Origin of the sequence: Streptomyces katrae (assembly GCF_000717655.1) — a bacterium.
Classification (GTDB): domain Bacteria; phylum Actinomycetota; class Actinomycetes; order Streptomycetales; family Streptomycetaceae; genus Streptomyces; species Streptomyces katrae_B.
The window spans coordinates 396,346-451,558 of record NZ_JNZY01000001.1 but is presented as its reverse complement, the minus strand read 5'-3'; the positions used below and the strand labels follow the sequence as shown (position 1 = coordinate 451,558).

The 55,213-nt window shown below is 71.9% G+C and carries 55 protein-coding genes and 1 riboswitch (2 of these 56 running past the window's edge); of the genes, 28 read left to right on the top strand and 27 right to left on the bottom strand.

Annotated elements, in window-relative coordinates; genetic code table 11:
- The 6 genes from IF09_RS0102165 to IF09_RS0102140 all read right to left on the bottom strand — a co-directional run.
- On the bottom strand, positions 1–660 hold the 5' portion of the coding sequence (locus IF09_RS0102165) for an HEXXH motif domain-containing protein (protein ID WP_051831997.1). The gene continues 597 nt to the left of window position 1, outside the view; 660 of the gene's 1,257 nt are visible here — the first part of the coding sequence; its start codon is at positions 658–660; its stop codon lies beyond the left edge, outside the window.
- A complete protein-coding gene (locus IF09_RS0102160; protein WP_078612996.1) occupies positions 657–2,024 on the bottom strand; it encodes an FxsB family cyclophane-forming radical SAM/SPASM peptide maturase in 1,368 nt (455 codons plus the stop codon). Before IF09_RS0102160 ends, IF09_RS0102165 begins: the two co-directional genes overlap by 4 nt.
- Before the next feature lie 126 nt (positions 2,025–2,150).
- Positions 2,151–2,345 carry an FxSxx-COOH cyclophane-containing RiPP peptide gene (fxsA, locus tag IF09_RS0102155; RefSeq protein WP_030291354.1) on the bottom strand — a complete coding sequence of 65 codons (195 nt, stop codon included), beginning with the start codon at positions 2,343–2,345 and terminating at the stop codon, positions 2,151–2,153.
- 59 nt (positions 2,346–2,404) lie between these two features.
- The gene (locus IF09_RS0102150) at positions 2,405–5,650 is read right to left on the bottom strand and encodes an SAV_2336 N-terminal domain-related protein (protein ID WP_051831996.1); all 3,246 of its coding nucleotides are present in this window, start codon (positions 5,648–5,650) and stop codon (positions 2,405–2,407) included.
- 6 nt (positions 5,651–5,656) lie between these two features.
- Positions 5,657–6,703 carry a MoxR family ATPase gene (locus IF09_RS0102145; protein WP_030291351.1) on the bottom strand — a complete coding sequence of 349 codons (1,047 nt, stop codon included), beginning with the start codon at positions 6,701–6,703 and terminating at the stop codon, positions 5,657–5,659.
- A gap of 25 nt (positions 6,704–6,728) precedes the next feature.
- The gene (locus tag IF09_RS0102140) at positions 6,729–8,810 is read right to left on the bottom strand and encodes a trypsin-like peptidase domain-containing protein (protein WP_030291350.1); all 2,082 of its coding nucleotides are present in this window, start codon (positions 8,808–8,810) and stop codon (positions 6,729–6,731) included.
- Between the two features lie 132 nt (positions 8,811–8,942).
- Between IF09_RS0102140 and IF09_RS0102135 the strand changes: the two genes are divergently transcribed.
- Positions 8,943–9,128: a DUF6104 family protein gene (locus IF09_RS0102135; protein WP_010061466.1), complete on the top strand. Its 186-nt coding sequence runs from the start codon at positions 8,943–8,945 to the stop codon at positions 9,126–9,128.
- 115 nt (positions 9,129–9,243) lie between these two features.
- Here IF09_RS0102135 and sodN read toward each other — a convergent pair whose 3' ends face one another.
- Positions 9,244–9,639 (bottom strand): superoxide dismutase, Ni, encoded by a 396-nt coding sequence (sodN, locus tag IF09_RS0102130; RefSeq protein WP_008741558.1) that lies wholly within the window; start codon positions 9,637–9,639, stop codon positions 9,244–9,246.
- Between the two features lie 243 nt (positions 9,640–9,882).
- On the opposite strand from sodN, the gene IF09_RS0102125 reads away from it, so the two are divergent.
- Complete coding sequence (locus IF09_RS0102125; RefSeq protein ID WP_106974973.1) at positions 9,883–10,242, top strand: S24 family peptidase; 360 nt, start codon at positions 9,883–9,885, stop codon at positions 10,240–10,242.
- Here the strand turns inward: IF09_RS0102125 and IF09_RS0102120 are convergent.
- Positions 10,146–10,775, bottom strand: coding sequence for a CGNR zinc finger domain-containing protein (locus IF09_RS0102120; RefSeq protein WP_030291347.1), 630 nt, complete (start codon positions 10,773–10,775; stop codon positions 10,146–10,148). The genes IF09_RS0102125 and IF09_RS0102120 overlap by 97 nt on opposite strands.
- Positions 10,776–10,857: 82 nt before the next feature.
- On the opposite strand from IF09_RS0102120, the gene IF09_RS0102115 reads away from it, so the two are divergent.
- A complete protein-coding gene (locus IF09_RS0102115) occupies positions 10,858–11,613 on the top strand; it encodes a class I SAM-dependent methyltransferase (protein ID WP_030291346.1) in 756 nt (251 codons plus the stop codon).
- 99 nt (positions 11,614–11,712) lie between these two features.
- Here IF09_RS0102115 and IF09_RS0102110 read toward each other — a convergent pair whose 3' ends face one another.
- The 3 genes from IF09_RS0102110 to IF09_RS0102100 are packed head-to-tail and all read right to left on the bottom strand — an operon-like array spanning position 11,713 to position 14,417.
- Positions 11,713–12,477 carry an amino acid ABC transporter ATP-binding protein gene (locus tag IF09_RS0102110; protein ID WP_030291345.1) on the bottom strand — a complete coding sequence of 255 codons (765 nt, stop codon included), beginning with the start codon at positions 12,475–12,477 and terminating at the stop codon, positions 11,713–11,715.
- Positions 12,477–13,418, bottom strand: coding sequence for an amino acid ABC transporter permease (locus tag IF09_RS0102105; protein WP_030291343.1), 942 nt, complete (start codon positions 13,416–13,418; stop codon positions 12,477–12,479). The genes IF09_RS0102110 and IF09_RS0102105 overlap by 1 nt, the downstream gene beginning before the upstream one ends.
- Positions 13,419–13,457: 39 nt before the next feature.
- The gene (locus IF09_RS0102100) at positions 13,458–14,417 is read right to left on the bottom strand and encodes an ABC transporter substrate-binding protein (protein ID WP_030291342.1); all 960 of its coding nucleotides are present in this window, start codon (positions 14,415–14,417) and stop codon (positions 13,458–13,460) included.
- 523 nt (positions 14,418–14,940) lie between these two features.
- On the opposite strand from IF09_RS0102100, the gene IF09_RS0102095 reads away from it, so the two are divergent.
- The 4 genes from IF09_RS0102095 to IF09_RS0102080 all read left to right on the top strand — a co-directional run bounded on the left by IF09_RS0102095 (position 14,941) and on the right by IF09_RS0102080 (position 18,402).
- Positions 14,941–16,143, top strand: a complete 1,203-nt coding sequence (locus IF09_RS0102095) for an NAD(P)-dependent malic enzyme (protein WP_030291341.1) — start codon at positions 14,941–14,943, stop codon at positions 16,141–16,143.
- A 468-nt stretch (positions 16,144–16,611) separates the two neighbouring features.
- Positions 16,612–17,574 carry a zinc-binding dehydrogenase gene (locus IF09_RS0102090; RefSeq protein WP_030291338.1) on the top strand — a complete coding sequence of 321 codons (963 nt, stop codon included), beginning with the start codon at positions 16,612–16,614 and terminating at the stop codon, positions 17,572–17,574.
- 58 nt (positions 17,575–17,632) lie between these two features.
- On the top strand, positions 17,633–17,842 hold the full coding sequence (locus IF09_RS0102085) for a helix-turn-helix domain-containing protein (RefSeq protein WP_008741547.1): 210 nt from the start codon (positions 17,633–17,635) through the stop codon (positions 17,840–17,842).
- Entirely contained in the window at positions 17,842–18,402 is a 561-nt protein-coding gene (locus IF09_RS0102080; RefSeq protein ID WP_030291337.1) for a Clp protease N-terminal domain-containing protein, read from the top strand. The genes IF09_RS0102085 and IF09_RS0102080 overlap by 1 nt, the downstream gene beginning before the upstream one ends.
- 36 nt (positions 18,403–18,438) lie before the next feature.
- Here IF09_RS0102080 and IF09_RS0102075 read toward each other — a convergent pair whose 3' ends face one another.
- The 3 genes from IF09_RS0102075 to IF09_RS0102065 all read right to left on the bottom strand — a co-directional run bounded on the left by IF09_RS0102075 (position 18,439) and on the right by IF09_RS0102065 (position 21,522).
- A complete protein-coding gene (locus IF09_RS0102075; RefSeq protein WP_030291336.1) occupies positions 18,439–19,377 on the bottom strand; it encodes a PadR family transcriptional regulator in 939 nt (312 codons plus the stop codon).
- Between the two features lies 1 nt (position 19,378).
- A complete protein-coding gene (locus IF09_RS0102070) occupies positions 19,379–20,293 on the bottom strand; it encodes a DUF4097 family beta strand repeat-containing protein (protein ID WP_030291335.1) in 915 nt (304 codons plus the stop codon).
- A gap of 296 nt (positions 20,294–20,589) precedes the next feature.
- Complete coding sequence (locus tag IF09_RS0102065; RefSeq protein WP_030291333.1) at positions 20,590–21,522, bottom strand: LysR family transcriptional regulator; 933 nt, start codon at positions 21,520–21,522, stop codon at positions 20,590–20,592.
- Positions 21,523–21,730: 208 nt separating this feature from the next.
- Between IF09_RS0102065 and snpA the strand changes: the two genes are divergently transcribed.
- Positions 21,731–22,402, top strand: coding sequence for a snapalysin (snpA, locus tag IF09_RS0102060; RefSeq protein ID WP_030291332.1), 672 nt, complete (start codon positions 21,731–21,733; stop codon positions 22,400–22,402).
- A gap of 4 nt (positions 22,403–22,406) precedes the next feature.
- Here snpA and IF09_RS0102055 read toward each other — a convergent pair whose 3' ends face one another.
- The 4 genes from IF09_RS0102055 to IF09_RS0102040 all read right to left on the bottom strand — a co-directional run bounded on the left by IF09_RS0102055 (position 22,407) and on the right by IF09_RS0102040 (position 26,006).
- Positions 22,407–22,637 (bottom strand): hypothetical protein, encoded by a 231-nt coding sequence (locus tag IF09_RS0102055; RefSeq protein ID WP_030291331.1) that lies wholly within the window; start codon positions 22,635–22,637, stop codon positions 22,407–22,409.
- Positions 22,638–22,708: 71 nt separating this feature from the next.
- Positions 22,709–23,332: a GNAT family N-acetyltransferase gene (locus IF09_RS0102050; protein WP_030291329.1), complete on the bottom strand. Its 624-nt coding sequence runs from the start codon at positions 23,330–23,332 to the stop codon at positions 22,709–22,711.
- Between the two features lie 172 nt (positions 23,333–23,504).
- Complete coding sequence (locus tag IF09_RS0102045) at positions 23,505–24,557, bottom strand: family 2 encapsulin nanocompartment cargo protein polyprenyl transferase (RefSeq protein ID WP_030291328.1); 1,053 nt, start codon at positions 24,555–24,557, stop codon at positions 23,505–23,507.
- A gap of 42 nt (positions 24,558–24,599) precedes the next feature.
- Positions 24,600–26,006: a family 2B encapsulin nanocompartment shell protein gene (locus IF09_RS0102040; RefSeq protein ID WP_030291326.1), complete on the bottom strand. Its 1,407-nt coding sequence runs from the start codon at positions 26,004–26,006 to the stop codon at positions 24,600–24,602.
- Between the two features lie 242 nt (positions 26,007–26,248).
- Between IF09_RS0102040 and IF09_RS0102035 the strand changes: the two genes are divergently transcribed.
- The 4 genes from IF09_RS0102035 (at position 26,249) to IF09_RS0102020 (ending at position 29,834) form a co-directional block, all read left to right on the top strand.
- A complete protein-coding gene (locus IF09_RS0102035) occupies positions 26,249–26,704 on the top strand; it encodes an RrF2 family transcriptional regulator (RefSeq protein ID WP_030291325.1) in 456 nt (151 codons plus the stop codon).
- 121 nt (positions 26,705–26,825) lie between these two features.
- Positions 26,826–28,046 carry a globin domain-containing protein gene (locus IF09_RS0102030; protein WP_030291323.1) on the top strand — a complete coding sequence of 407 codons (1,221 nt, stop codon included), beginning with the start codon at positions 26,826–26,828 and terminating at the stop codon, positions 28,044–28,046.
- 151 nt (positions 28,047–28,197) lie between these two features.
- Positions 28,198–28,788: an N-acetylmuramoyl-L-alanine amidase gene (locus tag IF09_RS0102025; protein ID WP_030291322.1), complete on the top strand. Its 591-nt coding sequence runs from the start codon at positions 28,198–28,200 to the stop codon at positions 28,786–28,788.
- Between the two features lie 137 nt (positions 28,789–28,925).
- Positions 28,926–29,834 (top strand): 1-aminocyclopropane-1-carboxylate deaminase/D-cysteine desulfhydrase, encoded by a 909-nt coding sequence (locus IF09_RS0102020; protein WP_030291320.1) that lies wholly within the window; start codon positions 28,926–28,928, stop codon positions 29,832–29,834.
- 118 nt (positions 29,835–29,952) lie between these two features.
- On the opposite strand, the gene IF09_RS0102015 is transcribed toward IF09_RS0102020, so the two are convergent.
- Entirely contained in the window at positions 29,953–31,530 is a 1,578-nt protein-coding gene (locus IF09_RS0102015; protein ID WP_030291318.1) for a Na+/H+ antiporter, read from the bottom strand.
- A gap of 75 nt (positions 31,531–31,605) precedes the next feature.
- Between IF09_RS0102015 and IF09_RS0102010 the strand changes: the two genes are divergently transcribed.
- From IF09_RS0102010 to IF09_RS0102000, 3 genes are all read left to right on the top strand, one after another.
- Positions 31,606–31,866, top strand: coding sequence for a UBP-type zinc finger domain-containing protein (locus IF09_RS0102010; RefSeq protein WP_030291317.1), 261 nt, complete (start codon positions 31,606–31,608; stop codon positions 31,864–31,866).
- A gap of 204 nt (positions 31,867–32,070) precedes the next feature.
- Positions 32,071–32,484: an anti-sigma regulatory factor gene (locus IF09_RS0102005; RefSeq protein WP_030291315.1), complete on the top strand. Its 414-nt coding sequence runs from the start codon at positions 32,071–32,073 to the stop codon at positions 32,482–32,484.
- A 17-nt stretch (positions 32,485–32,501) separates the two neighbouring features.
- On the top strand, positions 32,502–33,524 hold the full coding sequence (locus tag IF09_RS0102000; RefSeq protein WP_418953009.1) for a SigB/SigF/SigG family RNA polymerase sigma factor: 1,023 nt from the start codon (positions 32,502–32,504) through the stop codon (positions 33,522–33,524).
- A gap of 100 nt (positions 33,525–33,624) precedes the next feature.
- Here IF09_RS0102000 and IF09_RS0101995 read toward each other — a convergent pair whose 3' ends face one another.
- Complete coding sequence (locus IF09_RS0101995; protein ID WP_030291312.1) at positions 33,625–34,062, bottom strand: hypothetical protein; 438 nt, start codon at positions 34,060–34,062, stop codon at positions 33,625–33,627.
- Positions 34,063–34,146: 84 nt separating this feature from the next.
- On the opposite strand from IF09_RS0101995, the gene IF09_RS0101990 reads away from it, so the two are divergent.
- Together IF09_RS0101990 and IF09_RS0101985 are read left to right on the top strand one after the other, a co-directional pair.
- A complete protein-coding gene (locus IF09_RS0101990; protein WP_030291311.1) occupies positions 34,147–35,112 on the top strand; it encodes a diacylglycerol/lipid kinase family protein in 966 nt (321 codons plus the stop codon).
- A 322-nt stretch (positions 35,113–35,434) separates the two neighbouring features.
- Positions 35,435–35,692, top strand: a complete 258-nt coding sequence (locus IF09_RS0101985; protein ID WP_004937597.1) for a WhiB family transcriptional regulator — start codon at positions 35,435–35,437, stop codon at positions 35,690–35,692.
- Positions 35,693–35,829: 137 nt separating this feature from the next.
- On the opposite strand, the gene IF09_RS0101980 is transcribed toward IF09_RS0101985, so the two are convergent.
- Together IF09_RS0101980 and IF09_RS0101975 are read right to left on the bottom strand one after the other, a co-directional pair.
- On the bottom strand, positions 35,830–37,299 hold the full coding sequence (locus IF09_RS0101980; protein WP_030291309.1) for a sensor histidine kinase: 1,470 nt from the start codon (positions 37,297–37,299) through the stop codon (positions 35,830–35,832).
- Positions 37,300–37,709: 410 nt separating this feature from the next.
- Complete coding sequence (locus IF09_RS0101975) at positions 37,710–38,303, bottom strand: TetR/AcrR family transcriptional regulator (RefSeq protein WP_030291308.1); 594 nt, start codon at positions 38,301–38,303, stop codon at positions 37,710–37,712.
- An 85-nt stretch (positions 38,304–38,388) separates the two neighbouring features.
- On the opposite strand from IF09_RS0101975, the gene IF09_RS0101970 reads away from it, so the two are divergent.
- Both IF09_RS0101970 and nagB read left to right on the top strand, forming a co-directional pair.
- A complete protein-coding gene (locus IF09_RS0101970) occupies positions 38,389–39,150 on the top strand; it encodes an SDR family NAD(P)-dependent oxidoreductase (RefSeq protein WP_030291307.1) in 762 nt (253 codons plus the stop codon).
- A gap of 138 nt (positions 39,151–39,288) precedes the next feature.
- Positions 39,289–40,074, top strand: coding sequence for a glucosamine-6-phosphate deaminase (gene nagB / locus IF09_RS0101965; protein ID WP_030291306.1), 786 nt, complete (start codon positions 39,289–39,291; stop codon positions 40,072–40,074).
- Between the two features lie 122 nt (positions 40,075–40,196).
- On the opposite strand, the gene IF09_RS0101960 is transcribed toward nagB, so the two are convergent.
- The 4 genes from IF09_RS0101960 to IF09_RS0101945 form a co-directional block, all read right to left on the bottom strand.
- On the bottom strand, positions 40,197–41,708 hold the full coding sequence (locus tag IF09_RS0101960; protein WP_030291303.1) for a glycoside hydrolase family 3 protein: 1,512 nt from the start codon (positions 41,706–41,708) through the stop codon (positions 40,197–40,199).
- Positions 41,709–41,714: 6 nt separating this feature from the next.
- Positions 41,715–42,551, bottom strand: a complete 837-nt coding sequence (locus tag IF09_RS0101955; protein WP_030291302.1) for a carbohydrate ABC transporter permease — start codon at positions 42,549–42,551, stop codon at positions 41,715–41,717.
- 62 nt (positions 42,552–42,613) lie between these two features.
- The gene (locus IF09_RS0101950) at positions 42,614–43,630 is read right to left on the bottom strand and encodes a carbohydrate ABC transporter permease (RefSeq protein WP_030291301.1); all 1,017 of its coding nucleotides are present in this window, start codon (positions 43,628–43,630) and stop codon (positions 42,614–42,616) included.
- Positions 43,631–43,733: 103 nt separating this feature from the next.
- Positions 43,734–45,017 (bottom strand): extracellular solute-binding protein, encoded by a 1,284-nt coding sequence (locus tag IF09_RS0101945; protein ID WP_030291300.1) that lies wholly within the window; start codon positions 45,015–45,017, stop codon positions 43,734–43,736.
- A 291-nt stretch (positions 45,018–45,308) separates the two neighbouring features.
- Here IF09_RS0101945 and IF09_RS0101940 point away from each other — a divergent pair, with 291 nt between their 5' ends.
- From IF09_RS0101940 to IF09_RS0101930, 3 genes are all read left to right on the top strand, one after another.
- Positions 45,309–46,073: a GntR family transcriptional regulator gene (locus tag IF09_RS0101940; RefSeq protein WP_030153577.1), complete on the top strand. Its 765-nt coding sequence runs from the start codon at positions 45,309–45,311 to the stop codon at positions 46,071–46,073.
- 221 nt (positions 46,074–46,294) lie between these two features.
- Positions 46,295–48,448 carry a carbon starvation CstA family protein gene (locus IF09_RS0101935; RefSeq protein ID WP_030291298.1) on the top strand — a complete coding sequence of 718 codons (2,154 nt, stop codon included), beginning with the start codon at positions 46,295–46,297 and terminating at the stop codon, positions 48,446–48,448.
- On the top strand, positions 48,445–48,642 hold the full coding sequence (locus IF09_RS0101930) for a YbdD/YjiX family protein (protein ID WP_030291296.1): 198 nt from the start codon (positions 48,445–48,447) through the stop codon (positions 48,640–48,642). Before IF09_RS0101935 ends, IF09_RS0101930 begins: the two co-directional genes overlap by 4 nt.
- A 54-nt stretch (positions 48,643–48,696) precedes the next feature.
- Here IF09_RS0101930 and IF09_RS0101925 read toward each other — a convergent pair whose 3' ends face one another.
- Entirely contained in the window at positions 48,697–49,281 is a 585-nt protein-coding gene (locus IF09_RS0101925) for a Uma2 family endonuclease (protein WP_030291295.1), read from the bottom strand.
- A gap of 77 nt (positions 49,282–49,358) precedes the next feature.
- On the opposite strand from IF09_RS0101925, the gene IF09_RS0101920 reads away from it, so the two are divergent.
- From IF09_RS0101920 to IF09_RS0101895, 6 genes are all read left to right on the top strand, one after another.
- Positions 49,359–49,859 (top strand): GNAT family N-acetyltransferase, encoded by a 501-nt coding sequence (locus tag IF09_RS0101920; RefSeq protein ID WP_030291293.1) that lies wholly within the window; start codon positions 49,359–49,361, stop codon positions 49,857–49,859.
- Positions 49,860–49,903: 44 nt separating this feature from the next.
- Positions 49,904–50,035, top strand: a riboswitch (cobalamin riboswitch).
- Between the two features lie 143 nt (positions 50,036–50,178).
- On the top strand, positions 50,179–52,584 hold the full coding sequence (locus IF09_RS0101915) for a ribonucleoside-diphosphate reductase subunit alpha (RefSeq protein WP_030291291.1): 2,406 nt from the start codon (positions 50,179–50,181) through the stop codon (positions 52,582–52,584).
- Entirely contained in the window at positions 52,584–53,615 is a 1,032-nt protein-coding gene (locus IF09_RS0101910; RefSeq protein ID WP_030291290.1) for a ribonucleotide-diphosphate reductase subunit beta, read from the top strand. The genes IF09_RS0101915 and IF09_RS0101910 overlap by 1 nt, the downstream gene beginning before the upstream one ends.
- Before the next feature lie 86 nt (positions 53,616–53,701).
- Entirely contained in the window at positions 53,702–54,412 is a 711-nt protein-coding gene (locus IF09_RS0101905) for an AraC family transcriptional regulator (RefSeq protein WP_051831995.1), read from the top strand.
- Positions 54,413–54,477: 65 nt separating this feature from the next.
- Positions 54,478–54,864 carry a DUF3703 domain-containing protein gene (locus tag IF09_RS0101900; protein WP_234320854.1) on the top strand — a complete coding sequence of 129 codons (387 nt, stop codon included), beginning with the start codon at positions 54,478–54,480 and terminating at the stop codon, positions 54,862–54,864.
- 183 nt (positions 54,865–55,047) lie between these two features.
- Positions 55,048–55,213 carry the beginning of a helix-turn-helix domain-containing protein gene (locus IF09_RS0101895; RefSeq protein ID WP_030291284.1) on the top strand. 803 nt of this gene lie beyond the right edge of the window, so the window shows 166 of its 969 coding nt (coding positions 1–166); it begins with the start codon at positions 55,048–55,050; its stop codon lies off the right edge, out of view.

Here is a 55,213-nt window from a genome sequence, read left to right as displayed (position 1 = left end):
GAGCAGGGTGAGCGCGCCGGACCACTGGGTGTCCCAGCGTTTGTGGCCCTTGGGGGTGAGCCGGCGGGCGGGGCGCACGGGCGCCGGATGGGCGGGGCCAGGGGCCCGGTAGGGGTCGAGGTCGTCGAGGGCGGTGCGGCCGCCGGGCAGGGTGTGCAGGGCGAGCGTGGCGGGGTCGTCGGGGTCCCAGGAGCACTCGGTGAGGGCGAGCGGGCCGGGCCGGGCCGGGCGCAGCAGCCCGAGGGTGGGCAGGACGAGCCGGCCGTGGACGGGCTTCAGGGTGGCCTTGAAGGCGATCCCGGAGCGCAGGGCCGCGGCGACGGCGAGGGCGCCGAGGTGGCCGAGGTCGGCCGGGGGGCCGTACGGGGCGTGCAGCCGGCGCAGGGTCTCCTCGGCCCACACCCCGGTGGCCGGGTAGTGCAGTACGTCGCGGACGGCCCCGGGGTCGTGCCGTTCGGCCTCCTCCAGCAGGGCCCAGTGGTCGGCGGCCTCCCCGGCCCGCCCGCCGGGGGCGGCGTCGAGCACTCCGCGCAGGAGGACGAGCCGCTTGGAGCGGCGGATGTCGCGGACCAGGCGGGTGCCGTCGGCGGAGGGCTCGGTGGAGGCGAGGGCGCCCAGGGTGGCCGAGGTGACGGCGAACCCGGTCAGGGGGGCGGTCATGAGGCGGCCGCCCGGGGCGGCGCCTGACCGGTGCCCGACGGGCCGGCTGCTGCTGGGCCGGCGTCCAGCGGGCCGGCGTCCAGCGGGCCCAGGCGGCCGGCGCCCGGGGCGGCAGCGTTCTGGCGGTTCCCCGCCTGCGCGGCGGCCTTGTGGAGCGAGGCCGCGATGTGCCGGATGACGACCTGGAGGTCGGCGCAGTACACGGAGGGCCGGCGGAAGCCCTCGCCGAAGCGGTAGCGGTGCGGGTAGTGGCCGCCGCCGCAGACCTCGACGAGCTCGCAGGAGCGGCAGCCGTCGGCGAGTGCCTCCCGGCCGAGCTGGCGGGCGGCCAGCCCGGGGTGGTCGAGGAACGCGTCGAAGCTGTGGTGCTCCAGGGTCATTCCCGTGGCGGCGGCGCCCTCGTAGGCGGATTTGAGCGAGTCGGCCTGCTCGATGGCGCCGTCTGTTTCGATCACGGCGGTGGTGGCGGGGGCGAGGCCGAGGGTCTCGGTGGCGGCGGGCAGTCCGAGCAGCAGGGCGATGATCTCCTCGAAGATCCGGATCCGGGTCCGCAGCACCGTGTCGTGCCACCAGCGTTCGAAGACGGCGAGGAGCCAGTCGGCGTACGGGGTGCCGGGCGGATGGTGGCCGGGCGGCGGGGTGCTCCAGTTGGCCAGCGGCAGCAGCAGTCCGATGACCGGCGGGGCGAAGCCGAGCAGGGACTCGTACGTCTCCACCGGATCCTGGTCGAGGTCGACGACGCAGAGCACCCCGGCGTAGCTCTCGGGGTGCCGGGCGAGGAGGCGCAGGCCCCGGGCGGCGGCGCCGAAGCCGGGGCGTCCGGTGTGGTCCACGCGGCGCGTGTTGTGCGCGGGCAGACCGCCGTCGAGGCTGACGCCGATGCGTATCCCGGCGGCGGCGAGCGCCGCGAGCCGGCTGCGGGTGAGCAGGGTGCCGTTGGTCTGGACGGTGGCGGTGACCCGGGTCCCCGGCGAGGTCCGGGCGAGGGCGGCCCGTACGGCGTCGACGGGGGCGGCCAGTTCGGCGGGGGCGGTGAGCAGGGGTTCGCCGCCGTGCAGGACGAGGTCGACACGGGCCAGGCCGTGGGCGGCGGCGTGCTCGGCGATGCGGTCGGCGGCGCGTGCGGTGGTGGCCGGGGACATCGCGGCCGGCTGGCCGCGCCAGCCCTGGTCGGCCATCTCGTACACGTAGCAGTAGGTGCAGGCGAGGTTGCAGCGGCTGCGGGTCTTGAGCACGAACTGCCGTATCGGGTGCGGGCGGTGGCCTGCGGCGCGCAGGGCGGGCACGTCGAGCGAGGCGTACGGCCACGGCGCGTGGATCCGATGGGAGGGCAGCACGACATCGCTCGTGTTGGTCTGCCTCATCGTTCGTACCTCCCGCGCCGCGGACGGTGCATCCCTGCCCGGCGGACGGCACCGGCTAACGGCGGAAACGGGACAACTGTGGCTGCTCTGCGTGTCCTTGGGAATGCGGTGCGTGAGGGGGCCGCGTCAGGCCACTCCGGAGTCGAACGCGTTGAGGATCTCGGCGGGGTGGGTGACCCGCTGCACCATGCCTTCGATGACCCGGGCGAGCACGGGATGGTCGATCCCGCGCAGTGCGGCCAGGTCGAACCCGGAGAGGTCCGGTAACTGCCCGGAACAGGCGGTGCCCGCCGTTTCCGCTTCCTGCTGCCGAGTCACCATGGGCTGCCCGTCCCCCTGTCGCGTCGCATTCAACCTGGCCCCGCCGGCGTGTGAGGCGCTCACAGCCCCGCCTCCAGGGTGCGGACCCGCGACTGCAGGGCATCGCGCCGGTCCGCGGCAGACTCCCCGAGCCGGATCCACAACTCCACGGCCGAGCGGTACGCGTCCAACGCCGCCCTGGGCCGCGCCAGCCGCTCGAGCACCTCCCCCCGCAACTCCTGCACCCGCGCCGCCAGTTCCACCGCCACCTCCCGGCGCTCCTCCCGGTCGGCGGCCAGCGCGGACCGCCAGGCCCGGCGGTAGGAGTCCGCCGCCCGGTCGAGCCGGTCCAGCGCCCGGGTGTGCGCGTGGATCTCCTGCTGGACGTCTCCGTGCTCGCGCCAGGCGCCGGCCTGCTCCAGCGGACTGCGGCTCTGCCGGACGGCCAGCTCCAGCAGGTACTCCGCCTCCCGCAGGTCCACCACGTCGCCCTCGTAGCCGTGCCGCAGCCGCAGCCCCACCGCGAGCCGCACCAGCCGCTGCGCGGAGCGGGGGTCGGACTGCGGGACCGCCGCCCGGCTGTCGCGCAGCACCCGTACGGCCGTCGAGGTGAACCGCCGCCCGTCGGCGGCCCGTGCCCGGTCCAGGAGCACGTCCCCCCACTCGGGCAGCAGCTCCCCGTAGGCCTCCCCGTCGCGGGGGATCAGCCGGCGGGCCCTGCCGTACGCCTCGGCCGCGTCCTCCAGCGCCGCCGGGTCCGCGTCGCGCGCGTACCGGGCCCGGTGCACCCGCGCCAGGCAGACCAGGGCGGCCAGCCGCAGCTCCGGATCGCCGGTGGCCTCGGCCAGCGCCAGGTCCAGCTGGTCGGCGGCCTCCTCCAGCCGCCCGGGCAGGTGGCGCAGGGCCGTGGCCAGCTCCACCCGTACGCGGGCGGCTCCCGCTCCCGACGGCTCGGCCGCCAGCCCGGCCGCCAGGTGCTCGGCGGCCTGCCCGGCCAGGGCGGTGCGCTGCTGCGGGTCGGGGGTGCGGGGCAGCAGGGCCAGCAGGACCCGGCCGAGGGCGGGCCGCACCGCCGGGTCGGTGGCGGGGCCGCCGGTCACCGCTTCCAGCGCGGACCGCGCCTCGCGCAGCGCGCCCGTGTCCTCGCGGAGCTCGCCGAGGCGGACCAGGGTCTGCGCCCGCCGCACCACGCAGTCGAGGCGCAGCCGCGGGTCCAGGTCCGGGTCCGCGGCGGCGGCGACGGCCGCGAACTCCCGTTCCGCCGCTGCCAGCAGCCCGGTGTCCGGCTCGGCGGCCAGGGCCTGCTCGTACAGCACCCGGCCCCGTACGGCCCGGGCCGCCGGCGTCCCGATCCCGGACACCGCCCGCTCGGCCTCCGCGAGCAGTTCCGGGTCCCGCTGCCCGGCCCACAGCCGCAGCAGGACGGCGGCCAGCTCGCACTCCGCCTCGCCCGGCGGGTCCTCGGGCCCGGCGGGTGCGGCGACGGCCCGGCGCAGTACGGCGACGGCCTCGTACAGTCCGCGCTGCCCGCCGTCGCCCCCCTGACGGTCCTGGGCGGCGAGCCGGTCGCGGGCGGTGCGCACCGCCCAGGCCCGGCCGGGCGGGGGTGCGACGGGCTCGGCGACCGCGGGGTCCTCGGCGGGCGGCCCGGGCAGGTAGCGCCGTACGACGCGGGCCGAGACCTCGGCGAACGCCTGCGGGAGGCGCCCGGCGGGGACCCGCTCCTCGCCGCCCTCCTCGATCACGGGCGCCCCGGTGAGCTGGGAGACGGCCAGCGCGGGGAAGTTCCGTACGCCCCGCCCGAAGTGCGCGAGCACGTACTCCGAGCAGTGCTTGAGCACCAGCGCGGCCTCGTCCCTGCCGAGCGGCCCGAGCAGGACGTCCTGGACGCCGGGCACGAACTCGTACCACTGCCCGGCGGACCGGCCGCGCCGCAGCAGCCCGCTGAGCAGTACCTCCGCCAGGTCGGAGGGCTCGGAGTCCGGCAGCATCGTGCGCTGTACGAGGGCCATGACGGGCAGGGTCAGCGGCGCCGCCGACAGGTACACGGCGAGCTGTACGGCGCGGGGCGAGGCGGAGGCCCGGAAGCGGCGCACCAGCTCGCGCGGCGGGCGGACGGCGCGCGGCGGCGGGACGGGCGCCGCGGGGTGGTCGGCGAACACCCGGCCCACCTCGGCGGGGACGGGCCCGGTGCCGAGTCCGGCGACGAGGCGCGCCCAGGCGCCGAGCGCGGTGGCGCTGGGCGGCAGGACGGGGACGGTCAGGCCGCCGGTGGGCCGCCCGGCGCGGGCCGGCCGGTCGGGCCGGAACCGCAGCTTCCCGCAGCCGTCCTCGGCGCGGGTGAGGGTGCCCCGCTCGGTCGGCAGCCAGCTGCGGCTCCACAGCCGCTGCGGCAGCGGCTGGACGACGACGCAGGGGGTGCACTCGGCCCAGCGGTGCAGCAGCCGCTGGGCCTCGCCCTCGCGCCAGAGCGCTCCGGCGCAGTCGGAGACGACCATGGTCAGGGCCCGCCCGGTCGGGTCACGCAGCTGGTCCCCGGAGCGCAGCCGGGTGCCGGGGCCGGGTCCGCGCCCGACGGCGGCCCGGCCGTCGGCGAGCCGGTGCAGGTAGTGCACCTGCACGTCGCGGAAGGCGCCGAGGCGCTCGCACACGGACCGGAGTTCCTCGAACATGTCGTGCCACACGGCCATCGACGGCGAGGCGTCCATGACGAGCCGTACGGTCGCCTCGCGCCGGCTCTCCGGACGCAGCACCGGGATGACCAGCCCGAGGGCGCGGGCGCTGGCCTCGGCCGTGGCCGGCTCGTCGAGGACGAGGCGGGTGGGCGGGCCGGGCGGGCGGTGCCGCTGGAGGGCGCGCAGGGCCCGCTGGATCTCCAGGATGCGGGGCAGCGCGGCGGCTCCGGGAACCCGTACGGGCACTCCGGCGCCTGCCGGGAACTCGGCAGCCTCCTCCGCGACGGTCCCGAGGACCCGGGAGGCGTAGAGCCTGACCGGGTCCTCGGGTTCGGGCTCGGGCCGTACGGACTCCTCCTCGGGCGGCGGCGCATCGCCCGCGGTCCGCCGGCGCCGGCGCGGGGCCGTCGGGTCCCGGTCCGGGGCGGCGGGGACGGGCGGGCCGATCCGCCCGGCCAGCCACAGCGCGTCGGCGAGCTCCTCGGCCGTGGGATCGAGCCCGGCGGCCCGCAGCAGCCCGGCGAGGTCGCGGAGGGCGGCGGGGACGGGCGGCGGGCCGAAGGAGCCGGGAAGGGGGTCGAAGGAGCCGGGAACGGGAGGCCGGTCGGGGACCGGTGGCTGTTCGGGGACGGGTGGCCGGTCGGGGGACACGGGCGCTCACCTCGGGCGGTCGAGGCGCTGGATGAGCAGGTCGGCGAGGTCCTCCCGGGTGGGCGGGGCGGCGTAGTGGGTGAGGTAGATGGCGTTCAGCAGCTGGTCGGCGGCGACGAGTTCGGACTGGGAGCGGCTGAGGAACTCCCGGATCAGGTCGGCCCCGAGCTGGGCGGCCTCCTCGCCGAGGTGCGCGCGGACCATGGTGGCGAGCCGTTTCTCGCCGGGCTGCCCGAGCTTGAGCTGGATGCAGCGGCGCAGCAGGGCGGCCGGGAAGTCCCGTTCGCCGTTGCTGGTCAGGATGATGAAGGGGAAGGCCCGGCAGCGCACCCGGCCGCCCTGGACGGTGACCTTCGCCCCGTCGTCGGTGAGCACCTGCACCTCGGGCTCGGTGTCGGCGACGCGTTCGAGCTCGGGCAGGGCGAACTCGCCCTCCTCCAGGACGTTCAGGAGGTCGTTGGGCAGGTCGATGTCGCTCTTGTCGAGCTCGTCGATGAGCAGGACGCGGGGCCGTTCGGTGGGCAGCAGGGCCGTCCCCAGCGGTCCGAGCCGGATGTATTTCCCGATGCCGGGGACCTGGCCGGTGGCGGGCGGCGTGCCGGTGCCGGGCGCCGCACCGGCCAGGCCCCCGCTCGCGGCGATCTGGACGTCCTGGAGCCGGGCGATGGCGTCGTAGCGGTACAGGCCCTCCTGGAGCACGGTCCGCGAGACCACGGGCCAGCGCAGCACCCGGCCGAGTTTCAGCTCGTGGGCGACGGCGTGCGCGAGGGTGGACTTCCCGGTTCCGGGGTAGCCGGTCACGAGCAGCGGCCGGCGCAGGTACAGGGCCGCGTTGATGGCCTCGAGCTCCTCGGGTTCGGGCCGGTGCAGCTCGGCGGCCTGCCGGTGCGCACCGAGGCGGCGCGCCACGTTCCCGTCGGCCGTGTCCGCCAGTCCCCCGGGCTCGCCGACGGGTCCGCCGTCGAAGTCCCGCCACGGCGGCGGATCGGGCAGGGCCTCGATCCCGTCGTGGGGTTCGCCGACCCCCCGGTATATGAGCCATTCCTCGTTCACGGCTGCTCCCTCCCCCTCCCGCCCGTCACAGGTCGCCCTGCAGCGGCTCGTCTTCGGGCAGCGCGCGGGTCGGGTCGTCCCATACGAGGGCCATCCCGTCCGCCCAGTACGCGTCGGGGTCGGCCCCGTGCGCGCGGGCCCGTAAGGCCTGGAGCCGGACCGGCAGCGACGCTCCCCGCCCCGCCTCGGTCAGCTCCTCGCGCATTCCCCGGTGGAACGGCGCGCAGTCGGCCGCCGGGTCGGCCGGGGGCCGCCGGGTGACGGCCACCCCGTATCCGGCGTCGTGGACCGCGTGCAGGGAGCCGCGGGTGGGCTCCGCGTCGGCGGCCCGGCAGTGGACGGGCACGGTGTTGTCCGGCAGGGCGTCGAGCCATTCCGGTGCCGGGCTCCGGGGGCGCCCGCGGGCGCAGTCGGCCCGCTCGTCGGCCAGCGGCCCGGCCTGGACGCGTGCCCAGCGGTCGGCCCGGCGGTGGACGGCCTCGCCGTCGGGCGGGGTGTCGCCGCTGCCGGCCGGGTAGCGGAACACCACCGGCCGCTGGACGCCGAGCGGTACCCGGCCCGCCACCGTCCAGGTGTCCACGGGCAGGCCGAACAGCTCGGGTGCCACGGCGACTTCGAGGAGGGCCGCCGCCTCGTGGGTGTCGCAGCGCCGGAAGGCCTCGGCGAGCGGGACCCGCAGCGCCTCCGCGAGGCCCGCGCGAGTGGCCCGTACGCCGGAGTCCACCGGGGTCAGCCGCCCCGGGTGGGCGGGCCCGGCCAGCACCGAGACGCGCCAGTCGTAGACGTCCTCCCAGCCGTGCGCCCACGCCTCCACCAGCACCGACGGCCCGCGGATCAGCCCGTCGGCGGAGCGGGCGTGGCCGTTCGTGTGGCCGGCGGCCCGGGCGCGCCGGCGCCGGTCCCGCTGCGCCAGGCCCTGTTCGTGGCGCTCGCCCAACTCCCGCCGCAGGGGCCGCCACAGCCGTTCGGCGGTCGCCCGCACCCAGTCCCACAGCTCTTCGTCGGCGCCCGGGGAGGGCGGCTCGCGGTGGTCGGCCACGCTCACGTCGGTCGCGTACCGGAGCATCGCGGCGGCCTCGCCGGAGCCGCCCGGCGGGTCGTGCAGCATGCCGAGTCCGTCGCGCCAGCTGAGCGGGGCCGGCAGGCCCGGGTCCGGTTCCTCGCCGCGGGCGGCCTCGACCAGGGCGCGGACGGCCTCCGAGGAGCGCGGTGGGGGCAGTTCGGCGAGCAGTCCGCACAGGGTGGTGCGTTCGGCGGCGGTGAGCCGCCTGCGGCCCTCGTACGGGTCGCCGGGGGCCGGGAGTTCGTCGTGCACGTCGGTCCAGGTGCGGCGGCTGCCCAGATCGCTCAGGTGCTGGTCGTAGTGGTAGAGGTCGTGGGCCTGCATGACGCGGCGGTAGAGCCCGACCTGGCCGGTGGCGGTCAGCGGCAGGGTGCGCAGCTGCACGACGGACACGGCGAGTCCGCCGCCGCCGGTGTGCCGACGGGCCTTGACCACGCCGACGACCTCGCCGCGGGCCAGGTCCACGACGGGGCCGCCGGACATGCCGGGCTCGATCTCGTCGTCGCCGCCGAGGCGCAGGGCGGCGCCGCCGCCGGCGGTGCCGCGCAGCCGGGTGGTGCGGCCGGTGATCTCGGGAGTGCCGAGGTCCTCGGTGCAGCCGAAGTAGGCGACCTCTTCGAGGCGGGGCCGGGCGCGGTCGGTGAGCCGTACGCAGGCGTGCGTGATCGGTGCGAGGACCCGGACGAGGGCCAGGTCGGGCAGGTCCCACAGGGCGTGCCGGGCGGGGCGGCGCTCCTCGAGCCGCTCGGGCAGGACGCACTCGACGCGGCCGGTGACGGTTCCGGTGGCGCTGTCGGCGCCGGAGGAGAAGGTGATGCCGAGCTCACGCCCCACGAGACGCACCGCTGCACCCCCTTCCCCGACGACGTGCGCGCACGTCAGGACCCAGCCGGGGGCGATGAAGAAGCCACTCCCCCAGGTGGGACCGGTCCCATGGGGTGCATACCCGCCCGGGGCCGCGTGGACGCGCACGGTGGCCGCCTGGACGAGGGGTTCGAGGAGCTCGTAGGCGCGCGCGGTGCCGCCCGTGCGCCCGTCCTGCATCCCCTGCCCCCTCAGGTGTCTGGCAGTCCAGGCTAGCGCCGGGTCCGGTAGGGCGGGAGGTCTCGCCGGGCATGCGGATTATCCTGGCGGGAAACATCCCCTGCACACTTTCATCACGGCACGGAGCCCGACTTGTACTTCACCGATCGCGGCATCGAGGAGCTGGAGAAGCGGCGCGGCGAGGAGGAGGTCACCTTCGAGTGGCTCGCCGAGCAGCTGCGCACGTTCGTCGACCTGAACCCGGACTTCGAGGTCCCGGTGGAACGCCTTGCCACGTGGCTGGCGCGGCTGGACGACGAGGACGACGAGGACGAGTAGTCCCACCAGTGGCGTAGTCCCACCGGTGGACGAGTGGTCCACGAGCATTCCCTGCACGGCGAAGGGGCCCGACCGGTGACGGTCGGGCCCCTTCGTGCAGGAGGGCGGGCCCGGATCAGGCGGCCTTGGTCTCCCAGAAGATGCGGTCGATCTCGGCGATGAGCTCGAGGGCCTTCTGGCCGGTCGCCGGGTCGTTCGACGCCTTGGCGGCCGAGAGGGCCTTCAGGGTGTCGTTGACCAGGGTGTGCAGCTGCGGGTACTTCTCGAAGTGCGGGGGCTTGAAGTAGTCGCTCCACAGCACCGAGACGTGGTGCTTGGCGAGCTCGGCGCGCTGCTCCTTGATGGTGATGGCGCGCGCGCGGAAGTCGGCGTCCTCGTTGGCCTGGTACTTCTCCTGTACGGCCTTGACGGACTCGGCCTCGATGCGGGCCTGGGCAGGGTCGTACACGCCGCACGGAAGATCGCAGTGGGCGGAGACCTTCGCCTTGGGGGCGAAGAGGCGGGAAAGCATGGAGTTTGTCCTCCTCGTGATCGTCTTCTCAAGAGGGGAGATTACTCCGTGGGTAAGGGGATTTCGCGAGCGGCCCCGTGGGCTTAGGACAAAAGTCCAGGGTGGCGTGCGGACCGGTGAGCGAACGTACGGGAGTGTGCGGCAGCATGCGCAGTGAGGCGAGAGCGGGCGAGGAGGTCGGGCACGGTGGAGAGAAGGCGCTCGCGGGCGGCGTTCGAGGTGCTGGAGGTGGCGGGGCCCTCGATGGTGCCGACGCTGCTGCACGGCGATCGGCTGGTGGTCCGCTACGGGGCCGTCGTCCGCCCGGGTGACGTGGTGGTGCTGCGGCACCCGTTCCAGCAGGACCTGCTGGTGGTCAAGCGGGCGGTGGAGCGGCGGCCGGGCGGCTGGTGGGTGCTCGGGGACAACCCGTACAACGAGACCGGCGACAGCACCGACTACGGGACGGTGCCCGAGGAGCTGGTGCTGGCGACGGCGGTGCTGCGCTTCCGGCCGCGCGCGGCGGATCAGAGTTCGCTGAGGGCGCGGCTGTCCTGGGCGGTGTCGGCGCTGCGGCCGCTCTGGCCGGACGCCTCGGCTTCCAGCCGCTTGCGGGCCCGGTAGGCGGCGACGTTGGCCCGGGTGGCGCAGCGGTCGGAGCAGTAGCGCCGGGAGCGGTTGGTGGAGGTGTCGAGGTAGGCGTTGCGGCAGGGCGCGGCCTGGCACAGGCCGAGGCGGTCGGGGCCGTGCTCGGTGAGGTGGAAGGCCAGGCCGAAGGACGCGAGCGCGGCGTAGCCGGCGGAGGCGTTCGAGGGGTGGTCGGCGAGGTGGATGTGCCAGTTCGGGTGGCCTTCGTCGTCGAGGTACTCGTGGCCGGAGACCTGCGGGCTGACCGGGAACTCCATGAGCAGGGAGTTGAGCAGGTCGACCGCGAGGACGTGGTCGCCGCCGTCGGCGGCCTCGAAGACGGCGCGCAGCCGGCCGCGGACGTTGCGGAAGCGGGTGACGTCGGCGTCGGTGACCCGGCGGGCGGCCTGGACCCCGGTGCCGAAGAGGCCCCGGACGGCGTCCACCGAGGTGAGCGAATCCTTGTTGCGGGCCGGCTCCTCGGTGTTGACCAGGCGCACGGCATAGTCCGAGTAATGGGCCAGTTCCACTTGTAGTCCTTACGGCTGCGGATTAACGTCTCGGGTAACAGATGAGACGTATTCGAGGGTATTACGACTGGAGGGGTCAGTGATGGCGGAGACCACGACCGACTGGCAGGCCTGGCAGGAGAGCTGGGACCGGCAGCAGGAGTGGTACATGCCCGACCGCGAGGAGCGCTTCCGGGTGATGCTGGACATGGTCGAGGCGCTCGTGGGCCCCACCCCCCGGGTGCTCGATCTGGCGTGCGGTACGGGAAGTATTACGGACCGCGTCCTCAAGCGGTTCCCGGAATCCACCTCTACGGGCGTCGATCTCGACCCGGCCCTGTTGACCATCGCCCGGGGCCACTTCGACGGCGACCGGCGCGTCACGTTCGTGACCGCCGACCTCAAGGACCACGCCTGGACCTCGACGCTCCCGTACGACACGTACGACGCCGTCCTCACGGCCACCGCGCTGCACTGGCTGCACAGCCCCGAGCTCGCCGTGCTCTACGGGCAGCTCGCCCCTTTGGTGCGGCCGGGCGGGGTCTTCATGAACGCCGACCACATGCCCGACCCGGCGACCCCGCGGATCAACGCCGCCGAGCGCGCCCACCGGCACGCCGGGATGGCCCGGGCCCGCGAGGCCGGCGCGCTGGACTGGGCCGACTGGTGGGCCCTCGCGGCCGCCGACCCGGTGCTCGCCGAGCCGACGGAGCGCCGGTTCGAGATCTACGGCGAGCACGCCGACGGGGACACCCCCGACGACGCCTGGCACGCCCGGACCCTGCGCGAGGCGGGCTTCGCGGAGGCCCGGACGGTCTGGCGCTCGCCCTCCGACGGGCTGGTCCTGGCACTGAAGTAGTGCGCTCGTAGGAAAGTGAGAACTTTCCCCGTCATGCCGTGGCACGTGAGAGGGGCGGTACGGGAACCCCGTACCGCCCCTCTCATGCGTTCGAAGCCGCTACAGCACCTTGGACAGGAACGCCTTCGTCCGGTCGTGCTGCGGGTTGCCCAGCACCTCGCGCGGGTGGCCGGACTCGACCACGACGCCGCCGTCCATGAAGACGAGATTGTCGCCGACCTCGCGGGCGAAGCCCATCTCGTGGGTCACCACGATCATGGTCATGCCCGACTCGGCCAGGTCCCGCATGACGTCGAGGACGTCGCCGACGAGCTCCGGGTCGAGCGCCGAGGTGGGCTCGTCGAAGAGCATCAGCTTCGGCTCCATGGCCAGCGCGCGGGCGATCGCCACACGCTGCTGCTGGCCGCCGGAGAGCTGGGTGGGGTAGTTCCCGCCCTTGTCGCCGAGGCCCACGCGGTCGAGCAGCTTGATCGCGCGCTCGCGCGCCACCGACTTGCTCTCGCCCTTGACCATGACCGGGGCTTCCATGACGTTCTCTATGGCCGTCATGTGCGGGAAGAGGTTGAAGCGCTGGAAGACCATGCCGATGTCCCTGCGCTGGGCCGCGACCTCGCTGTCCTTCAGCTCGTAGAGCTTGTCGCCCTTCTGGCGGTAGCCGACGAGGTGCCCGTCGACGTACAGCCGTCCGGCGTTCACCTGCTCCAGGTGGTTGATGCACCGCAGGAAGGTCGACTTGCCGGAGCCGGACGGGCCGACCAGACAGAAGACCTCACGCGGGGCGACCTCCAGGTCGATGCCCTTGAGGATGTGCGCCGCACCGTAGGACTTGTGGACGCCCTCGGCCTTCACCATGGCAGTCGTCATCAGGCCACCGCCTTGCGGTTCGAGAAGCTGGACAGTTTCGCCTTGATCTTCTGCAACGGCGTGGGCGGCAGGGAGCGGAGGGCACCGCGGGCGTAGCGGCGCTCCAGGTAGTACTGGCCGACGCTGAACACCGAGGTCAGGGCGAGGTACCAGATCGAGGCGACGAAGAACATCTCCATCACCGCGAACGAGGTCGAGGCGATGTCCTGGGCGGCGCGCAGCAGGTCGAAGTACTGCACGGCCACGACGAGCGACGAGGTCTTGAGCATGTTGATGAACTCGTTGCCCGACGGCGGCACGATCACCCGCATGGCCTGCGGCAGCACGACCCGGCGCATGGTCTGCGTACGGGTCATGCCGAGCGCGTGCGAGGCCTCGGTCTGGCCCTCGTCGACCGACTGGATGCCGGCGCGGACGATCTCCGCCATGTACGCGCCCTCATTGAGTCCGAGACCCAGCAGGGCGGCGAGGAAGGGCGTCATGACCTGGGTCATCTCGTCCTTGTAGAACCCGAGGTTCAGGATCGGGAAGATCAGGGCGAGGTTGAACCAGATGAGCAGCTGGACGTAGACCGGGGTGCCGCGGAACAGCCAGATGTAGAACCAGGCGATGGTGCTGGTCACCGGGTTCTTCGAGAGCCGCATCACCGCGAAGAGGACACCGAGCACCAGGCCCAGGACCATCGAGGTGATGCTGATCCAGATCGTGTTGCCGACACCACGGAGGATGGTGGGGTCGAACAGCTTCTCCGGCACGGTCGCCCAGCGCACGTTGCCCTGCGAGAAGGCGACGGCGAGCGCCACGACCAGGCCGATGACGACCACGGCGCTGATCCAGCGACCGTAATGGCGGACCGGGATGGCACGGATGGCCTCGGGGGGGACGGCCCCGGCCGGCGGGGTGTCCGCCGGGTCCGGGACCTTGTCGAGCTTGTCAGTCACAGTGACTGCCCTTCAGTGTGCTGCGGTGGTACGCGGAGGTCAGGAACCGGCGTTGATCTTGGCCTCGGTCACGGCGCCGGAGCCCGCGTTCCACTTGTCCAGGGCGGCCTTGTAGGTGCCGTCCTTGATGACCGCGTCGAGGGCTTCCTTGAGCGCGTCGCGCAGCTCGGTGTTCTTCTTGTCCACCGCGATGCCGAAGAGGCCGGCGTCGGTCGGGTTGGCGATGGCCTCGAAGTCGTTGCCGCCGCCGGCGGTCTGCGCGATGTACGCGGCGACCGGGGAGTCGTTCAGGTCGGCGGCGGCGCCACCGGCCTTCACGCGGGTCTGGGCCTCGGCATCGGTCGGGAAGGACTCGATCTTGAGCTCGCCCTTGCCGTCCGTCTTGCACTTCTCGGCCTGGGTCTTCGCGGAGTCCTCGTACGTGGTGCCGCGCTGCACGGCGACCGTCTTGCCGCACAGGTCGTCGAGGGTCTTGATGCCGTCCGGGTTGCCCTTCTTCACCAGGATGCCGGTCGAGGCGGAGAAGTAGTCGACGAAGTCGACGCCGGCACCGGTCTTGGCGCCCTTGTCGTCCAGGCCCTCCTGACGGGCCTTGGTGTCGGTGAGCGAGGACATGACCAGGTCGCTGCGACCCGTCTGCATGCTGCCGATCAGGGTGTCGAAGGTGCCGGACTCGAACTTGAACTGCACACCGAGCTGCTTGCCCAGGGCCGCCGCGACGTCGGGGTCGACGCCGACGATCTTGCCGCCCTCGGTGAACTCCATCGGGGCGTAGGTCGCGTCGGTGCCGACCTTGATGACACCGGCGTCCTGGATCTTCTTCGGGAGCTTCGAGAAAAGCGGCGCGCTGCTGTTCGCCGCACCCGACGGGCTGGTGGAAGCCTTGTCCGTCTGGTCTCCGCAGCCGGTGAGGATCAGGGCGCCGGCGACCGCGATCGCGCCGACCGCGGCGATCCGGGACCGGGCGGCGGTCGTACGACGGGTGGTGCTTGCGGTCATGAGCTGGTTCCTCCGGCTGGCTGGTGGAGCATCCGAGAACGGTCGGGCACGCACCTTCGAGTGTCGCGACCTCGTGTGATTACGGCATCTTGCCATTCGGACTGGCGCATTCAGGCAGTTCGTCAGGTCAAAATCGGATAACGGGTGGGTGGGGGTACCCAACAGGACTGCGGAATGAGGGCTGCAGTGCCGCAGAAACGGCTGCGACCTGGCCTTTTTGACGGACTATTTGCGGTCCGTCTCGCCCGTTGGACAGAGGCGTTTGGACCTTTCGCCAAAAACAGGACAAGAGGTCTACTGTCGAGTCGGAATCGACTCGTCTGGGTGAGCGTTCTTCGGGTACAACGGATCCTTACACCCCTCATCCGGGGCTCAGGGCGCGCGTGCGGCGCGCCCGCGCGTACGAACCTCCCCTTCGCGGAGACGGGCCAACCGTCGATGCGGAGTACGGACGCGGTGCCCGCCCACCCCTTAACCAGGTGTGGTCACCCTCAACGATTCAAAGACCTAAGGGGCCAAGAAAGTGGCAGCGGAGATCGTCAATCCTCGCAGCGACAGCGCGACGGACAACAACCCGGACGCGGTGTTCGCGCTGCACCGGGGCGGCAAGATGGCCATCCAGGCCACGGTGCCGGTCCAGAACAAGGATGACCTGTCCCTCGCGTACACGCCCGGCGTGGCGAAGGTCTGCAGCGCCATCGCGGAGCAGCCCGAGCTGGTGAACGAGTACACCTGGAAGTCCAACGTGGTCGCCGTCGTCACCGACGGCACGGCCGTGCTCGGACTCGGTGACATCGGTCCCGAGGCCTCCCTCCCCGTGATGGAGGGCAAGGCCATCCTGTTCAAGCAGTTCGGTGGTGTGGACGCGGTGCCGATCGCGCTCGCGACCAAGGACACGGACGAGATCATCGAGACGGTCATCCGCCTCGCACCGTCCTTCGGCGGGGTCAACCTGGAGGACATCTCCGCCCCCCGCTGCTTCGAGATCGAGCGCCGGCTCCAGGAAGCCCTGGACATCCCGATCTTCCACGACGACCAGCACGGCACGGCGATCGTGACGCTGGCCGCCCTGCGCAACGCCGCGAAGCTGACCGGGCGCACGCTCGGCGACCTGCGCGCCGTGATCTCGGGTGCGGGCGCGGCGGGCATCGCCATCGCCAAGATCCTCGTGGACGCGGGCATCGGCGACGTCTGCGTCACCGACCGCAAGGGCGTCGTCTCCGCGGACCGCTCCGACCTGACGGACGTCAAGGCGGAGATCGCGGGCCTGACGAACAAGACCGGCCAGACGGGCTCCCTGGAAGCGGCCCTGAACGGCGCGGACGTGTTCATCGGCGTCTCCGGCGGCACGGTGCCCGAGGAGGCGGTGGCCTCGATGGCGAAGGACGCCTTCGTCTTCGCCATGGCCAACCCGAACCCGGAGGTCCACCCGGACGTCGCGCACAAGTACGCGGCGGTCGTGGCCACGGGCCGCTCGGACTTCCCGAACCAGATCAACAACGTGCTGGCGTTCCCGGGCATCTTCGCGGGTGCCCTGAAGGTCCGCGCCAGCCGGATCACCGAGGGCATGAAGATCGCCGCCGCCGACGCCATCGCCGGCGTCGTGGGTGACGAGCTCGCCGCCGACTACGTGATCCCCTCGCCGTTCGACGCGCGCGTCGCCGAGGCCGTCGCGGCCGCGGTCGCCGCGGCGGCCAAGGCCGACGGCGTGGCCCGTCTGGTCTGACCCGACGACAGCAGCACAGAAGAGGGGCCCGGCCGGATGAACATCCGGCCGGGCCCCTCTTCTGTTGGACACACCCTCCCCGCCCCCGAACCGGGAGGGGATGCTCCGCCTCAGCGCCTCGACGAAGCTGACGCTTCGTCAATGAGAATGCGCCACAAGGTGGCAGGCTCATGACGAGCCGGGCGGCATGGCGTGAATATTACCGCCCCTCGAGGCTTGATCCTGACGTTCCGCTTCCCCCTTCCGACCTCACAAGACCGCACGTGGCGCGCTTAGTTGAGCGCGCAACGAACAATTCCGCTCGGCCTCGGCCACACCTCCGCGCGAGCCCCAGTACGGACGCAGAACACCGCCCGTCCGGTTCCCGCCGACGGCCACCGGCCGTACGGGCGGTCGTGCGACGAAGGCCTCACCCACAGAGCCCCGACAGGGCTGGTCCGCCGCGCTACCGAGCGGTAGCGTCGCGGCATGTTCGCTGCCTACGCCGCCCGAATCGACCGTGACCAGCCGCTGAGCGGCCTTGTGCTGGGCGAGCGCCCGGCTCCCGAGGCGCGCCCCGGCTGGGTGACCGTGAACGTCAAGGCCGCCTCCCTCAACCACCACGACCTGTGGTCGCTGCGCGGGGTGGGCCTCGGCGAGGACAAACTCCCGATGATCCTCGGCTGCGACGCCGCCGGCATCGACCAGGACGGCAACGAGGTCGTCCTGCACTCCGTGATCGGCCAGACCGGCCACGGGGTCGGCCCCGACGAGCCGCGCTCGATCCTGACCGAGCGCTACCAGGGCACGTTCGCGGAGCAGGTGACCGTCCCCGCCTGGAACGTGCTGCGCAAGCCCGCCGAGCTGTCGTTCGAGGAGGCCGCGTGCCTGCCGACGGCGTGGCTGACGGCGTACCGGATGCTGTTCACGAACGCGGGCGTGCGCCCCGGCGACTCGGTACTGGTGCAGGGCGCGGGCGGCGGAGTCGCAACGGCCGCGATCGTCCTCGGCAGGGCGGCCGGGCTGCGGGTCTTCGCCACCAGCCGGGACGAGGCCAAGCGCAAGCGGGCGGTGGAGCTCGGCGCGGTGGAGGCGTACGAGCCGGGGGCGCGGCTGCCGCAGCGGGTGGACGCGGTGATCGAGACCGTCGGCGCGGCCACCTGGTCGCACTCGGTCAAGTCGCTGCGCCCGGGCGGCACCCTGGTGATCTCGGGCGCCACGAGCGGGGACCGCCCGCCGCACGCCGAGCTGACCCGGATCTTCTTCCTGGAGCTCAAGGTCGTCGGCTCGACGATGGGGTCGAAGGACGAACTGGAGGACCTCCTCGCCTTCTGCGCGGCGACCGGGGTGCGTCCGGTGATCGACGAGGTCCTGCCGCTCGACCGGGCGCGGGAGGGCTTCGAGAAGCTGGAGGCCGGCGACCTGTTCGGAAAGATCGTCCTGACGGTGTAGGCGCCGGTACGTCAACAACGGTTGACGTCGGCATGCCTGTCAACTTACATTGACAGGCATGACAGAAGCGACCGATCTCGCCGAGCGGGCCGGGGACCGCGACCCGCGCGTGGGTCTGCGTGCCGTGGCCGCGCTCCGCAGGCTGCTGGAGCAGCTGGAGGCCGTCCAGGTACGCAGCGCCCGTGCGCAGGGGTGGTCCTGGCAGGAGATCGCGGCCGAGCTGGGCGTGAGCCGGCAGGCCGTGCACAAGAAGCACGGGAGGGTCTGATGTTCGAACGCTTCACGCAGGACGCCCGGGACTCCGTGGTGGGCGCCGTGGCCGAGGCCCGGCAGGCGGGGGCAGTCACCGTCACCGAGGAGCACCTGCTGCTCGCCCTGCTGGGCCGGGGTGTGCTGGACCCGCTGGGCGTGGACCGCGCCGCGATGGCGTCGGACCTCGCCGCGGCCCGCCGCCGCGGCGGCATGTCCCGGGCGGACGAGGAGGCCCTCGCCGGGCTCGGCATCGACCTGACCGCGATCGTCTCCCGGGTCGAGGAGGCCCACGGCGAGGGCGTACTGGCCGCCGCGGCCCCGCGGCGGCGGACCCTGGGCTCCTCGCTCCGCTCGGCGCTGGGCCGCCACGAGCCGGTGAGCCGGCACGTCCCCTTCGCCCGGGGCACGAAGAAGATCCTGGAGAAGTCCCTGCGCATCGCGCTCGGCCGCCACGACCGCCACATCGCCACCCTGCACCTGCTGCTCGCGCTGCTCTCCCGCCCGGGCACGGCCGCAGAGGTCCTCGCGGACCACGGCGTCACGTACGCGGCGGCCGAGGCGGGCCTGGCGGCCTGATCCCCCGGCCGGTCGATCCGCGGACGGCTTCGCGACCTATCGCGACGGCCGGAGCGTCTCCGCGAGGCGGTCCGCCGCCGTCGCGAGGTGGGCGCGGGCCTCGGCCAGCTTGGCCGCGGTCACGCCGTGGTCGCGGGCCGCGTCGCGGACGTGGTCGCGGAAGCGGTCCAGCAGGCGGTCCAGGTCGCGGGACGGGTCGCCGGTGGGGGCGAGGTCCTCGGCCCAGTGCAGGTCAGCAGCCGCGGCGCCGGCCGTACCCGTACCGGCGCCCGTGCCCGCACCGGCACCCGCGCCGGCACCCGCACCGCTCGTGCTGCTCGTACTGCCCGCGCCGCCGAGCCAGGAACCGGCCAGATTGCCCAGCACCCCGCCCGACTTCGCGAACTGCTCCTGCAGCTGGCCCGCGATCCGCATGACCTCCTCGCGCGCCCGCTCCTGCGCCTCCTTGGCCTGGCGGCGGGCCTGCTGGGCCTCCTCGCGGGCCCTGCGGCTCTCGTCCTTCGCCCGGCGGGCCTGCTCCTTCCACTCCTGTCTGGCCTTGCGCAGTTCCTCCTTGGCCGCCGCCCACGACGCGTCCTCGACGGGGGTCGCCGTCGCGGAGGCCGCGGCCCGCATCTCGCGCCGCAGGGCACCGGCCGCGCCGCGCACGTCGTCACGGATCTCGGCGGCCAGTTCGGACACCGAGTCGCGGATCTCCAGCTCCAGGTCGGCGAGTTCACCGCCGCGGTCGGCCAGTTCGGCGCGGCCCGCCTCGGTGATGGAGTACACCTTGCGCCCGCCTTCGGTGGCGTGCGTGACCAGGCCCTCGGCCTCCAGCTTGGCCAGCCGGGGGTACACCGTGCCCGCGGAGGGCGCGTACAGGCCCTGGAAACGCTCCTCCAGCAGCCGGATCACCTCGTAGCCGTGCCGCGGGGCCTCGTCCAGCAGCTTGAGCAGGTAGAGGCGGAGGCGGCCGTGGGCGAAGACGGGCGGCATGTCAGAGCACCTTCTTGTCGAGCACGAGGGGGGCGGCCGGGGCGTCGGCAGCCGGGCGGCGCAGCAGGGCGATGGAGCCCGAGACGGTGGTGGCCCGCAGGGTGCCGGTACCGGCGCCGAGCGTGCCGGTGATCCGCTTGGCGGCGAACTGGCCGGAGACGCGCAGGTCCTCGAAGGCGTTGGAGACGCCGCCGGTGGCCGTGTTGGCCTCCACCCGCGCGTCGGCGGGGTGCGGGAGGCGGATCGCGACCTGCCCGGACACGGAGTTGAGGGAGATGTCCACCGGCCGCGGCTCGGCCGCGTCGAGGGCCAGGTCGATGAGCATGTCGCCGCTGACGGAGTCGGCGCGTACGGTGCCGCCGGCGCCGTCGACCACGGTCAGGCCGCCGGAGACGGAGTGGAAGCCGAGCCCGCCGGTGAGGGACTGGGCCTCGACGCTGCCGGAGACGGTCTTCGCGTTGACCTTGCCGGACAGGCCGACCAGCGTCATGTCGCCGGATACCCCGTTGACGTCGGTGTCGGCGCGGATGCCGGAGACGACGGAGGTGGCGCTGACCGTTGCCAGCTGCACGTGCGTGGCGGCGGGGACGGTGAGGGTGACGGTGGCCCTGCGCTCCCAGGCCTTGCGGCCCGGGCCGGACCGGCACCAGGCCTTCCAGGGCTTGCCCTCGAACCACTTCTTGAGGTCCTGGGAACCGTTCCAGGGCAGGTCTTCATAGGACACGGTGAGGGTGCCGCCCTCCTGGACGACGTACAGCGGCGGCCCGTCGACCGCGGCCACCTCGAGGCGGGCCGGGCCCTCGTCGGCGACGACGTTCACCGTGCCGCCGACGAGGCGGACGCGGAGCTCGGTCACCGGCTCCTCGAAGGTGAGCTTCTGCGGTTCGGCGACCGACCACGTCTTCTGCTCTGCCATGGTGCTGATCCTCCTCGGCGTACGACACGGCACGCAACATATCGCGTCTTCTGACTAACACGATATATCGCGGATATGTGAAGTCAAGCGCCTGCCGCAACCCGGCCCGGCCGGCGTTTCGGCGCGGGTGGTCCGGGGGCCGGCCCCCGACAACGGCGCCGCACGCGAGCGCAGGGCTGCGGCCCGCCACGGCGCCGGCACGGCTACGGGCCCGGAAACGGTGGCGGCGCAGCCGGCGGACTCCGGCCCGGCGGGCGTTGCGGGACGCGGGGGATCGGGGCGGAGCCCGGCAGTGGCTACGCGGCCAGGAGGGGGCTGGCGTGGCGGTGGAGCCAGGCGCGGTACGGGGGTGCGCTGAGGGCGGCTTCGCGGTAGGCCGCCCGGAGGTCCTCGAAGACCTCGGCATGCGCACCGGGTCGCGTGGCCAGCAGCAGCCGGACCGCCAGGGGGTCGCCGGACAGCGGCCGTATGGCCATGTCGTCGCGCGGCCCGGAGGTCGGCTGGCAGGGGGCCACCGCCTCGCCGGAGATGATCAGCGAGGTCGCGGTGTGGTAGTCGGCGTGCAGGACGGGCGGGTCCAGCCCGGCACCGGCGAACACCCGGCGCAGGCCGTCCCATTCGCCGTCCACGGAGGGGTCGACCGTCCACCGGTCGGCCGCCAGGTCCTGTAACTCCACCACCGGCCGGCGAGCCGCCGGATGGTCCCGGGACATCGACACGAACTGCGGCTCCCGCTCCATCAGGACCCGCAGCTCCAGCCCGGCCGGCACCCGCAGCGGGCTGCCCTCCACCTCGTGGACGAACGCCACGTCCAGCTGCCCCGAAGCCACCATGCGCAGCAGCGCGTTGGCGGACACGTCCACCACCAGCGAGGTCTCGAAGTCCGGCAACCGGCGGTGGATCCGGCGCAGCCACCCCGGTATCGCGCGGCTGGCGGTGGAGCCGATGTTCAGCCGCGGCCCGCGGGCCAGCGCCCGGGCCTCGGCGACGAGGGCGGCCATCTCGGCCAGCAGCGGGCGGGCCCGGCCCAGGACGGTGCGGCCGAACGGGGTGGGCCGGCAGCCGGTGCGCTCACGCAGGAACAGCTCGCCGTCCAGGGCGCGTTCGATGCGGCGCAGCTGGGTCGTCAGGGAGGGCTGGCTCACGCCGAGCTGCCGCGCGGCTTTGTGCAGGCTGCCGGCGTCGGCAATGGCGCACAGTGCGCGCAGGTGCCTCACCTCGAGCTCCATGACCCGAGGGTAGGCCGGTCCCAGCGGACCGCACCAGCCACTGATACCCCACCGAATCCCGCCATTCTCACGGAAGTTGACCTTCCGAAATCCCCCCGATAGGCCGGCGCTATCGGTGGCTGACATCATCCGCCGGCCGCTCCCGCTCCCGCAGACTCCGGTACCGAACGACCCACCCCCCACCGGATCCGAGTAGGAGCCCCCCCACATGCGCCACTCCCGTATGCCCCGAAAGGCCGTACTGGCCACCACCGTCGGCCTCGGCCTCGCGGCCGCCCTCGGCGTGGTCCCCACCGCCAGCGCCGCCTCCGCCCCCGCGTCCGTCGGCAATGCCGCGACGTACGCGGCGTACGAGCACTCGCAGGAGAACCAGGACGCCAACCGCGCCTTCTTCGAGGCCGTGCAGCGCTCGGTCGCCGAGCAGCGCGCCGCGAACCCCGGTGTCCTCGCGGTGACCGTCACCTACAACACGCGCAACGCGCCCAGCTTCCGCAGCCAGATATCCCGCTCGACGCAGATATGGAACAGCTCGGTCTCGAACGTGAAGCTGCAGGAGGTGTCCTCCGGCGGGAACTTCTCGTACTACGAGGGCAACGACTCGCGCGGTTCGTACGCGAGCACGGACGGCCACGGCCGGGGCTACATCTTCCTCGACTACCGGCAGAACCAGCAGTACAACTCCACTCGGGTGACCGCGCACGAGACCGGCCACGTGCTGGGTCTGCCGGACCACTACTCGGGCCCGTGCTCCGAGCTGATGTCGGGCGGCGGCCCGGGCACCTCGTGCCAGAACGCCAACCCGAACAGCACGGAGCGCTCGCGCGTGGACCAGCTGTGGCGCAACGGGCTGGCCGCGTCGGGGCTGGGCTCGAAGAGCTGACGAGTCAGGGCAGCTTCCCCACCTCGGGTACGTATTCCGCGCAGTCCGGGTTCCGGCAGGGACCCGGTACCCACTCCGGAATGAAGATCCCGAGCGCCTTGCGCCGCCGGATGACGGTTTGGACGGGGCGCCCGCAGACCGGGCACGCGAGCTGTTCGTGCGCGGTCTGCGGGTCCACCGGCTCGGGCGCGTGCGGGTGGCGCCGATCGTGCTGTTGGTGCTGTTCACCGGCCATACCTCCACGGTAGGCCGGTTCCGCGCGTTCGGCCGGTTTCACCGCTTGCGAAAGTGCTGCGCCCGCAGTGATCAGCGCGCAGGGGACGACGCCGTCCCCTGCGGCTTGCGCCACATCGGCCACATCAGCGGCCCCTCCGGCAGCTCCACCGCCTCGCCCGTGAACTCCCAGCCGAGCCGCTCGTACAGCCCCTTGCTGCGCTCGCTGCTCGCCTCCAGGTACGCCGGCACGCCCTCGCGGTCGCAGCGCTCGAGCACCGGCCGCATCAGCTCGGTCCCGAGCCCCTCGCCCTGCCGGCCCGGGGCGACCGCGATCATCAGCAGGTACTCGTGCTCCTCGGCGGTCGGGTGCACCGCGCCCGTCAGCCGGCCGACCAGCTCGCACCTCTCGTTGTCGGGATCGGCGACCGCACGCATCCTCGCCGGGACGTCGTCCTCGGCGGCTTCCCCCTCCGGCTCGCCGGCCGGGATCCGCAGCCACAGCGCCGCTGCCGAGCCGTCCACCGCGTAGTCGATCCGGCCCTCGGCCAGCGCCACGTCCACGAAGACGCCCAGGAACCTTCCGTGCACCGCGGCCCGGTGCTCCGGATCCGGGAAGACCCAGCTGCTCACCGGGTCGGTGCGGAAGGCCTCGTCGAGCAGCCGCGCCACCGCGTCCCGGTCCGACTGATCCGCCTGACGTATCTCCAGCGCCACTGGTCACACCCTTCGCTCACGTTTCAACTGCCGCGGGCGATCCTAGAGTTGGCGCCGGAACACCGGAAAGCCCTGTTCCGGCAGGATGCAGTGCCGGAACAGGGCTTGCGCACGGGGCTCGGGTCCGGGCCTGCGTACGGGGCTCGGGTCCGGCCCCCGCCGCGCTACGGGCTCACCGGGTCCGCCGGGTGACGAACTCCGCCAGGGCCAGCAGCCCGCCCGCCGCCCCGAGGTCCGGCACGGCGCGGGACAGCAGCTGCACCGCCCGGCCCATCCGGTCCGCGGCATGGGCCTGCGCCCAGTCGCGCCCGCCGGCCCGGTCCACCGCGTCGGCGGCCCTCCGTACGTCCTCCTCGGCCATGGGGCCCGCGTACAGGGCCGCCAGTTCCTCCCCCGCCGCGGTGCCCGAGGTGAGGGCGGCCACGACCGGGAGGGACTTCTTGCGGGCGATCAGATCGGCCCCGGCCGGTTTGCCGGTGTGCCCCGGATCCCCCCAGATGCCGATCAGGTCGTCGATCAGCTGGAAGGCCAGCCCGGCCTCCCGCCCGAAGGCGTCCATCGCGTCGACCTCGTCCTGTCCGGCGCCGGCGTAGAGCGCGCCGAGCGCACAGGCGCAGCCCAGCAGGGCCCCCGTCTTGGCTGTCGCCATGGTCAGGCACTCGTCGAGCGAGACGTAGGGCCGCTGCTCGAAAGCGCAGTCCGCCTGCTGGCCGGCGCACAGCTCGATGACGCAGGCCGCGAGCCGCGCCGAGGCCTGGGCCGAGGCGGGGTGCGGATCCTCCGCCAGCAGCCGCAGCGCGAGCGCCATCATGGCGTCGCCGGTGATGATCGCGTCCGGTATCCCGAAGACGGTCCAGGCCGTGGGCCTGCCGCGGCGCTTCGTGTCCTTGTCGATGACGTCGTCGTGCAGCAGCGTGAAGTTGTGTGCGAGCTCCACGGCCACCGCCGCCCGTACGGCGACTTCGGCCGTCTTGGTGTCCGGGCCCCGCAGGGCCTGGGCCGCGGCGAGCACGAGGGCGGGGCGGATGGCCTTGCCCGCGTTGCCCGCGGCCGGGGTGCCGTCCGCGTGCTCCCAGCCGAAGTGGTACATCGCCACGCGCCGCATCGACCCCGGGAGGTTCTCGACCGTGCGGCGCAGCTCCGGGTTGACCGTTTCTCTTGTCCGCTCCAGCAGGGCCGCGGCCTCCTGCCCCTCGCCGGTCGTGATCGCCTCAGTGGTGCCCATGGCGTGTCCCCCGATCCCGGGTCGTCGTGCTCGGCCGGCCGCTCAGCGCCAGCGGGCGATCTCGACGTTCTCCAGGATGCCGAGCGCGTCCGGCACGAGCACCGCGGCGGAGAAGTAGGCCGTGACCAGGTACGAGATGATCGCCTGTTCGCTGATCCCCATGAATCGCACCGACATGCTCGGCTCGATCTCGTCCGGGATCCCCGGCTGGTGGAGGCCGATGACGCCGGACTCGTCCTCGCCGGTGCGCATGCAGAGGATGGACGTGGTGCGGGCGTCGCTGATCGGGATCTTGTTGGACGGGAAGATCGGCACCCCGCGCCAGGACGGCACCCGGTGCCCGTCGACGTCGATCGACTCCGGGTACAGGCCCCGCTTGTTGCACTCGCGGCCGAAGGCGGCGATGGCCTTGGGGTGGGCGAGGAACAGCTTGGAGCCGCGGCGCATGCTGAGCAGCTGGTCCATGTCGTCGGGGCTGGGCCCGCCGTCGTGCGGCTGGATGCGCTGGTCGTAGTCGGCGTTGTGGAGCAGGCCGAAGTCGCGGTTGTTGAGCATCTCGTGCTCCTGGCGCTCGCGCAGCGCCTCGACCGTGAGCCGCAACTGCTGCTCGGTCTGGTTCATCGGCTGGTTGTAGAGGTCGGCGACGCGCGTGTGCACCCGCAGGACCGTTTGTGCAATGGAGAGTTCGTACTCGCGCGGCTTGGCCTCGTAGTCGACGAAGGTGCCGGGCAGGACGGCCTCGCCGTGGTGGCCGGCGGAGAGGTCGATCGCGGCCTCGCCGTACTTGTTGGTGCGCTGGGCCGGCAGGGACCGCTGGGCCTCCACGTGCGCGCGCAGCGAGTCGACCCGGTCGGCGAGGAGCTGGAAGTCCTGGCGGGACAGGACGAGCGCGGTGCCGGAGGTGACGGCGCGGGCGGTGTACTCCCAGATCGCCTCCTCGTCGACCAGTGAGTCCTCGCCGAAGTAGGCGCCGTCCGCGACGGTCCGCAGGACCGCGTCCTCGCCGTAGGGGCCGGGGCCGACCTGGTCGATGCGTCCATGGGCGAGCAGGAACACCTGGTCGGAGGCGCTCCCGAAGGAGGTCAGCTCCTGGCCGGCCTCGAAGTCGACCTGCCGGCACCGCTGGGCGAGCTCGGAGAGCACGTCCAGGTCCTCGTAGGTGCGCAGCAGCGGGAGCTCGCCGAGCTCGGCCGGGATGACCTGGACCTGGGTCCCGGTCTTGATGAACTCCACGCGTCCGTCGCCGACCGAGTAGCTCAGCCGCCGGTTCACCCGGTACGTGCCGCCCTGGACGGACACCCACGGGAGCATCTTCAGGAGCCACCGCGAGGTGATCTCCTGCATCTGCGGGGCGGACTTGGTCGTGGTTGCCAAGTTCCGCGCGGCCGATGTCGCAAGACTCCGCTGCGGTGTCTGGACCTCGGGTTCGGAACCTGCCTGGACCGACATGTATTTCCCTTTCGATCACTCCATGGATCTGCGGGATGCAGCCTTCCACTACGGAACGTGGTGGGACCATTACACAAAAGGGTGGGACTACTCCGTCAGGGCGTGGGCACCCTTTGGAGTTCATCTCCTTCACTCGAGGCTTCTCCCATCCCACCGGTTCCGGCCATCCGGCCCCTCGGACCGCGTCCGCAGCCGCAGCCGCTTAATTTGCATACAAGATGCGAGTTTTCTAGGGTGTGGCCATGCGGCTGACCCGATTCACCGACCTCGCGCTGCGCGTCCTGATGCGCCTGGCCGTGGCCGAGGCGGACCTCCCGACCACGCGCGACGTGGCGGCGACGATGGAAGTCCCGTACACGCACACGGCGAAAGTTGTCGCCAGGCTGCAGCACCTCGGCCTGGTCGAGGCGCGGCGCGGACGCGGCGGCGGGCTCGCCCTGACCACTGCCGGACTGGCCGCATCGGTGGGGGGCGTGGTCCGCGAGCTGGAGGGTGCGGGCGACGTCGTGGACTGCGACGGCGCCACCCCCTGCCCGCTGCGCGGGGCCTGCGTCCTGCGGGGCGCGCTGCGCCGGGCCCAGGAGGCCTTCTTCGCCGCACTGGACCCGCTGACGGTGAACGACCTGGTCGCGGCGCCCACCGGCCCGCTGCTGCTGGGCATCGCGGGCGGCCCGCCGGGGCGGACCGACACCCCCTGACCCGAGGGCCGGAATGGCCGGTTTCCGCCACGGGTCGCCAACGGCCCGAACGGGTGTACCCGCATCAGTAAATACGTATCTCAAATACCAATTCAACGAGAACGACCTACAGGAGCTCCGGATGCTGTCCGAGAAGTCGACCGAGACCGTACGCGCCACCCTGCCCGCCGTCGGCGCGGCCATCGGCGACATCGCAGAACTCTTCTACGCGAAGCTGTTCGCGGCCCACCCCGAGCTGCTGCGCGACCTGTTCAACCGCGGCAACCAGAACGCCGGCCTCCAGAAGCAGGCCCTCGCCGGATCCGTCGCGGCCTTCGCGACCCACCTCGTCGCCCACCCGGACACCGGCCCCGACGTGATGCTGCACCGCATCGCGCACAAGCACGCCTCCCTCGGCGTCACCCGCGAGCAGTACCCGGTCGTCCACCGCCACCTCTTCGCGGCGATCGCCGAGGTCCTCGGCGAGGCGGTCACCCCCGAGGTGGCCGAGGCCTGGGACGAGGTCTACTGGCTGATGGCCAACGCCCTGATCGCCATCGAGGAGCGGCTCTACGCCGAGCAGCAGGTCCTCGCCGGCGACGTCTGGCGCACCTGGACGGTCGCCGCCCGCGTCGAGGAGACCGCCGACTGCACCACCTTCCACCTGACCCCGGCGGACGGCTCCCCGGCCCCCGCCCCCAAGCCCGGCCAATACGTCTCGGTCCAGGTCGAACTGCCCGACGGGGCCCGCCAGATACGCCAGTACAGCCTCTCCGGCGCGCCCGCCGCGCCGGTCCGCTCGATCACCGTCAAGCGGGTCCACGGCCCGGCCGCCACCGGGCCCGACGGCGAGGTCTCCAACCACCTCCACACCCGGATCGCGACCGGCGACACCCTGCGGGTCTCGGCCCCGTACGGCGACCTGGTCCTGCGCGACTCCGCGGCCCCGGTCCTGCTCGCCTCGGCCGGGATCGGCTGCACGCCGATGCTGTCGATGCTGGCCCACCTCGCCGAAACCGGGCACCCGGCCCCGGTGACCGTCCTGCACGCCGACCGCTCCCCCGCCGACCACGCTCTGCGCGGCGACCACCGGGCGCTGACGCACAAGCTGCCCGACGCCTCGGCCCGCTTCTGGTACGAGGCCGGCGCCGAGCCGGGCGACGGCGAAGGCCGCCTCGACCTGTCGGACGTCCCGGTGGCCCCGGGCACCACGGCGTACCTGTGCGGGCCGCTCCCCTTCATGCGGTCCGTCCGCGCACAGCTGCTGGCCAAGGGGGTGCCCGCCGCGGACATCCACTACGAGGTGTTCGGCCCGGACCTGTGGCTGGCGTCGACCTCTGCCCCTGCCGAGGCCTCTGCGTAACTCCGTGACGGGTGGGCCGGTCGGGAGGAGTGTCCGGATCGGCTCGCTCACTGTACGAAGGCACTAGCCCGGAGGGACGGCCTCCACTACACCGGAGAGCAACGAGGTGGACACGGAAGGTGACCGCCGCGCACCCGGAGAGGAGGCGGCCATGTCCGCACCCATGTCCGCGGACCGGTTCATCGGCGCACTGCGGAACGAGGGTCTGACCGTCGTCGAAGTCGGCGCCTGGCGCACCCACAACCGCAACCACAAGGGCCCGTGGGGCCCGGTGAACGGGGTGATGATCCACCACACCGTCACGCACGGCACGAAGTTCACCGTCGAGCTCTGCCGCGACGGCCACGACGACCTCCCGGGACCGCTCTGCCACGGCGTGATCACCAAGGACGGCCGGGTCCACCTGGTCGGCTACGGCCGCGCCAACCACGCCGGCGCGGGCGACTCCGACGTCCTGGCGGCGGTGATCGCGGAAAGGCGGCTCCCGCCGGACCGCCGCGCGGACACCGACGGCAACCGGCACTTCTACGGCTTCGAGTGCGAGAACCTCGGCGACGGCAAGGACCCCTGGCCGGAGGTCCAACTCGCCGCCATGGCCCGTGCGGCGGCGGCGGTCTGCCGGGTCCACGGCTGGACCGAACGCTCGGTGATCGGCCACCTCGAATGGCAGCCCGGCAAGTCCGACCCCAGGGGCTTCACGATGGACGCGTTCCGCGCCCGCGTCGGCGAACGCCTGCAGTAGCCGCTGGAACAGCCGCCCCACGACCGGCACCCTGTCGCCCCTGCCCGCGCCCTGCGGGCAGGAACCCGCCGGTGCGACCGTGGGCCGGCGGGCGGCGGGCGGCGGGCGGCGGGCGGCGGGCGGCGGACAATGGGTGGGTGAACCGCTCCTCCGACCTCGCCGTCGTCCTACAGCCCCGGCCGCCCTCCCCGCTGCTGGAGGTACACGACGAGCGGTTCGGGCAGTACGGGGTGCGGCTGCTGCTGAAGCGCGACGACCTCGTGCATCCCGAGCTGCCCGGCAACAAGTGGCGCAAGCTCGCGCCGAACCTGCGGGCCGCCGTCGAGGGGGGCTTCCCCGGGGTGGTGACCTTCGGCGGGGCGTACTCGAACCACCTGCGGGCCACCGCGGCGGCCGGGCGGCTGCTGGGGATGCCGACCATCGGGATCGTCCGCGGCGACGAGCTCGCCGGCCGGCCCCTCAACGACTCGCTGGCCCGGTGCGCTGCGGACGGGATGCGGCTGCACTTCGCCACGCGCTCGGAGTACCGCCGCAAGGCCGAGCCCGAGGTGCTGGCCCGGCTGCTGGCGGGGGCCGGCGCGGCCGGCTCGTACGTCGTCCCCGAGGGCGGCAGCAACGCCCTCGCCCTGCAGGGGTGTGCGGAGCTCGGGCGGGAGCTGCGGGGCATGTCCGACGTGGTTGCGGTGGCCTGCGGTACGGGCGGCACCCTGGCCGGGCTGACTGCAGGGCTGGGGCCGGGGCAGCGGGCGCTGGGCGTGCCGGTCCTGGCGGGTGATTTCCTGGGGGCGGAGATACGTTCCCTCCAAGAGGCGTGCTTCGGGGCGCCGACCGGGGTCTGGAGCCTGGCGGAGGGCTTCCACCACGGGGGGTACGCGCGGGTACCGGCGCTGCTGGAGGCGTTCGCCGCGGATTTCGAGGAGCGGCACGGGTTTGCGGTGGAGCGGATCTATGTGGCCAAGCTGCTCTGGGCCCTGGCAGCCCTGACGGAGTCGGGCACCTTTCCCCCGGGCACGGCCCTGACCGCCGTCGTGACCGGCCGTCCGTAGCCCGCCGCAAGCTGCTCCCGCTGCACGCAGCCTCTCCCCGCCCCGCCCTTCCCCCGGTTCCTTGGGCTGCGCCCCGGACCCCCGCGCCCCGAACGCCGGCGGGGCTGGTGGTGCGCGGTCAGGCCGCTTCCTCGCGGTAGGCCGCGGCTTCCTCCAGGTCCAGTCTGCGGAGCAGTCCCCGGAGCATCTCGTCGTCGATCCGGCGGTGGTCCCGGAGGGTCACGAACACCTCGCGTTCGGCCGCGATCATCTCCCGCGCGAGGCGCCGGTAGACGTCGTCCGCCGATTCGCCGGTGACCGGGTTGACCTCCCCCAGCCGCTCCCACACCGCGTTGCGCCGCCGTTCCATGACCGTACGCAGCCGCTCCGCCAGCGGCGGCGGCAGCGCGTTCTCCGGCTCCGCCAGCAGCTCCGCCAGCCGGTCCTCCGCCGACCGCGAGGCCTCGCTCTGGGCCTGCGCCTCCGCCAGCGTCTCCGCCTGCAGGTCCCGCGGCGGCAGTCGCAGCAGCCGGATCAGCGGCGGCAGCGTCAGGCCCTGCACCACCAGCGTGCCGATCACCGTCGTGAAGGTCAGGAAGAGGATCAGGTTCCGGTGCGGCACGCTCATCGGCACCGAGAAGGCGATCGCCAGCGAGACCACCCCCCGCATCCCGGCCCAGCCCACGATCACCGGCGCCTTCCAGGTGGTGTCCGGCTCCCGGTTCCGGATCCGCTCCGACAGCCGCGGCACGAAGGTCGCCGGGAACACCCACACGAAGCGGGCCACCACCACCGCCAGGAACACCGCCAGCGCGTACCAGGCCGCGTGCCAGCCCTCGTACTCCTCGAGCCCCTTCAGGACCACCGGCAGCTGGAGGCCGATCAGCATGAAGACCACCGACTCCAGGATGAAGGCGACCATCTTCCACACCGCCTCCTCCTGGAGCCGGGTCGCGAAGTCGACCTGCCAGTTGCGGTGCCCGAGGTACAGCGCCACCACGACCACCGCGAGCACGCCCGAGGCGTGCACCCGCTCGGCCGCCGCGTACGCCACGAACGGGATCAGCAGCGACAGCGTGTTCTGGAGCAGCGGCTCCCGCAGCCGCTTGCGCAGGTGGTGGATCGGCACCATCAGCACCAGGCCCACCCCCACGCCCCCCACCGAGGCCAGCAGGAACTCCGCGATCCCGCCCGCCCAGCCGGCGCTGACCCCGATCGCCGCAGCCAGTGCCACCTTGTACGCGGTGATCGCGGTGGCGTCGTTCACCAGCGACTCACCCTGCAGGATGGTCGTGATCCGGTTCGGCAGCCCCAGCTTGCGGGCGATCGCCGTCGCGGCCACCGCGTCGGGCGGCGCGATCACCGCGCCCAGCACCAGCGCCACCGGCAGCGACAGCCCCGGCACCACCAGGTACGCCGCGTACCCCACGGCGAGCGTCGCGAAGAGCACGTACCCCACCGACAGCAGCGCGACGGGCCGTACGTTCGCCCGCAGGTCCAGGTACGAGCTGTCCACCGCGGCCGTGTACAGCAACGGCGGGAGCAGAAGCGGCAGCACGATGTGCGGGTCGAGGGCGTACGAGGGCACGCCCGGGACGTACGAGGCCAGCAGCCCGGCGGCGACCAGCAGCAGGGGCGCGGGCACCCGGGTCCAGCGGGCGGCCCCCGCGACGACCGCGCTGACCGCCACCAGCGCCACCAGCGGCAATACCTCCATCGAAGATCCACCCTCGCTCGTCGTCGCTGATCGGCATTCGTCCTGCGGCGCCCGCACGTCAGTACGCTGGCCATCATGAGCGAGTGCACCCACGTTCCCGAACTGCCGCGCCCCGAGCCTGTCCCGACTGCCCTGACCTGCCCTGAATGTCAGGCGATCGGAAGCCATCCCGTGCAGTTGCGCATGTGCCTGGGGTGCGGGTACGTCGCGTGCTGCGACTCCTCGCCGCACCGGCACGCCACGGCGCACTATCAGAGCACCGGCCATCCGATCATGCGAAGCTTCGAGCCGGGCGAGACGTGGCGGTGGTGTTTTGTCGACGGTTCGATCGTCTGAAGCGGGGTAGGTCAACCCTCCGCCGGTTCCCCTGATTTGGCCCCGCAGACCCCTAGCCACTGTGCGTACCCATAGGCTTACCATCAGTCACGGGCCGTGGGTGGGGGTGTCTGGAACGGGCGTCATGAGGGGTGCCGCGACACGATCGCCCGGATCGCGGTAGCGTCACCGGCGAACAGAGCTCGTACCACCTTGGAGGTGAGGGTGTCCCAGATCGCAGGCGAGCCCGGGACCCAGGACTTCGTGGAAGTCCGGCTGCCCGCTGCGGGTGCCTACCTGTCGGTGCTGCGGACGGCCACGGCCGGCCTCGCGGCACGTTTGGACTTCACCCTCGACGAGATCGAGGACCTCCGCATCGCGGTGGACGAGGCCTGCGCGATCCTGCTTCAGCAGGCCGTGCCGGGCTCCGTCCTCAGCTGCGTGTTCCGGCTGGTCGACGACTCGCTCGAGGTGACCGTCTCGGCGCCGACCACGGACGGGCGTGCGCCCGAGCGCGACACGTTCGCCTGGACCGTCCTGTCGGCGCTGGCCGGCAAGGTCGAGTCGACCGTCGAGGAGGACAAGACGGTGAGCATCAGCCTCTACAAACAGCGCGGCGCGGGTCCAGGCCCGGCGTGAGCAGCGGGGAGATCCCGGTGCGGGGCGGGGATCGGCCCCGGGTACGGCATGAGGTCGACGGCGGCATCCCGGAGCAGCAGCACGCCCGGCCGCACCCGGCTGACGCGGATGCGGAAGACGGCTTTTTGGACTCGGCGGAGCGACGGGCGGGCCCTATGAGCGAGAACCAGCACGAAGAACCACAATCCTCACAGCCACCCGGGGCCGCTGCCACGGCCCCGGAGACGGAACCGGAACCGGCGCCGGCGCTGCCGGTACTGCCGGTGCCCACGGCGCTGCCCGATCCGCGCGACCGCAGCGGGGCGCGGGCGCTGTTCATCGAGCTGCGGGCGCTGCCCGACGGCTCGGCGGAGAAGGCGGAGCTGCGCAACCGGCTCGTGCGGATGCACCTGCCGCTGGTCGAGCACCTCGCCCGGCGGTTCCGCAACCGGGGTGAGCCGCTGGACGACCTGACGCAGGTGGCCACGATCGGCCTGATCAAGTCGGTGGACCGGTTCGACCCGGACCGCGGGGTCGAGTTCTCCACGTACGCGACGCCCACGGTGGTCGGCGAGATCAAGCGGCACTTCCGCGACAAGGGCTGGGCGGTGCGCGTACCGCGGCGCCTGCAGGAGCTGCGGCTCTCGCTGACCACGGCCACGGCGGAGCTGTCCCAGCAGCACGGCCGCTCCCCCACGGTCCACGAGCTCGCCGAGCGGCTCGGGATCTCCGAGGAGGAGGTGCTGGAGGGGCTGGAATCGGCCAATGCCTACAGCACGCTCTCGCTGGACGTCCCGGACACCGACGACGAGTCGCCGGCCGTCGCGGACACGCTGGGCGCGGAGGACGAGGCGCTGGAGGGCGTCGAGTACCGCGAGTCGCTCAAGCCGCTGCTGGAGGGGCTGCCTCCGCGGGAGAAGCGGATCCTGCTGCTGCGGTTCTTCGGCAACATGACCCAGTCGCAGATCGCGCAGGAGGTCGGCATCTCGCAGATGCACGTCTCCCGCCTGCTGGCCCGCACCCTGGCCCAGCTGCGCGAGAAGCTCCTGGTCGAGGAGTAGGAGCAGGAGTACGGGTACGCGTATGGGCCGCAGGGCTCGGGGCGCCCGTACGGACTGCACGGTCCATCGGGCCTGTCGGGGGCTATCGGGCCTGTCGGGGCTATCGGGTCTGCTCGCCGGGCCCGATTCCCAGCGCCTCGGTCGCCGTCGGGTTCACCAGCAGGGCCACGACGGCCACCGCGGCCACGGCCAGCGCCACGGCGGCGGCGACCATCGCCCCGCCCGTCGAGTAGAGGGTCCACGCCACCGGCAGCGCCATCAGCTGGGTGATCAGCGCGGGCCCGCGGCTCCAGCGGCGGCCCAGGCGCAGCCCGCGGGCCGCGATCAGCGGCAGCGCGGCGAGCGCGAACAGGGTGATCCCGCCGGTCTCGGCCTGCTGCGGGGAGTCGGGGTCGCCGGCGATGCCCACGAACAGCATGTAGACGCCGAGGCCGGCCAGCGCCAGGCCCTCCAGGGCGGCCAGCGCGGCGGCGGCGGTGAGCCGCCGGGGCAGCGGGGCGGTCGGCTGGGCCGGGGCGGGGGTGGGCTTCGTACTCACCCCAGCAGGGTAGCCGCGCGCCCGCAGCCCCGGAGTGGACGGGCAGTATGGGCTGCATGTGAACGGGTCGGTAGGCTGGCGGTCATGCGTGCACTTCTCGTGGCCAATCCAGCAGCGACGACCACCAGTGCGCGCACGCGCGACGTCCTGACCCATGCCCTGGCCAGCGAGATGAAGCTGGAGGCGGTGACCACCGAGTATCGGGGGCACGCCCGGGACCTGGGCCGTACGGCTGCCGAGAACGGCATCGATCTCGTCGTGGCGCTCGGCGGCGACGGCACGGTCAACGAGGTCGTCAACGGGCTGCTGCACCACGGGCCGGATCCGGAGCGGCTGCCCCGGCTGGCGGTGGTGCCCGGTGGCTCGACCAATGTGTTCGCCCGCGCGCTCGGGCTGCCCAACGACGCGGTCGAGGCGACCGGCGCCCTGCTGGACGCACTGCGGGAGCAGCGCGAGCGAACGGTGGGCCTCGGCCTGGCGGCCGGCACCCCGGGTACGGAGGACGAGTCGGTTCCGGCGCGCTGGTTCACGTTCTGCGCGGGCTTCGGTTTCGACGCGGGGGTGGTGGGCCGGGTCGAACAGCAGCGCGAGCGCGGCAAGCGTTCGACGCACGCCCTGTACGTACGACAGCTGATGCGCCAGTTCTGGGACGACCCGAACCGGCGCCACGGGACGGTGACGCTGGAGCGCCCCGGCGCGGATCCCGTCACGGATCTGGTGCTGTCGATAGTCTGCAACACCTCGCCGTGGACGTATCTGGGCAATCGTCCGCTTTACGCCTCTCCGGAGGCGTCGTTCGATACTGCGCTTGACGTATTGGCACTCAACCGTTTGTCAACTCCGGCCGTCGCCCGCTACGCCACACAGCTCCTGACCTCGACTCCTGAGCGCGGTCCGCACGGCAAACACGCGGTGTCTCTGCACGATCTGACCGACTTCACCTTGCATTCGAAGGTTCCCCTTCCGTTCCAGATGGACGGAGACCACCTCGGCCTGCGGACCAGCGTTCGGTTCACAGGCGTACGCCGTGCACTGCGTGTGATTGTGTGAGTGGAAGGGCCTAAAGTCCTTTCACTCGAACGTTTACACGCCGGTCCACCCTCACGATGTAGGGCTGTGACCTAGTAGACACCGACGAATCAAAAAAAACTTTCCGGAAGGGGTTGTATCCCCGTCCGAGGTTTGCGAATCTCTTCATGGCGATCGGGACAGCCCGCAGAACCCGGCACCCACACAGACCGCCAGAACCCCTCCACGAGTCCCTGACTGACCTTCCAGGAAACCGGCTGGTCGCCCTTCCCTCACGGGGGGATTCGTGAAAGCGTTCACATTCACAAGCAACCTGCCCGCAATACAAGGAGATGGAGCAGCCATGGACTGGCGTCACAACGCCGTTTGCCGCGAGGAAGACCCGGAACTCTTCTTCCCCATCGGCAACACCGGTCCTGCGCTGCTGCAGATCGAGGAAGCCAAGGCCGTCTGCCGCCGCTGCCCCGTCATGGAGCAGTGCCTGCAGTGGGCGCTCGAGTCCGGTCAGGACTCCGGCGTCTGGGGCGGTCTCAGCGAGGACGAGCGCCGCGCGATGAAGCGCCGCGCCGCTCGCAATCGGGCGCGCAACGCCACCGCCTGACATTGACTTTCGAGCCTCGAGCCGCAGCGCGTAGCAACAACTGACAAGCGCTCAGCAACGTGCTCTTGAGCCCCGGACCGAGAACCTTCGGTCCGGGGCTCAGTGCTGTCCGGGGCACGACCCGTCACACAGCGTGACTACTTCTGCGGGCTGACCGGCACGTCGAGGACGACCTTGGTGCCGCGCGGCTCGGCCCGGAGCATGTCGAACGTGCCGCCGAGCTCGCCCTCCACGAGGGTCCGTACGATCTGCAGCCCGAGGTTGCCGGCACGCTGCGGGTCGAAGCCCTCGGGCAGACCGGAGCCGTCGTCGAGCACCGTGATCAGCAGCCGGCCGTCGGTGCGGCCGGTGCCGGTGCGGGTCGCGGACACCTCCACCCGGCCGCCCTCTCCCTGGGTGAAGGCGTGCTCCAGGGCGTTCTGGAGGATCTCGGTCAGCACCATCGACAGCGGGGTGGCGACCTCCGCGTCCAGGATCCCGAACCGGCCGGTACGCCGGCATTCCACCTTGCCCGGCGGGATCTCGGCGACCATCGCGATGACGCGGTCGGCGATTTCGTCGAACTCGACGCGCTCGTCCAGGTTCTGAGAGAGCGTCTCGTGCACGATCGCGATCGAACCGACACGGCGCACGGCCTCGTTGAGCGCCTCGCGGCCGCCCTCGGAATCCATCCGTCGGGCCTGCAGCCGCAGCAGCGCGGCCACGGTCTGCAGGTTGTTCTTCACCCGGTGGTGGATCTCCCGGATGGTCGCGTCCTTGGTGATCAATTCGCGTTCGCGACGGCGCAGTTCCGTGACGTCCCGGCACAGGACGAGGGAGCCGATCCGGGTGCCCTTGGGCTTGAGCGGGATGGCGCGCAGCTGGATGACCCCGCTGTTGCCCTCGATCTCGGTCTCGCGCGGGGCCCAGCCGCTGGCGAGCTTGACGATCGCCTCGTCCACGGGGCCGCGGGAGGGGGCGAGTTCGGCGGTGGTGGTGCCGAGGTGCTGGCCGACGAGGTCGGCGGCGAGGCCGAGCCGGTGGTAGGCGGAGAGCGCGTTGGGGGAGGCGTAGGTGACCACGCCGTCGGCGTCGAGCCGGATCAGGCCGTCGCCCGCCCGCGGGGAGGCGTCCATGTCCACCTGCTGGCCGGGGTACGGGAAGGTTCCGGCGGCGATCATCTGGGCCAGGTCCGAGGCGGACTGGAGATAGGTGAGCTCCAGCCGGCTGGGTGTACGCACAGTGAGCAGGTTGGTGTTCCGGGCGATCACTCCGAGTACCCGGCCCTCGCGGCGCACCGGGATGGACTCGACGCGGACGGGCACCTCCTCGCGCCACTCCGGGTCGCCCTCGCGCACGATCCGGCCCTCGTCGAGCGCGGCGTCCAGCAGCGGGCGGCGGCCGCGCGGCACCAGGTGGCCGACCATGTCGTCCTGGTACGAGGTGGGGCCCGTGTTGGGGCGCATCTGCGCGACCGAGACGTACCGGGTGCCGTCGAGGGTGGGAACCCACAGCACGAGGTCGGCGAAGGAGAGGTCGGAGAGCAGCTGCCACTCCGAGACCAGCAGGTGGAGCCACTCCAGGTCGGTTTCACTGAGAGCGGTGTGCTGGCGTACGAGGTCGTTCATGGAGGGCACGGGGCGAGCGTACCCCGGGTAGGGGCCATGACTTTCCCCACGGCGACTACTCAGGAGTATCCAGGAGGGGCTCCGTCCGCGTACTGTTGGAGGAAGTGACGGGATGGCAGAGCCCGACATTGGATGGACAGAACAGAATGGTCTAGTCCACAATTGACGTAAGCTTCCGCCCTCCCCGCACAGGAGGACGGATCGAGGTAAGCCGCGCGCTCTGCCCTGATTGCGCAGGCACCTCCCACCGGCCGCCGGGAACCGCACACCCTGTGGCCGTAAGTACTCCGGGCTACGGTGCCGGGCGGGCTGAGGGTCCCGTCCCGGCACCGTGGCCCAGAGGAATTTCTGAGCGGAATTCCTTTCGGGGCGGAACCCGCGGGGCGTGTTCGGCCGCCCACCGCGGCCGCCTACTGCGGCCAGGCCCCCATCGCCAGTTCCGCCACCGCTTCCAGTTCTTCCCGGCTCGCCCCGTCGCGCGACTGCTGGGACATCCCCACGAGTACCGCCAGCGCGTAGCGGGCCAGCGCCTGCGCGTCCGTGCCGGCAGACAGTGCGCCGGAGGCGACGTCCGCCCGGATCCTCCGCTCGAACATCTCCAGGTTGGCGTTGCGGCGCTCACGCAGGGCCTGGGCCACCTCCTGCGAGGTGGTGTTGACGGCCGCGCTGAGCACCAGGCAGCCCGGCGGGTGGGCCGGGTCGGTATAGATCTCGGCCGCCTCGCGCAGAACGCGCCGCAGGCCGGCCCGGGCGGTGGGCTCCTCGGCCAGGGCGGCGCCCGCGAAGTCGGCGTAGCGGCCGCCGTAGACCACCACGACCTCGTCGAACAGCTTGCGCTTGTCGCCGAAGGCGGCGTACAGGCTGGGCGCGCTGATGCCGAGCGAGGCGGTCAGGTCGGAGATCGAGGTCGCCTCGTAGCCACGCTCCCAGAAAGCGAGCATCGCCTTGTCGAGGGCGGCGCCGCGGTCGAAGGAGCGGGGCCTGCCGCGCTGTCCGGTCACCATGCGCTCATTCTATAGCGGGCGTTATGGAATCTGGTACGGTCCCTTTCTGTAGCGACCGCTATCAAATTCTGAAGGGGGGCGCGTCATGGGCGTGCTCAAGGGGAAGACGGCACTGGTCACGGGCGGCAGCCGGGGCATCGGGCGGGCGGTGGCGGAGCGGCTGGCCCGGGACGGGGCACTGGTCGCCGTGCACTACGGGCGGAACGAGGAGGCGGCGAGGGAAACGGTCGCGGCCATCGGGGCCGCCGGCGGACGGGCGTTCGCGATCGGGGCCGAGCTCGGCGTTCCGGGTGACGCGCAGGCCCTGTGGGCGGCGTACGAGGCGCACCCGCTGCACACCGACGCCGTCGACATCCTGGTGAACAACGCGGGCGCCGCCACGTTCGCCGGCATCGCGGACACCGACGAGGAGACGTACGACCGGGTGCACGCGCTCAACGCGAAGGCGCCGTTCTTCGTGATCAGGCACGGGCTGGCGCGGCTGCGGGACGGGGGCCGGATCGTCAACGTGACCGGCACCCCGGAGATCGCCCTGCCCGCGATCCTGGCCACGATCACGGCCAAGGGCGCGGTGAACGCGCTGACCCGGTCCCTGGCGGCCGAGCTGGCCCCGCGCGGGATCACCGTGAACTCGGTGGGCCCCGGCATCACGGACACCGACCTCAACGCGGCCTGGCTGGCGGACCCGGCGGCGCGGGCGCACGCGTCTTCGCGCTCGGTCTTCGGGCGGGTGGGCACGGCCGGTGAAGTCGCCGACGTGGTGGCGTTCCTGGCCTCGGCGGACTCCCGCTGGGTGACCGGTCAGCACCTGGACGCCACCGGCGGGCTGCAGCTCGCGCTGCTCTGAGCGGAGCCGACAGGCCGGGGGCGGGGAATCGGATCACCATGGGAGGGAGGGGAGTGGGCGGAGGCCGGCCTGGGGCGGGCCCGGCTCTGCTAGATTGGTCTATACCACACCGTCCCACTCCAGATCGGCAGGCCCCGCGTGGAAGTTGTCATCGTCCCGGACGCCAAGGCAGGCGGCGAGCTCATCGCGGAGGCCATGGCCGCCCTGGTCCGGCGCAAGCCCGACGCCCTGCTCGGCGTGGCGACCGGCTCCACCCCGCTGCCCGTCTACGAAGCCCTGGCCGCCAAGGTGAAGGCCGGCGAGGTCGACGCCTCCCGGGCCCGCATCTGCCAGCTCGACGAGTACGTCGGCCTGCCGGCCGGGCACCCGGAGTCGTACCGTGCCGTCGTGCTCCGCGAGGTCGTCGAGCCGCTCGGCCTGTCCGAGGCCGCCTTCATGGGCCCCGACGGCTCCGCGGCGGACGTCGTAGCGGCGTGCGAGGCGTACGACCGCGCGCTGGCGCAGGCCGGCGGCGTGGACCTCCAACTGCTCGGCATCGGCACCGACGGTCACATCGGCTTCAACGAGCCCTGCTCCTCGCTGGCCTCCCGCACCCGCATCAAGACGCTGACGGAGCAGACGCGGGTCGACAACGCGCGCTTCTTCGACGACGACATGGCCCAGGTCCCGCACCACGTCATCACCCAGGGCATCGGCACGATCCTGGACGCCCGCCACCTGGTCCTGCTCGCCACCGGCGAGGGCAAGGCGGAGGCCGTCGCCCAGACCGTCGAGGGGCCGTTGTCGGCGCTGGTCCCGGCGTCCGCACTGCAGCTGCACCGGCATGCGACGGTGGTCGTGGACGAGGCCGCGGCGTCCAAGCTGAAGCTGGCGGACTACTTCCGCCACGCCTACGCCAACAAGCCCGCGTGGCAGGGGCTTTAGGCGGCACCTCCCCCACGCGCACGAAGGGCCGGGCTCCCGTCCAGGGGGCCCGGCCCTTCGTTGTCACCGCACGGTGGCCGCTGCGCGGAACTTTCCCCACCCCGCCCCTTCCGGAACCGGGGCTAGGCCCCCGCGATGATCTCCGCGGCAGCGGCACCGCAGACCCGGGAAGCGCCGTGCGTTGCGATGTGCAGCGCACCCCGCGGCGCAGCCTGCGGTACGCCCATCTCCACCACGACCGTGTCCGGCCGCGCAGCGACCAGCCCGTCCAGGGCCTGCGCCATCCACGGGTGGCGGTGCGCGTCGCGGACCACCGCCACGACGGTGCGTCCGCCCGCCGCCGCCAGGATGTCCGTGGCCGTGGCGCCCTCCGGGAACACCCCGGACCCCGTCCCCGGTACCAGCGCAGCCAGTTCGGCGGCCACGCCCCACGGGGTCTCGTCCCCCACCGCGATGTTCGCGACGGGCGCGAGCGTGGCGACGTACGGGGCGGCAGACACGGGAGCGGCGGTGCCGGACACGACCAAAGCGCGGCGGGCCGCCGCCAGGCCGATGCCGGGCGCGCTCCCCTCCTGCGGCGCGCCCGGCGCGGCGGCGGCCCGGGCGTGCCGGGTCCATGCGGCCAGCGCCCGTACCCGGGCAGCGGCGTCGGCGAGCCGCTCCGCCGGGAGCGCACCGTCCCGTACGGCCGCGACCAGCGCGTCGCGGAGCCGGAGCACGGTGGCCTCGTCGGCGAGCCCGCCGCCCACGCAGATCGCGTCGGCGCCGGCCGCGATGGCGAGGACCGAGCCGCGCTCGATGCCGTACGTCCCGGCGATGGCGTTCATCTCCATGCCGTCGGTGACGATCAGGCCCTCGTAGCCGAGCTCCTTGCGCAGCAGGCCGGTCAGGATCTGCGGGCTGAGCGTGGCCGGTCGGGTCGGGTCGAGGGCGGGCACCAGGATGTGCGCGCTCATCACGGCCTTGGTGCCGGCCGCGATGGCCGCCTTGAACGGGACCAGCTCGCGGGCCACCAGCGTGTCCAGGTCCACGTCGATGCGCGGCAGGGCGTGGTGCGAGTCGACGTTGGTGTCGCCGTGACCCGGGAAGTGCTTGGTGCACGCGGCGACGCCGGCGGCCTGGAGGCCCTCGACGTAGGCGGCGGTGTGCCGGGCGGCGAGGTGGGTGTCGGCGCCGAAGGACCGCACGCCGATGACCGGGTTGTCCGGGTTGGAGTTGACGTCGGCGGACGGGGCCCAGTTGAGGTTGACCCCGCACTCGGCGAGGCGCCGGCCGAGCTCACGGGCGACGTCCCGGGTCAGCGCGGTGTCGTCGACGGCGCCGAGGGCCAGGTTGCCGGGGAAGGACGAGCCGCCGCGGACCTCCAGGCGGGTGACGTCGCCGCCCTCCTCGTCGATGGCGACGAGGACGTCGTCGCGCTCGGCGCGCAGCTGCGCGGTGAGCGCGGCGAGCTGCTCGGGCGAGGCGATGTTGCGGCCGAAGAGGCCGACGGCGGTGAGGCCTTCGCCGACCCGGCGCAGCAGCCACGCCGGGGCGGTGGTGCCCTCGAAACCGGGCTGGAGGACCGCGAGGGCGTCGCGGGTGAGCTGATCGTCCGCATCGGACGCAGTGACGCGGTGCGCAAGGACAGTCATGGGCCGTTATCCCTTCACGGCGCCGGCGGTCATGCCGCCGACGGCCTTGCGCTGGAGGAAGACGAAGATCACCAGGACCGGGACGGCGAACAGTGAGGACGCGGCCATGGTGGCGCCCCAGTCGTTGCCGAAGGCGGTCTGGAACTGGGTGAGCCACAGGGGCAGGGTCTGGGCGGTCTTGTCCTTGTTGAGGATCAGGACCATCGCGAACTCGTTCCAGGCGGTGATGAAGCCGAAGAGCGAGGTGGACATCAGTCCGGGGGCCAGCAGCGGGAAGATCACCTTGCGGAAGGCCTGGCCGCGGGTGCAGCCGTCGATCTGGGCGGCCTCCTCCAGCGTCACCGGGACGGCGGCGATGAAGCCGCGCAGGGTCCAGATGGTGAAGGGCAGGACCATCACGAAGTAGATCGCGGTCAGCAGCGGGAGGCTGTTCAGCATGTCGGCGTCGCGGGCGATCATGTACATCGCGATGACCATGACCTCCCAGGGGGCCATCTGCGCCATCATCACGCCGAGTACGAGGCCTTTGCGGCCCTTGAACTTCATGCGGGCGATGGCGAAGCTCGCGGCGAGGGCGACGGCCAGGGCGAGGACGACGGCGCCGACGGTGACGAGCAGGCTGTTCGTCACGTACGTCCAGAACAGCTCGACACCGGTGGCCTTGGTGAAGTTGTCCAGCGTCGGGGTGAAGACGAAGACGGGGTCCTTGGAGAGGATCTGCCCGGACGGCTTGAGGGCCGAGGAGAACATCCAGTAGACCGGGAAGACGAAGACCACGGCCAGGACGAGGGCGCCCAGGTTCTTCGCCACCGTGCCCGGGCGGAGCGGGCGGCGCGTGCGCAGCTGCTGTGCGGGCTTCGGGTGCCGGGGCGCGGCGGGTGCGGGCTTCGGCGCGGTGGTGGTGCTCACTGCTCCTCCTCCTGCTTCAGGATCAGGCGGAAGTAGAAGGACATGACGATCACGAGCATCACGATCGTCAGGACGGAGATCGCTGCCGCGAGCGCATAGTGGCCCTGGCTCTGGCCCTCGACGAAGGCGAAGACGGGCAGGGTCTCGGAGGCGCGGTCGGGGCCGCCGCGGTTCATCGCGTAGACCTGGGTGAAGGCCTTGAAGACCCAGATCACCTCGAGGAACGTGGTGACGAGGAAGAACGGCTTGAGGTTCGGGAAGACGACCTGCCAGAACGTCTGCCAGCCGTTCGCGCCGTCCATCCGCGCGGCCTCGTACAGCTCGCCGCTGACGGTGGTCAGGCCGGCGTACATGTTGAGGGCGACGAAGGGGACGGAGCCCCAGACCACCAGGACGGTGACGATCACCAGGGTGGAGAAGCCGGACTCGAACCAGTTGTGCTGCTCGTAGCCGGAGAAGCCGAGGGTGCGCATGACCCAGTTCATGACGCCGAACTGCTCGTCGAACAGCCACTGGAAGACGGTGACGGACGCGACGATCGGCATGGCCCAGGCCATCACCAGGGCCATCGACAGGACCAGGCGCATCCACTTGCCGAGCCGGTTCAGCAGGATGCCGACGAGGCTGCCGATCAGCATGATCAGCGCGACGTTGGCCGCGGTGAAGGCGAAGGTGCGTACGACGACGGTCCAGAAGTGCGCGTCGCCCAGCAGCTGGGTGTAGTTCTCGACCCCGTTGAAGGGCGTCTTCCGCTGGATGAACTCGATCTTGTCGACCTTCTGGAACGACAGGATCACGTTCTTGACCAGCGGGTACAGCAGCAGCGTGGCCAGGCTGAGGACCGCGGGCCCGATCAGGAGGTACGGCAGCCAGCCCGAGGGGAGCGACGTTCTGCCCCGGCGCGGAGACGAGGGAGCGGTCCCGGTGGTGGTGGGCGGCTTCTGCTGCCGTCCGGCGGACTTCGGTGGTGCGTCCTGTGGAGCGGTCGCCGCTCCCTGGGAGTGCACGGTCATGTCTTGGTTACCTCGGCTGCGGTCGGGCGTCGCACGGGTCTGTCGATGCGCGACCGGGGGTGCGGCGGGCGCGTGGGCGCCACCGCACCCCCGGTGCTGGGTGCTACTTGTTGATGCGGTTCGCGATTTCCTTGTCCGCGTCCGCGCCCGCCTTGGCGGCGTCCTCACCCTTCAGGACCTTGGTCATGAACTCCTTGAGCGGGTTGGGCTCGGTCTCGACGTTCGCCCAGCCCGGGGTGACCGGGGTGATGCGGCCGTTGACGCCGCCCTTGCCCATCGCCTCGGCGAAGGAGCCCGCGGCGGGGGTGAAGTTCGCGCCGGCCTGGTTCGGGAGCAGCGCACCCTTGGTCTCGGCGGCGTACTTCGTCATCTGGTCCTTGCCGGCGGCGAGGGCCAGCCACTCCTTGGCGAGCTCCTTGTTCTTGGAGCGCTCGGCGACGGCGAGGTTCGAGCCGCCGAGGAAGACGGTGCCCGGCTTGTCGGCGGTCTTGCCCGGGATCGGGAAGTAGCCGAAGTCGGCTTCCTTGCCCGCCTCCTTCAGGGCCTTCTCCGCACCGCCGGCCTCCCAGCCGAGGCCGATCCAGGAGGCGACGCCGCCCTTGGGAACGACGTCGGTGGACTGCTGCGGGGTGGCCTCGTCCTTGTCCTTCGGGGCGGTGGAGTAGGACTGGAGCTTCTTGTAGAACTCCATCGCGGACGCGGCCTGGGGGGTGCCGAGGCCGCCCTTCCACTTGTCGCCGTCCTTGACCGCGAGTTCGCCGCCCTCGTCCCAGACGAAGCCGGCGAGGACGTACCAGCTCTGGCCGGGCAGGTAGATCGGCTGCGAGGACGGGTCCGCGGCCTTCAGCTTGTCGAGGCCGGCGATCCACTCGTCGCGGGTGGTCGGCGGGGTGACGCCGGCCTTCGCGAAGGCCTTCTTGTCGTACACGACGACGCGGTTGGCCGCGTACCAGGGAGCGGAGTAGAGCTTGCCGTCGTATTCGGCGGAGGCGAGCATGCTCTTCTGCCAGGCGTCCGCGCCGAGCTTGGACTTGTCCTTGGTCAGGTCGGCGAGGCCGCCGGTGACCGCGTAGCCGGAGGTCTGGGTGTTGCCGAGCTCGAGGACGTCCGGCGGGGTGTTCTCGGAGAGGGCCGTGGTGACCTTCTCCTGGATGCCCTTCCACTGCTGCTCTTCGACCTTGACGGTGACACCCGGGTGCTTGGCCGAGAACTCCGCGTTGACCGCGTCGATCCAGGCCTTGGGCGCGGAGCCGTCCATCACCCAGACGGTGATCTCCTTGGCGCCGCCCGCGTCGGTCTTCCCCTTGTCGTCGCCGCCGTTGCCGCACGCCGCGACTCCGACCATCATGCCCGCGACACTGACCGCCGCGATGAGCTTGCGCTTCACGCCACCCTCCTCAGGGATGCTGCCTGCAACTTCCCTCGCCCGCCGCGGTGACATGCACCAAGTACTGCCCGTGGGGCCGGGATCTGATCCATATTGGTTTAGACCAGTAACCGGAGCTTGGCCTAGACCTTTAGGGGTGTCAAGGGTCTAATGAGCGGGTGATCGGTCCGTTACCGGACCGACACCTGGGGGAGGGAGGAGGCCTGCCCTCCCACCCGTGTCACGATGTGACCGCACATATCGGAGGAGCCGGTGACGGCAGCGAAACTGGAGTCGGGAAGGCGGGCGGCGATGTCCACCGAAGGGGCGACCACGGAGCCGGAAGGCGGGGCAGCCACTCGCACGGCGCGTGTGCCCAAGTACTACCGACTCAAGCGGCACTTGCTCGACATGACCGAGACGCTGCCCCCCGGCACGCCGGTACCGCCGGAGCGCACGCTCGCGGCCGAATTCGACACCTCGCGGACCACCGTGCGCCAGGCGCTCCAGGAACTCGTCGTCGAGGGCCGGCTGGAGCGCATTCAGGGCAAAGGCACCTTTGTCGCGAAACCGAAGGTCTCCCAGCCGCTCCAACTGTCCTCGTACACGGAGGACATGCGGGCCCAAGGGCTGGAGCCCACGTCCCAACTCCTCGACATCGGCTACGTGACGGCCGACGACACCCTGGCCGGGTTGCTCAAGATCGCCACGGGCGGGCGGGTACTGCGCATCGAGCGGCTGCGCCTCGCCAGCGGCGAGCCGATGGCCATCGAGACCACCCACCTCTCGGCCAAGCGCTTCCCCGCGCTGCGCCGCTCGCTGGCCAAGTACACCTCCCTCTACACCGCCCTCGCCGAGGTGTACGACGTACGGCTGGCGGAGGCCGAGGAGACCATCGAGACCTCCCTGGCCACCCCGCGCGAGGCGGGCCTGCTGGGCACCGACGTCGGCCTGCCGATGCTGATGCTCTCCCGCCACTCCCTGGACGCCGACGGCGAACCGGTGGAGTGGGTCCGCTCGGTGTACCGCGGCGATCGTTACAAGTTCGTCGCCCGACTCCAGCGCCCCGCCGTCTGATTCGTAGTTGACTCTCGTTCCGCTATACGGACGGGGGCTTACGTTCACCGGGCGGCCCCCGTAGATTCCCTGCGCTTAAGCAGATGATCAACGAGGGGACGAGGATCATGCCGGAACCGGAAGCAACAAGTACAGAACGGAACGCGGCGAGTCCGGGCACGGCGGCGGACTCGCCTTCCGCATCAGGGGACATGGCGTCGGGCGGCCTGACGAAGGGGGGCATGACCCCCAGGGCAGTCGCCGTCTGGGTGCTCGTCGGTCTCGTCGGGGCCCTCGGCTGGGGCATCCTCGCTCTCTCGCGCGGCGAGGAGATCTCGGCCGCCTGGCTGCTCGCCGCCGCGCTGGGTTCGTACGCCATCGGGTACCGCTTCTACGCCCGCTTCATCTCCCACCGGGTCCTGAAGGTCGACAAGACGCGGGCCACCCCGGCCGAACGCCTTGACAACGGTGTCGACTTCCACCCCACCGACCGCCGGGTGCTCTTCGGTCATCACTTCGCCGCCGTGGCCGGCGCCGGTCCGCTGGTCGGCCCCGTGCTCGCCGCACAGATGGGCTACCTGCCGGGCACCATCTGGATCGTCGCGGGCGTCATCTTCGCCGGCGCCGTCCAGGACATGGTCACCCTCTTCTTCTCCACCCGCCGCGACGGCCGCTCCCTGGGCCAGATGGCCCGGGACGAGATCGGCCCCGTCGGCGGAGCCGCCGCCCTGATCGCCGTGTTCGCCATCATGATCATCCTGCTGGCCGTGCTCGCCCTGGTCATCGTCAACGCGCTCGCGCACTCCCCCTGGGGCGTCTTCTCCATCGGCATGACCATCCCGATCGCCCTCTTCATGGGCTTCTACCTGCGCGTCCTGCGGCCGGGCCGGGTCACCGAGATCTCGGTCATCGGCGTCGCCCTGCTGCTGCTCGCCATCGTCGCGGGCGGCTGGGTCGCCGAGTCCTCCCTGGCGGGCACCTTCACGCTGGAGAAGGAGACGCTCGTCCTCTGGATGGTCGCGTACGGCTTCGTCGCCTCGGTGCTGCCGGTGTGGATGCTGCTCGCGCCCCGCGACTACCTGTCCACCTTCATGAAGGTCGGCACCATCGCGCTGATGGCGGTGGGCGTGGTGCTGGCGATGCCGACGCTGAAGATGCCCGCCGTCACCGACTTCGCCGCCCGCGGGGACGGGCCGGTCTTCGCCGGGTCGATGTTCCCCTTCGTGTTCATCACCATCGCCTGCGGCGCCCTGTCCGGCTTCCACGCGCTGGTCTCCTCGGGCACCACCCCGAAGATGATCCAGAAGGAGACCCAGGTCCGGGTCATCGGCTACGGCGCCATGCTGACGGAGTCCTTCGTCGCCGTCATGGCGATCATCGCGGCCACCATCATCGAGCCCGGCCTGTTCTTCGCGGTCAACTCCCCCGCCGGCGTCATCGGCACCACCGTCGAGACCGCCTCGCAGGCCGTGACCAACTTCGGCTTCGCCGTGTCGCCCGAGTACCTCGCGCAGGCCGCGAAGGACGTCGAGGAGGCCAGCCTGCTGTCCCGGACGGGCGGCGCGCCGACGTTCGCACTCGGAATGTCGGAGATCTTCTCGTCCGTGGTCGGGGGCGCCGGGATGAAGGCGTTCTGGTACCACTTCGCGATCATGTTCGAGGCGCTGTTCATCCTGACGACCCTCGACGCGGGCACCCGTGTCGGCCGGTTCATGCTCCAGGACACCCTGGGCAACGTGCACAAGCCCTTCAAGGACGTCAGCTGGAAGCCGGGCGTCTGGCTGGCGAGCGCGCTCGTCGTCGGCGGCTGGGGCTACTTCCTGTGGGTCGGCATCAAGGACCCGCTGGGCGGCATCAACCAGCTGTTCCCGCTGTTCGGGATCGCGAACCAGCTGCTCGCGGCAGTGGCCCTGGCCGTCTGCACCACGCTGCTCGTCAAGTCCGGGCGGCTCAAGTGGGCCTGGGTGACCGGCGTCCCGCTGGCCTGGGACGTGGCCGTCACCCTCACCGCGAGCTACCAGAAGGTGTTCTCCGACGACGTGAAGGTCGGCTTCTTCGCGCAGCGCGACAAGTACCAGACCGGGATCGACGCCGGGAAGGTGCTGCCGCCCGCCAAGAACATGGACGAGATGCACACCGTGGTCACCAACGCCACGGTCGACGGCGCGCTGTCGGCGCTGTTCGCGATCCTGATCATCATCGTGCTGCTGGACGCGGCGCGGACCTGCTTCAAGGCGATCGCCGCCCCCGAGGCGGTCAGGCTGTCCGAGGTCCCATGGACCGAGTCGAAGATCATCGCCCCTGCCGGGCTCATCGCGACGCCCGAGGAGCGGGCCGAGCTCGCCGCCGCCGGCCTGGACTCGGGCGGCGGCCGCGTGAAGGAGCCGGTGGCGTGAGCGGCGTCCGCGCGGCGCTGGCGAAGGCGCGGTTCTTCGTACGGGAGTTCTCGGGCGAGGCGGCGTACGACCGCTACGTCGCCCACGCCCGTACGCACGACCCGCACGCGGAGGTCATGACCCGCCGCGCCTTCGAACGCGCCCGTACGGACTCGCGCGAGGCGGACCCCCGCGAGGGCTTCCGCTGCTGCTGAGACGCGGGTGAAGGGCTCCGCCGGTCACCGGCGGAGCCCTTCACGCTGTACGAGTCAGCGCACCCAGTCCTTGAGGGGCTCGGTATCCAGGGTGATGCCGACGGGGTCCGGGAGCCGGACTTCCCTGCCGAACGGCACCGTGCGTACCGTCTCGTAGCGGGCGCCATCCGGGTCACTGTGGACGAGAACCTGGCATTTGAGCCGATCGACGAGCAGGTAGACCGGGATGCCGGTCTCCGCGTACGCACGCGGCTTCTCGATCCGGTCTCGCCGCTCAGTGTCAGAGTCCCACGAGGTCACTTCGACAGCCATCAGGATCGGGCCCGGGTCCACCCAGTCACCCTGCCCGACGAACGCGTCCTCGTGCGCCAGTACGCCGTCCGGAATGGCACGGCCCTCCCGGTACTGCTCTGCCTTGATTCCCTGCCCTGGGTGCAGCCAGAAGCCCGGGTGGTGCTGGATACAGATCCGCGTCAACCACAGGATGATCCGCCCGTGGTCCCCGTCCGTCATTGCCTTGCTCCTCAGCACCCCACCGATGAATTCCAGTCGCAGCCCCTCCTCCTCGCGGGCTGCTATCCGGGCGAGGTGCTCGAACACTTCGGTCGTCATGTGGGGCCGGTCGGTCATCACGGTCATGCCTCGCTCGCCTTCCTCGACGGTGCTGTCTCGACGATAGCGCCGGGCCCCGACAGCCGTCCGGCACACTCGACCGCATGGACATCGTGATCAGGGAAGCGCTGGCGGCGGAGTACGGGACGCTCGGGGAAATCACCGCGCAGGCGTACCTCGGGGACGGGCTGCTCACGTTCGGCGAGGACGACCCGTACCTCGCGCGGCTGCAGGACGTGGCCGGGCGGGCGCGCGACGGGGTGATACTCGTCGCCGCCGCGAGCGACGGACAGCTCCTCGGCGGTGTGGCGTTCGCCGCGCCCGGGAGCCCGCTGTGCGACATCGCCGTCGCCGGCGAGGCCGAGTTCCGGATGCTGGCCGTCGCCCGGGAGGGCCGCGGGCGGGGCGCCGGAGAGGCGCTCGTACGGGCCTGCATGGAGCGGGCGCGGGCCATCGAGGGCGTGCGACGCCTCGTCCTGTCCACCACGCAGGACATGGCCGGCGCCCACCGGATCTACGAACGACTCGGCTTCGTGCGCACGCCCGAACGGGACTGGGAGCCCGTCCCCGGCCTCACTCTGCTCACGTACGGTCTCGAACTGTAGCCACGCCGACACAACATCTAGGGGGTCGCACAGGAAGCGGCCCCCACATGTATGCTCATGCTCGCTGTCGTCGCAGGGGAATCCGGTGCGAATCCGGAACTGTCCCGCAACGGTATGAAGTACACCCATTGGTGTCACCGCAAGTCCGAGGACCTGCCGACAGTGCGCCCGGCTCGACCGAACCGGGTGCCGACACGTCCGGGCCTCGCGGTTGGGCCGGTGGACGCCGCGCGGTGTGCCCCCCGAGGCCGTGCCCGCGCGCGCCCGCTCGCGCCCGCACCGCAGGTGTCCCGGAGCCGAGCGAGGGAGAGCTCCCCCCGTGACCATCGCGCCTTCCGCACCGCGCGCCGAGTCCGACCCGTCCGACACCGGAATCGAGACCGGGGGACCTGGGGCCGCACTGCTGCGTACCCTCACCGAGCTGACGGCCGACCTCCCCGACACCGACCCGGGCCGGGTCGCCGCCGCCGCCCTCCGCGGGCGCAGCGCCGCCGCCGACGAGGCCGAACTGCGCGGGCTGGCCACGGAGGCCGCCGCCGGTCTCATCTCCGAGGATCCGGCGTACTCCCGGCTCGCCGCCCGGCTGCTGACGCTGGCCGTCGCCGAGGAAGCCGCCGGCCAGGGAGCCACCTCCTTCTCCGCCTCCGTCGCGGTCGGCCACCGCGAGGGCCTGATCGCCGACCGGACCGCCGAGTTCGTCGCGCTGCACGCGAGCCGCCTGGACGCACTGGTCGAACACACCCTCGCCGAGGGCGCCGACGACCGCTTCGGCTTCTTCGGCCTGCGCACCCTGCACAGCCGCTACCTGCTGCGCCACCCGATCACCCGCCAGGTCGTCGAGACCCCGCAGCACTTCATGCTGCGCGTGGCCTGCGGCCTCGCCGAGAACGACAGCGTCCAGGCCCTCGAGGAAGTGGCCTCGCTCTACCGGCTGATGAGCCGCCTCGACTACCTGCCGTCCTCCCCCACGCTCTTCAACTCCGGCACCCGGCACCCGCAGATGTCCTCCTGCTACCTGCTGGACTCCCCGCTGGACGAGCTCGACTCGATCTACGACCGCTACCACCAGGTCGCCCGCCTGTCGAAGCACGCCGGCGGCATCGGCCTCTCGTACTCGCGCATCCGCGCCCGCGGTTCGCTGATCCGCGGGACGAACGGCCACTCCAACGGCATCGTGCCGTTCCTCAAGACCCTCGACGCCTCCGTCGCCGCCGTGAACCAGGGCGGCCGCCGCAAGGGCGCCGCCGCCGTCTACCTGGAGACCTGGCACGCGGACATCGAGGAGTTCCTGGAGCTCCGCGACAACACCGGCGAGGACCAGCGCCGTACGCACAACCTGAACCTGGCGCACTGGGTCCCGGACGAGTTCATGCGCCGCGTCAACGCGGACGCCGACTGGTCGCTGTTCTCCCCGGCCGACGTGCCCGAGCTGGTCGACCTGTGGGGCGACGCGTTCGACGCCGCCTACCGCAAGGCCGAGGCGGACGGCCTGGCCCGCAAGACCATGCCCGCCCGCGACCTCTACGGCCGGATGATGCGCACCCTCGCGCAGACCGGCCAGGGCTGGATGACCTTCAAGGACGCCTCCAACCGCACGGCGAACCAGACCGCCGAGCCGGGCACCGTCGTCCACTCCTCCAACCTGTGCACCGAGATCATCGAGGTCACCAACGACGGCGAGACGGCCGTCTGCAACCTCGGTTCGGTCAACATGGGCGCGTTCGTCATCGACACCGCCGACGGTCGCGACATCGACTGGGAGCGCCTGGACGAGACCGTCCGCACCGCGGTCACCTTCCTCGACCGCGTCGTGGACATCAACTTCTACCCGACCGAGCAGGCGGGCCGTTCCAACGCCCGGTGGCGGCCGGTGGGCCTGGGCGCGATGGGCCTCCAGGACGTCTTCTTCAAGATGAAGATGCCCTTCGACTCCCCCGAGGCGAAGGCCCTGTCCACCAAGCTCTCCGAGCGCATCATGCTGGCCGCGTACGAGGCCTCCTGCGACCTCGCCGAGCGCAGCGGCCCCCTCCCGGCCTGGGAGCAGACCCGCACCGCCCGCGGCGTCCTGCACCCCGACCACTTCGACGTGGAGCTGAACTGGCCCGAGCGCTGGGACGCCCTGCGCGCCCGGATCGCGAAGTCCGGCATGCGCAACTCCCTGCTCCTGGCCATCGCCCCGACGGCGACGATCGCCTCGATCGCCGGCGTGTACGAGTGCATCGAGCCGCAGGTCTCCAATCTCTTCAAGCGCGAGACGCTGAGCGGTGAGTTCCTCCAGGTCAACGCCTACCTGGTGGAGGAGCTGAAGAAGCTCGGCGTGTGGGACGCGCAGACCCGTGAGGCGCTGCGCGAGTCCTCCGGCTCCGTCCAGGGCTTCGGCTGGATCCCGGCCGAGGTGCGCGAGTTGTACCGCACGGCGTGGGAGATCCCGCAGCGCGGTCTGATCGACATGGCGGCGGCCCGTACGCCGTTCCTGGACCAGGCGCAGTCGCTGAACCTGTTCCTGGAGACGCCCACCATCGGCAAGCTGTCGTCGATGTACGCGTACGCCTGGAAGAAGGGTCTGAAGACCACGTACTACCTGCGCTCGCGCCCGGCGACGAAGATCGCCCGCGCCGCGTCCGGCAGCGCCGTGCCCGCCGCCACCCCGCTTCCGCAGGCCGTCGACGCGGACGCCCTGGCCTGCTCCCTTGAGAACCCCGAGTCCTGCGAGGCCTGCCAGTAATGAGCTCCACCGACACCGATGTTGCAACGAGCAAGAACCTGCTCGACCCCGGCTTCGAGCTGACCCTCCGTCCCATGCGCTACCCGGACTTCTACGAACGCTACCGGGACGCGATCAAGAACACCTGGACCGTCGAGGAGGTCGACCTCCACTCGGACGTCGCCGACCTCGCGAAGCTCACGCCCGCCGAGCAGCACATGATCGGCCGCCTCGTCGCGTTCTTCGCGACGGGCGACTCGATCGTCTCGAACAACCTGGTGCTGACGCTCTACAAGCACATCAACTCCCCGGAGGCGCGCCTGTACCTGTCGCGCCAGCTGTTCGAGGAGGCCGTGCACGTCCAGTTCTATCTGACGCTGCTCGACACCTACCTGCCCGACCCGGCCGACCGCGCGGCCGCCTTCGACGCGGTCGAGGAGATCCCGTCGATCCGCGAGAAGGCGCAGTTCTGCTTCAAGTGGATGGACTCGGTCGAGAAGATCGACCGGCTGGAGACGCAGGCCGACCGCCGTCGCTTCCTGCTGAACCTGATCTGCTTCGCGGCGTGCATCGAGGGCCTCTTCTTCTACGGCGCCTTCGCGTACGTCTACTGGTTCCGCTCGCGCGGCCTGCTGCACGGCCTGGCCACCGGCACCAACTGGGTGTTCCGGGACGAAACCATGCACATGAACTTCGCGTTCGAGGTCGTGGACACGGTCCGCAAGGAGGAGCCGGAGCTCTTCGACGACGCGCTCCAGCAGCAGGTCACCGACATGCTGAAGGAGGCCGTGGAGGCGGAGCTGCAGTTCGGCCGCGACCTGTGCGGTGACGGCCTGCCGGGCATGAACACCGAGTCGATGCGCGAGTACCTGGAGTGCGTCGCCGACCAGCGCCTGGTCCGCCTCGGCTTCCCGCCGGTGTACGGCTCGCAGAACCCGTTCTCCTTCATGGAGCTCCAGGGCGTCCAGGAGCTGACCAACTTCTTCGAGCGCCGCCCGTCGGCCTACCAGGTCGCGGTCGAGGGCACGGTCGACCTGGACGAGGACTTCTAAGTCGCCTGCTCCAGTGGCTTGATAGCGTCCCCGCCCATGGGGAGAACGACTCGGGTGACCGAGGTCCTGGGCGGGGGCGCTTCGTCGTGTCCGTGACCGGGTGGGCCGGGCGGGCGCGGCTGCGGCCGGGGGGCGTGGTGTACGGGGGCGCCGTCGGGTCCGCCTCCGCGCACGCACACCACTCCGTGCAGGTCATCGCCGCGCTCGGCGGGGACGATCTGCTGATGGCCGGGCCGGCCGGGGAGCCGTTCCGCTGCCGGGCCTACGTGGTCCCGTCCGGGGTGCGGCATTCCGTGCTGGGCGGGGTTCCGCGCGGGGTGGTGCTGCACTACGACCCGCTCTCCACCGCCGGGCGCCGGCTCGCGGCGCTGGCGGGGGACGCGGGGGACCTCGTACCGGATGCGCTGCCCGCCGATCCCTTCGAGGCGGCCTGCGCGCTGGACTCCGTACTGCCGCAAGGGCCGCTGCCGGGTGCGACGCCGCATCCGGGGCTGGTGCGGGTGCTGGACTGGCTGCCCGGGCGGGAGCACGTACGGCTGTCCCAGGCGGCCGAGGTGGCATGCCTGTCGGAGAGCCGCCTCGCGCACCTGTTCCGGGCGGAGCTCGGACTGCCGTTCCGCCCCTACGTCCTGTGGCTGCGACTGATGCGGACCGCCGAACTCGCCTCCCAGGGGCACTCCCTGACGGATGCGGCGCACGGCGCGGGCTTCGCCGACGGGGCGCATCTCAGCCGGGTGTGGCGGCGGATGTTCGGGATCCCGCCGTCGGACTTCACCCGCACCATCCAGTGGATGTGAGCGGGTCGCGGGATGTAGCAGGTTCGTTCAAGCGTGGGCGGGGCCCTCGGCCGCACCGTGGACGCATGCGAAAGATGATGAAGAAATGCGTCGCCGTGTGCTCGCCGAAGACCATGCCGCCCGCCGTGCGCGTGGCCTTCGAGGCCGAGTTGCGCCGCGCCCGCGACGCCGCGCCCGACACCGACGCCATGTGGACCGCCCTGGAGCGGGCCCACATCATCTCCCAGGCCTGGGCCTGGCCCCACACCCGTGCGCACTGGCACATGTTCCGGCTCGCGGTGCACTGCCGGGACCGGGCGGAGACGGTGGGGCAGGTGGTACGGATCCTGGTCGCGGGGGCCGGGTCAGTGACCGGGCGCGTGCCGTACGGAAACACGGGGCGTACGGCCGCGGGGCTGCGCACTCCCATGCCCCTCCCGGATGACCTGCGCGCGCTGCTTGGCCGCGCGTAGCTGCCGGTCGATGCGGCGGTCGCGCAGGGCCCCGTAGAGCGCGGGCCCCAGCAGCAGGGCGGCGATGGCGAGGACGACGAGGAAGTCGAGGAACGTGTTCATGACTCCACTGTCGCCAGGGCGCCGAAAACCCGACAGTGGCAGGACTGTCATGGAAGTGCGAATTACTGCCACACTGGGGGCATGCTGAACAACGTGGCCGTAGCCCTGGTGAACGGCGTCGCCCCCTTCGAGCTGGGGATCTTCTGCGAGGTCTTCGGGATCGACCGCAGTGAGATGGGGCTGCCGGTGTACGACTTCGCCGTGTGCGCGGCGGAGGACCGGCACTCCCGCACCGGCGACGGGCACT

Bases quoted from the DNA above. Each gene is read 5' to 3' on its own strand.
- IF09_RS0102160 (WP_078612996.1), bottom strand. From the start codon at position 2,024: ATGAGGCAGACCAACACGAGCGATGTCGTGCTGCCCTCCCATCGGATC.
- fxsA (WP_030291354.1), bottom strand. From the start codon at position 2,345: ATGGTGACTCGGCAGCAGGAAGCGGAAACGGCGGGCACCGCCTGTTCC.
- IF09_RS0102140 (WP_030291350.1), bottom strand. From the start codon at position 8,810: ATGCAGGACGGGCGCACGGGCGGCACCGCGCGCGCCTACGAGCTCCTC.
- sodN (WP_008741558.1), bottom strand. From the start codon at position 9,639: ATGCTTTCCCGCCTCTTCGCCCCCAAGGCGAAGGTCTCCGCCCACTGC.
- IF09_RS0102125 (WP_106974973.1), top strand. From the start codon at position 9,883: ATGGTGCCGACGCTGCTGCACGGCGATCGGCTGGTGGTCCGCTACGGG.
- IF09_RS0102115 (WP_030291346.1), top strand. From the start codon at position 10,858: ATGGCGGAGACCACGACCGACTGGCAGGCCTGGCAGGAGAGCTGGGAC.
- IF09_RS0102110 (WP_030291345.1), bottom strand. From the start codon at position 12,477: ATGACGACTGCCATGGTGAAGGCCGAGGGCGTCCACAAGTCCTACGGT.
- IF09_RS0102100 (WP_030291342.1), bottom strand. From the start codon at position 14,417: ATGACCGCAAGCACCACCCGTCGTACGACCGCCGCCCGGTCCCGGATC.
- IF09_RS0102090 (WP_030291338.1), top strand. From the start codon at position 16,612: ATGTTCGCTGCCTACGCCGCCCGAATCGACCGTGACCAGCCGCTGAGC.
- IF09_RS0102085 (WP_008741547.1), top strand. From the start codon at position 17,633: ATGACAGAAGCGACCGATCTCGCCGAGCGGGCCGGGGACCGCGACCCG.
- IF09_RS0102080 (WP_030291337.1), top strand. From the start codon at position 17,842: ATGTTCGAACGCTTCACGCAGGACGCCCGGGACTCCGTGGTGGGCGCC.
- IF09_RS0102075 (WP_030291336.1), bottom strand. From the start codon at position 19,377: ATGCCGCCCGTCTTCGCCCACGGCCGCCTCCGCCTCTACCTGCTCAAG.
- IF09_RS0102070 (WP_030291335.1), bottom strand. From the start codon at position 20,293: ATGGCAGAGCAGAAGACGTGGTCGGTCGCCGAACCGCAGAAGCTCACC.
- IF09_RS0102065 (WP_030291333.1), bottom strand. From the start codon at position 21,522: ATGGAGCTCGAGGTGAGGCACCTGCGCGCACTGTGCGCCATTGCCGAC.
- snpA (WP_030291332.1), top strand. From the start codon at position 21,731: ATGCGCCACTCCCGTATGCCCCGAAAGGCCGTACTGGCCACCACCGTC.
- IF09_RS0102055 (WP_030291331.1), bottom strand. From the start codon at position 22,637: ATGGCCGGTGAACAGCACCAACAGCACGATCGGCGCCACCCGCACGCG.
- IF09_RS0102045 (WP_030291328.1), bottom strand. From the start codon at position 24,557: ATGGGCACCACTGAGGCGATCACGACCGGCGAGGGGCAGGAGGCCGCG.
- IF09_RS0102040 (WP_030291326.1), bottom strand. From the start codon at position 26,006: ATGTCGGTCCAGGCAGGTTCCGAACCCGAGGTCCAGACACCGCAGCGG.
- IF09_RS0102035 (WP_030291325.1), top strand. From the start codon at position 26,249: ATGCGGCTGACCCGATTCACCGACCTCGCGCTGCGCGTCCTGATGCGC.
- IF09_RS0102030 (WP_030291323.1), top strand. From the start codon at position 26,826: ATGCTGTCCGAGAAGTCGACCGAGACCGTACGCGCCACCCTGCCCGCC.
- IF09_RS0102025 (WP_030291322.1), top strand. From the start codon at position 28,198: ATGTCCGCACCCATGTCCGCGGACCGGTTCATCGGCGCACTGCGGAAC.
- IF09_RS0102015 (WP_030291318.1), bottom strand. From the start codon at position 31,530: ATGGAGGTATTGCCGCTGGTGGCGCTGGTGGCGGTCAGCGCGGTCGTC.
- IF09_RS0102010 (WP_030291317.1), top strand. From the start codon at position 31,606: ATGAGCGAGTGCACCCACGTTCCCGAACTGCCGCGCCCCGAGCCTGTC.
- IF09_RS0101990 (WP_030291311.1), top strand. From the start codon at position 34,147: ATGCGTGCACTTCTCGTGGCCAATCCAGCAGCGACGACCACCAGTGCG.
- IF09_RS0101985 (WP_004937597.1), top strand. From the start codon at position 35,435: ATGGACTGGCGTCACAACGCCGTTTGCCGCGAGGAAGACCCGGAACTC.
- IF09_RS0101980 (WP_030291309.1), bottom strand. From the start codon at position 37,299: ATGAACGACCTCGTACGCCAGCACACCGCTCTCAGTGAAACCGACCTG.
- IF09_RS0101975 (WP_030291308.1), bottom strand. From the start codon at position 38,303: ATGGTGACCGGACAGCGCGGCAGGCCCCGCTCCTTCGACCGCGGCGCC.
- IF09_RS0101970 (WP_030291307.1), top strand. From the start codon at position 38,389: ATGGGCGTGCTCAAGGGGAAGACGGCACTGGTCACGGGCGGCAGCCGG.
- IF09_RS0101960 (WP_030291303.1), bottom strand. From the start codon at position 41,708: ATGACTGTCCTTGCGCACCGCGTCACTGCGTCCGATGCGGACGATCAG.
- IF09_RS0101950 (WP_030291301.1), bottom strand. From the start codon at position 43,630: ATGACCGTGCACTCCCAGGGAGCGGCGACCGCTCCACAGGACGCACCA.
- IF09_RS0101940 (WP_030153577.1), top strand. From the start codon at position 45,309: ATGTCCACCGAAGGGGCGACCACGGAGCCGGAAGGCGGGGCAGCCACT.
- IF09_RS0101935 (WP_030291298.1), top strand. From the start codon at position 46,295: ATGACCCCCAGGGCAGTCGCCGTCTGGGTGCTCGTCGGTCTCGTCGGG.
- IF09_RS0101925 (WP_030291295.1), bottom strand. From the start codon at position 49,281: ATGACCGTGATGACCGACCGGCCCCACATGACGACCGAAGTGTTCGAG.
- IF09_RS0101920 (WP_030291293.1), top strand. From the start codon at position 49,359: ATGGACATCGTGATCAGGGAAGCGCTGGCGGCGGAGTACGGGACGCTC.
- IF09_RS0101910 (WP_030291290.1), top strand. From the start codon at position 52,584: ATGAGCTCCACCGACACCGATGTTGCAACGAGCAAGAACCTGCTCGAC.
- IF09_RS0101900 (WP_234320854.1), top strand. From the start codon at position 54,478: ATGCGAAAGATGATGAAGAAATGCGTCGCCGTGTGCTCGCCGAAGACC.